The 57,671-nt window shown below is 66.3% G+C and carries 52 protein-coding genes; 38 read left to right on the top strand and 14 right to left on the bottom strand.

What is annotated here, in order from left to right; all coding sequences use genetic code 11:
- The 3 genes from QQS52_RS06025 to QQS52_RS06015 all read right to left on the bottom strand — a co-directional run bounded on the left by QQS52_RS06025 (position 1) and on the right by QQS52_RS06015 (position 2,515).
- Complete coding sequence (locus QQS52_RS06025; protein WP_070768345.1) at positions 1 to 486, bottom strand: YbjN domain-containing protein; 486 nt, start codon at positions 484 to 486, stop codon at positions 1 to 3.
- A complete protein-coding gene (locus QQS52_RS06020; protein WP_472773025.1) occupies positions 479 to 970 on the bottom strand; it encodes a YbjN domain-containing protein in 492 nt (163 codons plus the stop codon). Before QQS52_RS06020 ends, QQS52_RS06025 begins: the two co-directional genes overlap by 8 nt.
- 168 nt (positions 971 to 1,138) lie before the next feature.
- Positions 1,139 to 2,515 carry a TIGR01777 family oxidoreductase gene (locus QQS52_RS06015; RefSeq protein WP_472773024.1) on the bottom strand — a complete coding sequence of 459 codons (1,377 nt, stop codon included), beginning with the start codon at positions 2,513 to 2,515 and terminating at the stop codon, positions 1,139 to 1,141.
- Between the two features lie 280 nt (positions 2,516 to 2,795).
- On the opposite strand from QQS52_RS06015, the gene pyrR reads away from it, so the two are divergent.
- The 29 genes from pyrR to secG all read left to right on the top strand — a co-directional run bounded on the left by pyrR (position 2,796) and on the right by secG (position 35,115).
- Positions 2,796 to 3,374, top strand: a complete 579-nt coding sequence (gene pyrR / locus QQS52_RS06010; protein WP_070768348.1) for a bifunctional pyr operon transcriptional regulator/uracil phosphoribosyltransferase PyrR — start codon at positions 2,796 to 2,798, stop codon at positions 3,372 to 3,374.
- 2 nt (positions 3,375 to 3,376) lie between these two features.
- Positions 3,377 to 4,330 (top strand): aspartate carbamoyltransferase catalytic subunit, encoded by a 954-nt coding sequence (locus tag QQS52_RS06005; RefSeq protein ID WP_472773023.1) that lies wholly within the window; start codon positions 3,377 to 3,379, stop codon positions 4,328 to 4,330.
- 13 nt (positions 4,331 to 4,343) lie between these two features.
- Entirely contained in the window at positions 4,344 to 5,705 is a 1,362-nt protein-coding gene (locus QQS52_RS06000; protein WP_472773022.1) for a dihydroorotase, read from the top strand.
- Positions 5,706 to 5,780: 75 nt separating this feature from the next.
- Positions 5,781 to 6,941 carry a glutamine-hydrolyzing carbamoyl-phosphate synthase small subunit gene (gene carA, locus QQS52_RS05995; RefSeq protein WP_472773021.1) on the top strand — a complete coding sequence of 387 codons (1,161 nt, stop codon included), beginning with the start codon at positions 5,781 to 5,783 and terminating at the stop codon, positions 6,939 to 6,941.
- Positions 6,942 to 6,967: 26 nt separating this feature from the next.
- Complete coding sequence (carB, locus tag QQS52_RS05990; protein WP_472773020.1) at positions 6,968 to 10,312, top strand: carbamoyl-phosphate synthase large subunit; 3,345 nt, start codon at positions 6,968 to 6,970, stop codon at positions 10,310 to 10,312.
- Entirely contained in the window at positions 10,293 to 11,162 is an 870-nt protein-coding gene (gene pyrF / locus QQS52_RS05985) for an orotidine-5'-phosphate decarboxylase (protein ID WP_472773019.1), read from the top strand. Before carB ends, pyrF begins: the two co-directional genes overlap by 20 nt.
- Before the next feature lie 239 nt (positions 11,163 to 11,401).
- Complete coding sequence (mihF, locus tag QQS52_RS05980) at positions 11,402 to 11,722, top strand: integration host factor, actinobacterial type (protein ID WP_070768354.1); 321 nt, start codon at positions 11,402 to 11,404, stop codon at positions 11,720 to 11,722.
- Positions 11,723 to 11,730: 8 nt separating this feature from the next.
- Entirely contained in the window at positions 11,731 to 12,300 is a 570-nt protein-coding gene (gmk, locus tag QQS52_RS05975) for a guanylate kinase (RefSeq protein WP_472773018.1), read from the top strand.
- Between the two features lie 41 nt (positions 12,301 to 12,341).
- The gene (rpoZ, locus tag QQS52_RS05970; RefSeq protein ID WP_070768356.1) at positions 12,342 to 12,644 is read left to right on the top strand and encodes a DNA-directed RNA polymerase subunit omega; all 303 of its coding nucleotides are present in this window, start codon (positions 12,342 to 12,344) and stop codon (positions 12,642 to 12,644) included.
- A 123-nt stretch (positions 12,645 to 12,767) separates the two neighbouring features.
- A complete protein-coding gene (gene coaBC / locus QQS52_RS05965) occupies positions 12,768 to 14,054 on the top strand; it encodes a bifunctional phosphopantothenoylcysteine decarboxylase/phosphopantothenate--cysteine ligase CoaBC (protein ID WP_472773017.1) in 1,287 nt (428 codons plus the stop codon).
- Between the two features lie 131 nt (positions 14,055 to 14,185).
- On the top strand, positions 14,186 to 15,415 hold the full coding sequence (gene metK / locus QQS52_RS05960; RefSeq protein WP_472773016.1) for a methionine adenosyltransferase: 1,230 nt from the start codon (positions 14,186 to 14,188) through the stop codon (positions 15,413 to 15,415).
- Between the two features lie 11 nt (positions 15,416 to 15,426).
- Positions 15,427 to 17,460, top strand: coding sequence for a primosomal protein N' (locus tag QQS52_RS05955; RefSeq protein WP_472773015.1), 2,034 nt, complete (start codon positions 15,427 to 15,429; stop codon positions 17,458 to 17,460).
- Positions 17,461 to 17,495: 35 nt separating this feature from the next.
- On the top strand, positions 17,496 to 18,026 hold the full coding sequence (gene def, locus QQS52_RS05950; protein ID WP_472773014.1) for a peptide deformylase: 531 nt from the start codon (positions 17,496 to 17,498) through the stop codon (positions 18,024 to 18,026).
- A gap of 122 nt (positions 18,027 to 18,148) precedes the next feature.
- Complete coding sequence (gene fmt, locus QQS52_RS05945) at positions 18,149 to 19,120, top strand: methionyl-tRNA formyltransferase (RefSeq protein ID WP_472773013.1); 972 nt, start codon at positions 18,149 to 18,151, stop codon at positions 19,118 to 19,120.
- Entirely contained in the window at positions 19,117 to 20,730 is a 1,614-nt protein-coding gene (locus QQS52_RS05940) for an RsmB/NOP family class I SAM-dependent RNA methyltransferase (RefSeq protein WP_472773012.1), read from the top strand. The genes fmt and QQS52_RS05940 overlap by 4 nt, the downstream gene beginning before the upstream one ends.
- 10 nt (positions 20,731 to 20,740) lie before the next feature.
- Positions 20,741 to 21,418 carry a ribulose-phosphate 3-epimerase gene (gene rpe, locus QQS52_RS05935; RefSeq protein WP_472773011.1) on the top strand — a complete coding sequence of 226 codons (678 nt, stop codon included), beginning with the start codon at positions 20,741 to 20,743 and terminating at the stop codon, positions 21,416 to 21,418.
- A 102-nt stretch (positions 21,419 to 21,520) separates the two neighbouring features.
- On the top strand, positions 21,521 to 22,573 hold the full coding sequence (gene ribD / locus QQS52_RS05930; RefSeq protein ID WP_472773010.1) for a bifunctional diaminohydroxyphosphoribosylaminopyrimidine deaminase/5-amino-6-(5-phosphoribosylamino)uracil reductase RibD: 1,053 nt from the start codon (positions 21,521 to 21,523) through the stop codon (positions 22,571 to 22,573).
- Positions 22,574 to 22,662: 89 nt separating this feature from the next.
- Positions 22,663 to 23,307, top strand: coding sequence for a riboflavin synthase (locus QQS52_RS05925; protein WP_472773009.1), 645 nt, complete (start codon positions 22,663 to 22,665; stop codon positions 23,305 to 23,307).
- Positions 23,297 to 24,583 carry a bifunctional 3,4-dihydroxy-2-butanone-4-phosphate synthase/GTP cyclohydrolase II gene (locus QQS52_RS05920; protein ID WP_472773008.1) on the top strand — a complete coding sequence of 429 codons (1,287 nt, stop codon included), beginning with the start codon at positions 23,297 to 23,299 and terminating at the stop codon, positions 24,581 to 24,583. Before QQS52_RS05925 ends, QQS52_RS05920 begins: the two co-directional genes overlap by 11 nt.
- A gap of 88 nt (positions 24,584 to 24,671) precedes the next feature.
- A complete protein-coding gene (gene ribH, locus QQS52_RS05915; protein ID WP_472773007.1) occupies positions 24,672 to 25,193 on the top strand; it encodes a 6,7-dimethyl-8-ribityllumazine synthase in 522 nt (173 codons plus the stop codon).
- On the top strand, positions 25,193 to 25,732 hold the full coding sequence (locus QQS52_RS05910) for a PH domain-containing protein (protein ID WP_472773006.1): 540 nt from the start codon (positions 25,193 to 25,195) through the stop codon (positions 25,730 to 25,732). Before ribH ends, QQS52_RS05910 begins: the two co-directional genes overlap by 1 nt.
- A gap of 8 nt (positions 25,733 to 25,740) precedes the next feature.
- Complete coding sequence (uvrC, locus tag QQS52_RS05905; RefSeq protein ID WP_472773005.1) at positions 25,741 to 27,807, top strand: excinuclease ABC subunit UvrC; 2,067 nt, start codon at positions 25,741 to 25,743, stop codon at positions 27,805 to 27,807.
- A gap of 47 nt (positions 27,808 to 27,854) precedes the next feature.
- The gene (rapZ, locus tag QQS52_RS05900) at positions 27,855 to 28,727 is read left to right on the top strand and encodes an RNase adapter RapZ (protein ID WP_472773004.1); all 873 of its coding nucleotides are present in this window, start codon (positions 27,855 to 27,857) and stop codon (positions 28,725 to 28,727) included.
- Between the two features lie 272 nt (positions 28,728 to 28,999).
- Positions 29,000 to 29,983, top strand: coding sequence for a gluconeogenesis factor YvcK family protein (locus tag QQS52_RS05895; RefSeq protein WP_472773003.1), 984 nt, complete (start codon positions 29,000 to 29,002; stop codon positions 29,981 to 29,983).
- Positions 29,984 to 30,104: 121 nt separating this feature from the next.
- Positions 30,105 to 31,133, top strand: a complete 1,029-nt coding sequence (whiA, locus tag QQS52_RS05890; protein ID WP_472773002.1) for a DNA-binding protein WhiA — start codon at positions 30,105 to 30,107, stop codon at positions 31,131 to 31,133.
- A gap of 356 nt (positions 31,134 to 31,489) precedes the next feature.
- Positions 31,490 to 32,497 carry a type I glyceraldehyde-3-phosphate dehydrogenase gene (gap, locus tag QQS52_RS05885; RefSeq protein WP_472773001.1) on the top strand — a complete coding sequence of 336 codons (1,008 nt, stop codon included), beginning with the start codon at positions 31,490 to 31,492 and terminating at the stop codon, positions 32,495 to 32,497.
- Between the two features lie 132 nt (positions 32,498 to 32,629).
- Positions 32,630 to 33,847 carry a phosphoglycerate kinase gene (locus QQS52_RS05880; RefSeq protein ID WP_472773000.1) on the top strand — a complete coding sequence of 406 codons (1,218 nt, stop codon included), beginning with the start codon at positions 32,630 to 32,632 and terminating at the stop codon, positions 33,845 to 33,847.
- 68 nt (positions 33,848 to 33,915) lie between these two features.
- Positions 33,916 to 34,698 carry a triose-phosphate isomerase gene (gene tpiA / locus QQS52_RS05875; RefSeq protein WP_472772999.1) on the top strand — a complete coding sequence of 261 codons (783 nt, stop codon included), beginning with the start codon at positions 33,916 to 33,918 and terminating at the stop codon, positions 34,696 to 34,698.
- A 183-nt stretch (positions 34,699 to 34,881) separates the two neighbouring features.
- Positions 34,882 to 35,115: a preprotein translocase subunit SecG gene (gene secG / locus QQS52_RS05870; protein WP_070768004.1), complete on the top strand. Its 234-nt coding sequence runs from the start codon at positions 34,882 to 34,884 to the stop codon at positions 35,113 to 35,115.
- A gap of 114 nt (positions 35,116 to 35,229) precedes the next feature.
- Here the strand turns inward: secG and pgl are convergent, their stop codons facing one another.
- The 5 genes from pgl to tkt all read right to left on the bottom strand — a co-directional run bounded on the left by pgl (position 35,230) and on the right by tkt (position 41,893).
- Entirely contained in the window at positions 35,230 to 35,988 is a 759-nt protein-coding gene (gene pgl, locus QQS52_RS05865) for a 6-phosphogluconolactonase (protein WP_472772998.1), read from the bottom strand.
- 18 nt (positions 35,989 to 36,006) lie between these two features.
- On the bottom strand, positions 36,007 to 36,939 hold the full coding sequence (locus tag QQS52_RS05860) for a glucose-6-phosphate dehydrogenase assembly protein OpcA (protein WP_472772997.1): 933 nt from the start codon (positions 36,937 to 36,939) through the stop codon (positions 36,007 to 36,009).
- A gap of 27 nt (positions 36,940 to 36,966) precedes the next feature.
- Positions 36,967 to 38,418, bottom strand: coding sequence for a glucose-6-phosphate dehydrogenase (zwf, locus tag QQS52_RS05855; RefSeq protein WP_472773086.1), 1,452 nt, complete (start codon positions 38,416 to 38,418; stop codon positions 36,967 to 36,969).
- Between the two features lie 244 nt (positions 38,419 to 38,662).
- Positions 38,663 to 39,760: a transaldolase gene (gene tal / locus QQS52_RS05850; RefSeq protein WP_472772996.1), complete on the bottom strand. Its 1,098-nt coding sequence runs from the start codon at positions 39,758 to 39,760 to the stop codon at positions 38,663 to 38,665.
- Between the two features lie 57 nt (positions 39,761 to 39,817).
- Positions 39,818 to 41,893, bottom strand: coding sequence for a transketolase (gene tkt, locus QQS52_RS05845; RefSeq protein WP_472773085.1), 2,076 nt, complete (start codon positions 41,891 to 41,893; stop codon positions 39,818 to 39,820).
- 446 nt (positions 41,894 to 42,339) lie between these two features.
- Here tkt and QQS52_RS05840 point away from each other — a divergent pair, with 446 nt between their 5' ends.
- Positions 42,340 to 43,269, top strand: a complete 930-nt coding sequence (locus QQS52_RS05840; protein WP_472773084.1) for a heme o synthase — start codon at positions 42,340 to 42,342, stop codon at positions 43,267 to 43,269.
- 105 nt (positions 43,270 to 43,374) lie between these two features.
- On the opposite strand, the gene QQS52_RS05835 is transcribed toward QQS52_RS05840, so the two are convergent.
- The 5 genes from QQS52_RS05835 to mptB all read right to left on the bottom strand — a co-directional run bounded on the left by QQS52_RS05835 (position 43,375) and on the right by mptB (position 49,024).
- Entirely contained in the window at positions 43,375 to 44,340 is a 966-nt protein-coding gene (locus tag QQS52_RS05835; protein ID WP_472772995.1) for a quinone oxidoreductase family protein, read from the bottom strand.
- A gap of 19 nt (positions 44,341 to 44,359) precedes the next feature.
- The gene (locus QQS52_RS05830) at positions 44,360 to 45,424 is read right to left on the bottom strand and encodes a COX15/CtaA family protein (protein ID WP_472772994.1); all 1,065 of its coding nucleotides are present in this window, start codon (positions 45,422 to 45,424) and stop codon (positions 44,360 to 44,362) included.
- Positions 45,425 to 45,498: 74 nt separating this feature from the next.
- Positions 45,499 to 46,311 carry an ABC-2 transporter permease gene (locus tag QQS52_RS05825; RefSeq protein WP_472772993.1) on the bottom strand — a complete coding sequence of 271 codons (813 nt, stop codon included), beginning with the start codon at positions 46,309 to 46,311 and terminating at the stop codon, positions 45,499 to 45,501.
- Between the two features lie 10 nt (positions 46,312 to 46,321).
- Complete coding sequence (locus QQS52_RS05820; RefSeq protein WP_472772992.1) at positions 46,322 to 47,254, bottom strand: ABC transporter ATP-binding protein; 933 nt, start codon at positions 47,252 to 47,254, stop codon at positions 46,322 to 46,324.
- 6 nt (positions 47,255 to 47,260) lie between these two features.
- Positions 47,261 to 49,024, bottom strand: a complete 1,764-nt coding sequence (gene mptB / locus QQS52_RS05815; protein WP_472772991.1) for a polyprenol phosphomannose-dependent alpha 1,6 mannosyltransferase MptB — start codon at positions 49,022 to 49,024, stop codon at positions 47,261 to 47,263.
- 188 nt (positions 49,025 to 49,212) lie between these two features.
- Between mptB and QQS52_RS05810 the strand changes: the two genes are divergently transcribed.
- The 8 genes from QQS52_RS05810 (at position 49,213) to QQS52_RS05775 (ending at position 57,217) form a co-directional block, all read left to right on the top strand.
- Positions 49,213 to 49,932 (top strand): helix-turn-helix transcriptional regulator, encoded by a 720-nt coding sequence (locus tag QQS52_RS05810; RefSeq protein WP_472772990.1) that lies wholly within the window; start codon positions 49,213 to 49,215, stop codon positions 49,930 to 49,932.
- A 30-nt stretch (positions 49,933 to 49,962) separates the two neighbouring features.
- Positions 49,963 to 51,408: a Fe-S cluster assembly protein SufB gene (gene sufB / locus QQS52_RS05805; RefSeq protein WP_368526515.1), complete on the top strand. Its 1,446-nt coding sequence runs from the start codon at positions 49,963 to 49,965 to the stop codon at positions 51,406 to 51,408.
- A 5-nt stretch (positions 51,409 to 51,413) separates the two neighbouring features.
- Positions 51,414 to 52,580 (top strand): Fe-S cluster assembly protein SufD, encoded by a 1,167-nt coding sequence (gene sufD, locus QQS52_RS05800; protein ID WP_472772989.1) that lies wholly within the window; start codon positions 51,414 to 51,416, stop codon positions 52,578 to 52,580.
- Between the two features lie 41 nt (positions 52,581 to 52,621).
- Entirely contained in the window at positions 52,622 to 53,380 is a 759-nt protein-coding gene (gene sufC, locus QQS52_RS05795; RefSeq protein ID WP_472772988.1) for a Fe-S cluster assembly ATPase SufC, read from the top strand.
- Positions 53,381 to 53,391: 11 nt separating this feature from the next.
- Positions 53,392 to 54,636, top strand: coding sequence for a cysteine desulfurase (locus tag QQS52_RS05790; RefSeq protein WP_472772987.1), 1,245 nt, complete (start codon positions 53,392 to 53,394; stop codon positions 54,634 to 54,636).
- The gene (gene sufU / locus QQS52_RS05785; protein ID WP_472772986.1) at positions 54,637 to 55,086 is read left to right on the top strand and encodes a Fe-S cluster assembly sulfur transfer protein SufU; all 450 of its coding nucleotides are present in this window, start codon (positions 54,637 to 54,639) and stop codon (positions 55,084 to 55,086) included.
- A complete protein-coding gene (locus QQS52_RS05780) occupies positions 55,086 to 55,493 on the top strand; it encodes a metal-sulfur cluster assembly factor (protein WP_070768020.1) in 408 nt (135 codons plus the stop codon). The genes sufU and QQS52_RS05780 overlap by 1 nt, the downstream gene beginning before the upstream one ends.
- A 92-nt stretch (positions 55,494 to 55,585) precedes the next feature.
- A complete protein-coding gene (locus tag QQS52_RS05775; protein ID WP_472772985.1) occupies positions 55,586 to 57,217 on the top strand; it encodes an ABC-F family ATP-binding cassette domain-containing protein in 1,632 nt (543 codons plus the stop codon).
- Positions 57,218 to 57,368: 151 nt separating this feature from the next.
- Here QQS52_RS05775 and QQS52_RS05770 read toward each other — a convergent pair.
- A partial coding sequence (locus QQS52_RS05770; RefSeq protein WP_472772984.1) for a hypothetical protein occupies positions 57,369 to 57,671 on the bottom strand: 303 nt, incomplete at its 5' end.

Genomic DNA, 57,671 nt, shown 5'->3' with positions numbered 1-57,671 from the left:
CTAGTTGTCGCCGCCGGCTTCCTGGGCGGTCTCGGAGCCCATCTTGGCCATTTCCTCGGCGGCGGAAACCATGGCGTTCTGGGCGCCGATGACGCCGTCGACGGCGGCTTGGAGCGCTGCGGTCAACTGGCCGTCGGTCGCGCCGGCGGCCACCGGCAGGTCGCGCTCGGAACGCACGATGAGCATGTCTTCGTGCTCGGCTATGGCCACGCGGGCGCCGAAGGAAACCGAGTTGATCTGGTTGGCCGCCAGGAAGAGCCCGGCATCGGCCTGCGAGAAGGAGGCGTCGGTAGCCACGTCGCAGCGGACGATGACCACGGAATCCAGCACCGCGAACATGCACGGCAGGCCGTTGAGGTTAGCCGTGGCGGCGTCGTTGCGGCCTTCGATCTTTTCCAGCTCGATCTCGAAGGTGCGCATCGCGTCGATGACGCGTTCCAGGGTGACCTCCGGTAGTGCGGTGTCGGTAGGGTTCTGGTTAGTCATTGTGCTCCTCCCAGGTCACGAGTTCCGGGTACTGCTGTTCCAGCCAGGTAAACGACTGCACGACGGCGTCCAGGGTGGACATCACGAACGCACCGATCTGGTTGCGGGACAGGCCCTGGCTGATGTTGAGCTCACGCACGGCGGAGACGGCCAGGCTGCCCTCTCCGGCCTCAAAGAAACGCAGGGTGGGGGCGAAGTGCTCGGTGTTCCACTGGTTGAGCTGGGCCAGGACCTTCGGGCCCTCCGCGGCCGGCACGTCGCCGCGCCAGACCGAATCCAGGATGAGGGTGTTTTCCCGCACCTGCATCGCGATGGCGGCGTTGGAGAAACCGGTTCGCAGGATGTCGATGGTCTCCTCGTCGCTGACTGGCTGGTTTTCCATCCGGTACTGCAGCTTTTCGGCGTCGAAGATTTCCCCGACGCGGGCGAGGGTTACCGGCTCCACTGGGGTGTCCGGGTGCAATTGGGGTTGTTCATCAGTCACTGGGACAAAATCCAAACTTGTAGCTTAAAAGGGGTCGAAAATCATTCGTTACCTACCGCGGGACTTGGGCACTGCGATCCGGGCATGCCGGTGGGCAGGCCGAACTCCTTGGCGGGTAATCCGTCTATCCAGCATAACGGAGAGGTTGCCGGCGTGGGGCGCGGGCGGTTAGTTGGAGTCGGACGGCTGCCAGAGGCGCTGGTTGCCCAGCTCATGGGCGAAGGTGTCCTGGATGCTGCCGAAACGCATGACGTGGCCGTGCTCTTGCAGCTTGACCGGGGCCACGCGCTGGTCGGCCAGCGCGAGCTCTTGGGCGCCTTCCTTGCCCAGCAGCAGGGCCGGGCCGAAAGTGGGGATGGGCAGGACGGCTGGGCGTTTGAGCTGCTCGGCCAGGGTCTTGGTCATCTCCCGGTTCAGCACCGGGGCGGTCGACGCCGCGTTGACGGGCCCAGATAGGGCGGTGTCGAAGATGGCGCGGGTGTAGATATCGCACAGGTCGTCAAAGGCGACCCAGGAGAACCAAAAGTCGCCGTCGCCGAAGGAGCCGCCAAGACCGGCGGAAAACAGCGCGCGCAGCAGCGGCAGCAGTCCGCTGGTTCCGGTCAGGGCGATCCCGGTGCGGATGTTGACCACGCGCTTGCCGGCCTCGCGGGCCTCGGTGGTCGCGGCTTCCCAGTCGCGGACCACATCGGCCAGGAAGCCGTCGCCGGAGGCGGAGTCCTCGGTAAGCACCTCGTCACCGCGGTCGTTGCCGTAGAAGCCGATGGCGGAGGCGCAGACGAAGGTGTGGGTATCCGGGCTGTTGGCCACCAGCTGGGCGAGCTTTTGGGTGGGCCCCACGCGGGAGTCGCGGATTTCCTGCTTGTGCTTGTCGTTGAAGCGCCCGAAGATCGGCTCGCCGGCAAGATGCACCAGCACGTCGACGTCGTCGAGCAGGTTGCGGGCCGGCGAGTCCGGGTTCCAGATGCGCTGGTCATCCTTGGCCTCCGATCGGACCAGCTGGATGACGCGGTGGCCCAGTGTGGTCAGCTGGGCCGAAAGGGCGCGCCCGACGGAGCCGCGGGAGCCAGTCATCGCCACGGTCAGCGGGCGGGACTCGGTGGCCAGGACGTTGATGCCCTGGTCTCGCAGCTGGTTGATGAAGTTAAAATCCCCGATTAGCTTGTGCTGCCGGTAGGCAAAAGCGGACTCCAGGGAGCTATCGGGGATGCGAGTATCCACCGTGTCTGTGATCAAGGTGCCGCCCGCGTGGTCGGCGAACTCGTGGTCGTGGCGCCAGGACGCCAGCCGCTTGAGCGGGGCGGAAACGCAGACGTCGCTGAAGGAAAATCCGCGGCGGTACCGGGACAAGTCGTGGCGGGCGATCCACTTGAGCCCGGCCGGCAGAGAAAACACGGTGGTGCCGTCGGCCAGGCTGCGGGCTTGCTCCCGCGGGGACATGGGCAGGAAAGGCGGGGTCAGCCGGCTCACGGCGCCGGGACGGGTGTGCCAGTCCCATACCTGCTCGCGGTCGGCGGGGATGACGTGTTGTGCCTGGAATGTCACGGTGTGAAAGAACTCCTTTAAAAAGTCCGGGTATTCGGTGGAGTGTAACCAACTATTATCCCAGTTTTTGGCCGGCCGCGCGCTCGGCCCGCCCCCGAGTTCGGGGGAGGATGTGTTTCAGCTACGCGCAGGGGTGCGATCTGGGTGCGGGGGCTGCTAAGATTCGCCTTAGCACGAGCGGGGAAGGCAACGCCTCGTACCCGCCTACGTGAATAATTTCATCTGACCCTTATTCGACATCCTTTAAAGACCGCACCGTGAGGCGGGGAAGGAGGTCACGATGAGTGGTTCCGACACCTCCGCGGAGTCCACTGAGTTGCTGAGCTCAGACGACGTCGCGCGCACTGTCGCACGCATCGCGCACCAAATCATTGAAAAGACGGCCCTTGATGAGGCCGACGCGAACCCAGTCGTTTTGCTGGGTATTCCTTCCGGTGGTGTGCCGTTGGCCCACCGGCTGGCAGAAAAGATCCAAGAATTCGCCGGCGTGACTGTGCCGTGCGGCTCCCTGGACATCACGCTCTACCGCGACGACCTGCGTTCCAAACCGCACCGCGCCCTGCAGCCGACCCGGATCCCCGGCGGCGGTATTGACGGCACGACCGTCATCCTGGTCGACGACGTCCTGTTTTCCGGCCGCACCATCCGCGCCGCCCTGGACGCTCTGTCCGATGTGGGGCGCCCCCGCGTTATCCAGCTGGCCTGCTTGGTCGACCGTGGCCACCGCGAGGTCCCCATCCGCGCGGATTACGTGGGCAAGAATATCCCGACATCGCGCGACGAGGACATTGCTGTCTACAGCCGCGACCTTGATGACCGCGACGCGGTCGTGCTGACTCGCATCTACCGGGAGGATTAGTCATGAAGCACTTACTCGATATTGCCGACGTCAGCGCGACTGACCTGGTGGCGCTTCTGGACGAGGCAGACCGTTTCAAAGAGGTCCTCGATGGCCGCGAGGTCAAGAAGCTGCCGACCTTGCGCGGACGGACCATCTACACCCTGTTCTATGAGAACTCCACGCGCACCCGCTCGTCGTTCGAGACGGCGGGCAAGTGGATGTCGGCCGACGTCATTAACCTCTCGGCCTCGACGTCCTCGGTCAAAAAGGGCGAGTCCCTGCGCGATACCGGCCTGACCCTGGCCGCTATCGGCGCGGACGCCATCATCATCCGCCACCCGTCCTCCGGCGCGCCGCAGCAGCTGGCCCGCTGGGTGGCCCCGGACGGCGAGGGCCCGTCGGTTATCAACGCCGGCGACGGCGCGCACCAGCACCCCACCCAGGCCCTGCTGGACGCGGTGACCATGCGCCAGCGCCTGGGGATTAGCGGCGGGAACTTCTCCGGCCTGCGCGTGAAGATCGTGGGCGACTGCCTGCACTCGCGCGTGGTGCGCTCCAACGTGGATCTGCTCACCAAGCTCGGCGCGGAGGTCACCCTGGTCGCCCCGGCGACGCTGCTGCCGAACGGCGTGGAGAACTGGCCGGTGCGCGTGGCCTACGACTTCGACACCGAGCTGGCCGACGCCGACGTGGTCATGATGCTGCGCGTGCAGGCTGAGCGCATGCACGGCGGCTTCTTCCCGTCGCACCGCGAATACGCCAACCTCTACGGCCTGTCGCCGCAGCGCGCGGCCCAGATGAAAAAGGACGCCATCATCATGCACCCGGGGCCGATGCTCCGCGGCATGGAAATCACCTACCAGGTGGCTGACTACGACAATACCGCCGTCCTGCAGCAGGTCAACAACGGCGTGCACCTGCGTATGGCAGTCTTGTTCACTTTGCTCGCCGGCGGCGAAAGCTCGGCGGAATAGGAGAAAGATACTCATGACCAACACTTCTCAATTCCCGGCTACCGGCGCCACCCACCCGGTGCCGCAGCGCCCTCTCCTTATTTCCAACGTTCGCCCCTACGGCGAGGGCGACCCGGTCGACGTCCTAGTCCGCGACGGCGTTATCGCCGAGATGGGCCCGGGCCTGGCCGAGAAGCTGGCTGGGGACGAGGCCCAGCAGGCCGAGGTTATCGATGGCGCCGGCAACGTCCTGCTGCCGGGCCTGGTGGACATGCACGTCCACCTGCGCGAGCCAGGCCGCGAGGACACCGAGACCATCGAGACCGGTTCCCAGGCCGCCGCCAAGGGCGGGTTCACCGCCGTGTTCACCATGGCCAATACCAACCCGGTCACGGACCAGCCGGTCATCGCGGAGTCCATCTGGGCCAAGGCCCAGCGCATTGGCACCTGTGACGTGCACCCGGTGGGCTCTATTACCAAGGGGCTCGAGGGCAAGACGCTCACCGAGTTCGGCATGATGGCCCGCAGCGACGCCAAGGTGCGGATGTTCTCCGACGACGGCAAGTGCGTGGCCGACCCGCAGCTGATGCGCCGCGCCCTGGAATACGCCAAGGGCCTGGACGTGCTGCTGGCCCAGCACGCCGAGGAGCCGCGGCTGACCGACGGGGCAGTGGCGCACGAAGGCGAGACCGCCGCCAAGCTGGGGCTCACCGGCTGGCCGCGGGCGGCCGAGGAATCAATTGTCGCCCGTGACGCCCTGCTGGCCCGGGACTACGGCAACCGCGTGCATATCTGTCACGCCTCGACCACCGGCACCGTGGAGCTACTTAAGTGGGCTAAGTCTCAGGGCATTCCGCTGACTGCGGAGGTGACCCCGCACCACCTGCTGCTGACCGACGACAAGCTACACACCTACGACGGCGTCTTCCGCGTCAACCCGCCGCTGCGCGAGGAGCACGACACGCAGGCCCTGCGCCAGGCGCTGCTGGACGGGGTCATCGACTGCGTGGCCACGGACCATGCGCCGCACGGCGCCGAGGACAAGTGCGTGGAATTCGAAAACGCCAAGCCGGGCATGCTCGGCCTGGAGTCCTCGCTGGCGGTTATCGCCGAGATCTTCGTCGCTTCCGGCCTGGCCGACTGGCGCTTCGTCGCCCGAGTGATGTCGGAGCGCCCGGCGGAAATCACCCGCCTGCCCGGCCACGGACGCCCGGTTGCGGTTGGGGAGCCGGCGAACCTGACGCTGGTGGACCCGAACAGCCCGTGGACTTCAGACGCGACGCGGCTGGCCTCCAAGGCGCGGAACAACCCCTATGAGGGGGAGGAATTCAACGCGCAGGTTACCCACACCATCCTGCGTGGCGCGGTGACGTACTCCCGCGAGGCTGAAGACTAAAGCCAGTCGTGGAAGAAATACATCAGACCGCATATAATACTTTTGAAGATGCACTAGTCAGCGAAAGGTACATTCATGACTGACTCAGCCCACCCCAACACGCCGGCCATCCTGGTCCTGGCCGATGGCCGCACATTCCGCGGCTTCGGCTTCGGCGCCACCGGCACGACCCTCGGTGAGGCCGTGTTTACCACCGGCATGACCGGCTACCAGGAAACCATGACAGACCCGTCCTACCACCGCCAGATTGTGGTCACGGCCGCTCCGCAGATCGGCAACACCGGCTGGAACGACGAGGATAACGAGTCCCGCGGCAACCGTATCTGGGTCGCCGGCCTGGTAATCCGCGACCTGGCGCACCGCGTGTCCAACTGGCGCGCCAAGCGCAGCCTGCCGGAGGAGATGGAAGCCCAGAACATCATCGGCATCCGCGGCGTCGACACCCGCTCCCTGGTCCGCCACCTGCGCAACTACGGCTCCATCGCCGCCGGCATCTTCAGCGGCGAGGCCGCCGAGCGCGACGTCGAGGAGCTGCTCGCCGAAGTCAAGGGTCAAGACTCGATGGAAGGCGCCAACCTGTCCAGCGAGGTGACCACCGCTAAGCCGTATACCGTGGGGGCGGAAGGGGAGAAGCGCTACACCGTCGTCGCCTACGACATGGGTATCAAATCCGCCACCCCGCGCCACTTCGCCCGCCGCGGGATCGAGACCGTCGTCGTGCCGTCCGGCACCCCGCTCACAGAGATCGAGCAGTACCACCCGGATGGGGTCTTCATATCCAACGGGCCGGGCGACCCAGCCACGGCCGATGAGATGGTCGGCATCGTCCGCGACATCCTGTCCGCCGGCTACCCGTTCTTCGGCATCTGCTTCGGCAACCAGCTGCTCGGCCGCGCGCTGGGCCTGGGCACCTACAAGATGAAGTTCGGCCACCGCGGCATCAACGTCCCGGTGCAAAACCACCTGACCGGCAAGATCGACATCACCTCCCAGAACCACGGCTTCGCGCTGGAAAACCCGACGGGCAAGCCGGGCGGGGAGTTCGAGTCCGACTTCGGGCCGGCCATTATCACCCACACCTGCCTCAACGACGGCACCGTCGAGGGCGTGGCGCTGAAGAGCGGCAAGGCCTATTCCGTGCAGTACCATCCGGAATCCGCCGCCGGCCCCCACGACGCCAACCCGCTGTTTGACCAGTTCATCGAGTTGCTCAGCCAGCGTGCAGAAAACAAGTAAAGACCAGGAAGGATAGCAAAGAAACCATGCCTAAGCGCAACGATATTAACCACGTCCTGGTCATTGGCTCCGGACCCATTGTCATCGGCCAGGCCTGCGAGTTCGACTACTCCGGCACCCAGGCCTGCCGCGTGCTCAAGGAGGAAGGCCTGCGGGTAACCCTGGTCAACTCCAACCCGGCGACCATCATGACGGACCCGGAATTCGCCGACCACACCTACGTCGAGCCCATCGAGCCGGAGTTCATCGAGAAGATCTTCGTCAAGGAGATTGAGGAGGGCCACCGGATCGACGCCGTGCTGGCCACCCTGGGCGGCCAGACTGCCCTGAACGCGGCCATCCAGCTGGACCGCCTCGGCATCCTGGACAAATACGGCATCGAGCTCATCGGCGCGGACATCGACGCCATCGAGCGCGGCGAGGACCGCCAGAAGTTCAAAGACATCGTCGCCTCCGTCGGCGGCGAATCCGCCCGCTCGGCGGTCTGCTACAACATGGACGAGGTCCACGCCACCGTCGAGGAGCTGGGCCTGCCGGTCGTCGTCCGCCCGTCGTTTACCATGGGTGGCCTGGGCTCCGGCCTGGCGTTTAGCTACGAGGACCTAGACCGTATCGCCGGCGGCGGCCTGGCCGCCTCCCCGGAGGCCAACGTGCTCATTGAGGAATCCATCCTCGGCTGGAAGGAATTCGAGCTTGAGCTAATGCGCGACGGCGACGACAACGTCGTGGTCATCGCCTCCATCGAAAACGTCGACGCCCTGGGCGTGCACACCGGCGACTCGGTCACCGTGGCCCCGGCGCTGACCCTAACCGACCGCGAGTACCAGAAGATGCGCGACCTGGGCATCTCCATCATCCGCGCCGTGGGCGTGGACACCGGCGGCTGCAACATCCAGTTCGCCGTGAACCCGGAGGACGGGCGCATCATCGTCATCGAGATGAACCCGCGCGTGTCGCGTTCCTCCGCGCTGGCGTCCAAGGCCACCGGCTTCCCGATTGCCAAGCTGGCCGCCAAGCTGGCCATCGGCTATACGCTGGACGAGGTCACCAACGACATCACCGGCGTGACCCCGGCGGCCTTCGAGCCGACCCTGGACTACGTCATCGTCAAGGCCCCGCGCTTTGCCTTTGAGAAGTTCCCGGGAGCCGACGACACTCTGACCACCACCATGAAGTCGGTGGGCGAGGCCATGGGTATCGGCCGTAACTACATCGCCGGACTGAACAAGGTCATGCGCTCGCTGGAAAACAAGCCCGCGGGTTTCTGGACCACCGACGACAAGTTCTTCGCTGGCGAGCGCGCCGGCGACAAGGACGCCGTCCTGGAGGACCTGCGCACCCCGACCGAGGGCCGCATGTACGACGCCGAGCTGGCCCTGCGCCTGGGCGCTACCGTGGACGAGGTCCACGAGGCCTCCGGAATCGACCCGTGGTTCCTGGCCGAGCTGCAGGCGCTGGTGACCTTCCGTACCAAGCTGCTGGAGTCCCCAGTCCTGGACGCCGAACTGCTGCGCGAGGCCAAGTACCTGGGCCTGTCGGACGCCCAGATCGCCGCGCTGCGAACCGAGTTCGCCGGCGAGGACGGCGTGCGTTCCCTGCGCTGGTCCCTGGGCATCCGCCCGGTCTATAAGACGGTGGACACCTGCGCGGGCGAGTTCGAGGCCCAGACCCCGTACCACTACTCGGCCTACGAGCTGGACCCGGACGCCGAGTCCGAGGTGGCCGAGCAGCGCGAGCGCGACAAGGTCATCATCTTGGGTTCCGGCCCGAACCGCATTGGCCAGGGCATCGAGTTCGACTACTCCTGCGTGCACGCCGCGCTCGAGCTGTCGCGCCAGGGCTACGAGACTGTCATGGTCAACTGCAACCCGGAAACCGTCTCCACGGACTACGACACCGCCGACCGCCTCTACTTCGAGCCGCTGACGTTCGAGGACGTCATGGAGATCTACCACGCCGAGTCCACCTCCGGCACGGTCGCCGGCGTCATCGTCCAGCTCGGAGGCCAGACCCCGCTGGGCCTGGCCGAGCGCCTGGCCGAGGCCGGGGTGCCGGTCGTGGGTACCACGCCGGAGGCCATCAACCTGGCCGAGGACCGCGGCGAATTCGGCAAGGTGCTGGCCGCCGCCGAGCTGCCGGCCCCGGAGTTCGGCACCGCCACCAGCTTCGCCGAGGCCCGCGAGGTCGCCGCCAACATCGGCTACCCGGTCCTGGTGCGCCCATCCTACGTCCTGGGTGGACGCGGCATGGAGATCGTCTACGACGAGCCCTCCCTGGAGTCCTACATCGAGCGCGCTACCGAGCTCAGCGAAGACCATCCGGTGCTGGTGGACCGCTTCCTGGATTCGGCCATCGAGATCGACGTCGACGCCCTGTGCGACGGCGAGGAGGTCTACCTGGGCGGCGTCATGGAGCACATCGAGGAAGCCGGCATCCACTCCGGGGACTCCTCCTGCTCGCTGCCGCCGATGACCCTGGGGCCGCAAGACATCGAGAAGGTTCGCGAGTCGACCCGCAAGCTCGCCGAGGGCATCGGCGTCAAGGGCCTGATGAACGTCCAGTACGCGCTCAAGGACGACGTGCTCTACATCATTGAGGCTAACCCGCGCGCCTCCCGCACGGTCCCGTTCGTCTCCAAGGCGACCGGCGTGCAGCTGGCGAAGGCCGCCGCCCGCATCATGATGGGCTCGACCATCGCCGACCTGCGCGCCGGGGGCATGCTGCCGGAAAACTACGACGGCGGCGCCCTGCCGATGGAGCACCCGCTGGCGGTCAAGGAGGCGGTCTTGCCTTTCAACCGTTTCCGCCGCCCGGACGGCTCCATGCTGGACACCCTGCTGTCGCCGGAGATGAAGTCCACCGGCGAGGTCATGGGTCTGGCCGACAACTTCGGCGCCGCCTATTTCAAGGCGGAAACCGCCGGCTTTGCCAAGCTGCCGAAGGAGGGCTCGGTCTTCGTCTCCGTGGCCAACCGCGACAAGCGCACGCTCATCTTCCCGATCCACCGCCTGTCGACGATGGGGTACAAGATCCTAGCAACTGAAGGGACCGCCTCCATCCTGCGCCGCAACGGCATCGAGTGCGAGTCCGTTCTCAAGTCCTCGGACATCCGCGGCGGGGCAGAGGGCAAGTCCATCGTGGACCGCATCCTGGACGGCGAGGTTGACCTCATTATCAACACCCCGGCCGGTTCCTCCGGCTCCCGCCACGACGGCTACGAGATCCGCGCCGCCGCCGTCGAGGTGGACGTGCCGCTGATTAACACCGTCCAGGGCGTGACCGCCGGCGTCCAGGCGCTCGAGGCGCAGCGCCAGGGCAACTTCGAGGTACGCGCGCTGCAGGAGCTCAAGCATGCCCCGGTCAACAACTAGCCAGCAGCAGCCCGTCATCCCCGGGCCGGGCTTCGGTGAGCGGTTGGTCGCCGCCGGCCAGGAACGCGGCCGGCTGTGCGTCGGCATCGACCCGCACCCGTACCTGCTTAAGCAGTGGGGCCTAGGCGTAGACGCCGTCGGCGTGCGCGAATTTAGCCGCCGCTGCGTGGAGGCCTTCGCGCCGGTGGCCGCGCTGGTCAAGCCCCAGGTGGCTTTCTACGAGCGCTTCGGCTCGGCGGGCCTGGCGGCCCTGGAAGAGACCCTGTCCGGCCTGCGAGAGGCCGGATGTCTGAGCGTGGCGGACGCCAAGCGCGGCGATATTGGCTCCACCATGGCCGGCTACGCCGACGCCTGGATGGGCGAGGACTCGCCCCTGCGGGCCGACGCGGTGACGCTGAGCCCGTACCTGGGCGTAGGCGCCCTGGAGCCGGCCTTCGCGGTCGCGCGGGCGACCGGGCGCGGAATTTTCGTGCTGGCAGCGACCTCCAACCCCGAGGCGCGCCGCCTCCAGGGATTCCAGGAGTCGGGTAGCTCTCGCACCGTGGCCCAGTCCGTGGTGGATGCCTGTGCCGAGCGCAACGCGACCGACCGGTCGTGCCAGGCCGGGGATATCGGCGTGGTGGTCGGCGCGACGCTGGATACCCCGCCGGAGCTGGGGCAGCTCAACGGGCCGGTCCTGCTGCCGGGCGTGGGCGCCCAAGGTGCTGGTCCCGAGCAGGTTCGCGCGATCGTTGCCGGGCGGGCCGAACTGGGCTTCGCGAATGTCTCGCGCGCCATCCTGGATCGCGGCCCTAAGGTGGATGACCTGCAAAAAGCAGTCGAATTCACCGCGGCGGAATTCCGGGATTAGAAAGCCCGTCGGGCCGATTATCGCCCCCGGGCCTAACCTGGTATTTTAGTAACCGCACCTTGATGACGTGCTGAAACCGTGTCTGGCACCAAGCCCGGTAACGTCATCGATTTACTAGCAGTGCTAGGATTGCCAGAAGTCGGAGCGCGTGCTTGCGTGTAATGCGCTGGTACTGGCTCCGGGATCTGGTATTCATGTACTGGACGTCAAAATCAATCTAACGAATCGGAGGAAACCCTGTGGCCCTTCCAAAGTTGACCGATGAGCAGCGTAAGGAAGCCCTCGCTAAGGCTGCTGAGGCCCGTAAGGCTCGCGCTGAGCTGAAGGCTGATCTGAAGCGCGGCGCTACCAACCTGAAGGAAGTTCTGGACAAGGCAGAAAGCGACGAGATCATCGGCAAGACCAAGGTCTCCGCTCTCCTGGAAGCACTGCCGAAGGTGGGCAAGGTCAAGGCTAAGGAAATCATGGAAGACCTGGAGATTGCTCAGACCCGCCGCCTGCGCGGCCTGGGTGAGCGCCAGCGTCGCGCCCTGCTGGAGCGCTTCGGCTACTCCTCCTAAGACCCGTCATGTCTGGTGCAACCAAGCGCGGGCGGCTAGTGGTACTGGCTGGGCCGTCCGCAGTGGGTAAATCCACGGTGGTTTCGCGCCTACGCACCGGAGTGGATCGGCTGTATTTCAGCGTGTCCATGACGACCCGGCAACCCCGTCCTGGTGAGCAAGACGGGGTTGACTATTTCTTCGTCACTCCGGAACAGTTCCAAGAGCGCATCGACTCCGGCGAGATGCTCGAGTGGGCAGAGATCCACGGCGGGCTCCAGCGGTCGGGTACGCCAGCGCAGCCCGTGAAGGACGCGATGGCCGAAGGTCGCCCGGTCTTGGTCGAAGTTGATCTGGCCGGCGCCCGCGCCGTTAAGAAAGCGCTGCCCGAGGCGCAGCTGGTCTTCCTAGCGCCCCCGTCGTGGGAGACGCTGGTGGACCGCTTGACCGGCCGGGGCACGGAACCGCAGGACGTTATCGAGCGTAGGCTGGAAACCGCACGGCAAGAGCTAGCAGCCCAAGACGAGTTCGACCACGTGGTGGTCAACGAGGACTTGGAAGAGGCGGTCGCCGCCATCAGTGCTATCCTGCAAGGTTAGAGTCAGTATTCAAGTATCCGCAATTCAACGAAAAGGTGCATGTGACTAACGTGACCACCAATGACACCGCTGAGGCAGTAAAGGCCGAGCCGGTCTTCGACGCCCCCGAGGGCATCACCGCTCCGCCGATCGATGAGCTGCTGGACAAGGTATCTTCCAAGTACGCCCTGGTGATCTTCGCCGCAAAGCGTGCTCGCCAGATCAACAGCTACTACCAGAACCACGGTGATAGCGTGTTCGAGTTCGTCGGCCCGCTGGTCACCCCGGAAGCCGGCGAAAAGCCGCTGTCCATCGCCCTGCGTGAGATCGACGCGGGCCTGCTGGACCACGAGGAAGGCAACTAGGCCACTCGCGTTCCGCGCAGCACACCTCCCGGTACGGGCATCCCGCCCTGCCGGGAGGTTTTTGCGCGCTCTGGGCACCGCGCAGCGCCGGGGGAGCGGGCCCGGTGCGTACAATGAGGTCCTGTGACTGAGCAGAACGGACAACAGCAAGAAACCCGCCAGCCGGCGGCACCTACCCCGCGCATCCTGGTGGGTGTGGCCGGCGGGATCGCCGCCTACAAGGCCTGCCACCTGGTGCGCGACCTGAAAGAGCACGGCGCCGACGTGCGGGTCATCCCGACCCCGAACGCGCTCAAGTTCGTCGGCGCCGCGACTTTTGAGGCCCTGTCCGGCCACCCGGTGGATACCTCGGTTTTCACCGCCGTCGACGAGGTCCAGCACGTCTCGCTCGGCCAGCAGGCCGACGCGATTGTTATCGCCCCGGCCACCGCGGATCTCATCGCCCGTCTGGCCGCCGGGCGCGCCGACGACCTGCTCACCGCCTCCGTCCTGGTCGCGACCTGCCCGGTGATCGTGGCCCCCGCCATGCACACGGAGATGTGGAACCACCCTGCGACCCAGGACAACGTGGCCACCCTGCGCGGCCGCGGGGTCACGGTCCTTTACCCGGCGCACGGGCGGCTGACCGGCTCTGACTCCGGCGCCGGCCGCCTGCTGGAACCCGCGCAGATCGCGGAGCTGACCCGCACGACCCTGGCCGGTTACGCGCCGCGCGCAGACTGGCAGGGCACGAAGGTGGTCATCTCCGCCGGCGGCACCCAGGAGGACCTGGACCCGGTGCGCTACCTGGGTAACCGTTCCTCTGGCCGCCAGGGTTTTGCCCTGGCCGAGGTGGCCAGCCAGCGCGGAGCCGAGGTCGTCCTGGTCGCCGGCAACGTGGAGCACCTGCCGGTGCCGGCCGGCGCCCGCGTGGTGCGAGTGACCTCGACCCGGGACATGCTGGAGGCCATGGAAGCCGAATCCGCGGACGCCGACGTGGTCATCATGTCCGCGGCCGTGGCCGACTACCGCCCGGCCACCGTGGCCGGGTCCAAGATGAAAAAGGGCGCAGACGACGTGGACCTCTCCCGCCTCGAGCTGGTGGAAAACCCGGATATTCTCAAGACCCTGGTGGACCGTCGCGCGGCGGGAGAGCTGCCGGCGCACCAGGTCCTAGTCGGCTTCGCCGCGGAGACGGGAGACGAAAACCACACCGCCGTCGAGCTGGCGCAAGCCAAGCTAAAGCGCAAGGGCTGCGACGTGCTTATGGCCAACGAGGTCGGGCACGGCAAGGTTTTCGGTCAGCTCGACAACCAGGGCTGGCTGTTGACCCCGGGCGTCGAGCCGCAGGAGGTGGCCCGTGGGACAAAGCAGGTCGTCGCGGCTCAGATCCTGGCCGCGGTGGACCGCGTGATGGGCGCGGAGAAATAGGCGTGAGGTTGCCTACTCACAGACAGACTAGGTTGCCCTTATAGACTGCTTGGTCTATGGTGGGGGATTGTTAAAGCTTGACGCGTCAGCCGAGCTGAAAAAGACTGTATTTCGTAGAAAAGGATAAATACGTGTCAGACAACGCCACCCCGGCGACCCGCCTATTTACCAGCGAGTCTGTAACCGAAGGTCACCCAGACAAGATCTGCGATGCCATCTCCGACGCCATCCTGGATGCCATGCTGGACGGGGATCCGCATGCGCGCGTTGCCGTCGAAACCCTGGTCACCACCGGCCAGGTCCACGTGGTCGGGGAGGTGCGCACCTCCACCTACGTCGAAATCCCGCAGCTGGTGCGCTCCACCCTGACTGAGATTGGCTTTACCTCCTCTGACGTCGGCTTCGACGGGAATACCTGCGGCGTCAACGTCGCCATCGGCGAGCAGTCGGCCGAGATCGGCGCCGGCGTTGACTCGTCCACCGAGGTCCGTTCCGGCGACGAGTTCGACGCGGACGACCAGGCTGGCGCCGGCGACCAGGGCTTGATGTTCGGTTACGCCACCAACGAGACCGACGAGTACATGCCGTTGCCCATCGCCTTGGCCCACCGCCTGGCGCGCCGTCTGACCCAGGTCCGCAAGGAAGGCATTGTCGACCACCTGCGCCCGGACGGAAAGACCCAGGTCACCTTCGCCTACGACGATGCCGGCACCCCGAAGCATCTAGACACCATTGTTATCTCCACCCAGCACGACGAGGAGATCACCCAGGAGGCGCTGGCCGAGAAGTTGCGCACCCACGTGGTCGAGTGGGTCATTGAGGACACCGGCCTGGCGCACTTCTACGACTCTGAGCGCACCACCTTGCTGGTTAACCCCTCGGGCTCGTTCATCCTGGGCGGCCCGATGGGCGACGCTGGCCTGACCGGACGCAAGATCATTGTCGACACCTACGGCGGCATGGCCCGTCACGGCGGCGGTGCCTTCTCCGGTAAGGACCCGTCGAAGGTCGACCGCTCGGCGGCCTACGCCATGCGTTGGGTGGCCAAGAACATCGTGGCCGCCGGCCTGGCGGATAAGGCCGAGGTGCAGGTGGCCTACGCCATCGGCCGCGCCAAGCCCGTGGGCCTGTACGTGGAGACCTTCGGCACCGCCCACGGCGACCTGACCGACGGCGCCATCCAGGCGGCCGTCAACGAGGTATTCGATCTCCGCCCGGCCGCCATTATCCGCGACCTGGACCTGCTGCGGCCCATTTACCGCCAGACGGCCGCCTACGGCCACTTCGGGCGCACTGATGTTGACCTGCCCTGGGAGTCGACCGAGCGGGCCGCCGCCCTGCGCGCTGCCGCCGGACTGTAGAATCGGGGCCTATGCCACCCAAGACACCCGCTGCCACCAAACCGGTGGCGCGGGTGTTGCCTTTATTGGGCATCTCCCACCTGGACCGCGGCTTCGACTACTACGTCACCGAGGCGGACTCGGCGGCCGCGCAGCCCGGCGTGCGCGTGCGCATCCGCTTCGCCGGGCGGCTGTGTGATGCTCTGGTGTTAAGCCGCGAGCCGACCCCGGAATTCAGCGGCGAGCTGCGCTTTATCGAGCGCGTCATCTCGGATTTCGTGGTCTACCCGCCGCAACTGGCCGCCCTGGTCGAATCCTTAGCCGATCGTTACGGCGGGGTGCGCTCCGACGTCATCCGCTCGGCCCTGCCGCCGCGCCACGCCAAGGCCGAGGAGGCGGACTTTTCCACGCCGTGGGAGGAGCTCGGTAGCACCACGGAGCCGGACCTGTCCGACTGGGCCGGCTATGTCCATGGGCAGTCCTTCGTGGACTACGTCATAGGCGGCAACCCCGCCCGCGCGGCCTGGCAGATGGCTCCCGGCAACGATTGGCAACGCCCGCTAGCGGCGCTCAGCGCCAAGGTCGCCATCGACGGCGGCGCGGTGCTGCTCGTCGTACCGACGCAGCGCCAGCTCGACGAGCTGGAAGAAAGCCTGCGCGAGTACGTCTCCGCCAAGCAGATCACCGTGCTGTCCAACAGCCTGGGCCCGCAGGCGCGCTACCGCCGCTTCCTCTCCGCGGTCAAGGGGCAGGCCCGAATCGTGCTGGGGACCCGCTCGGCCGCCTTCGCTCCGGTGAAGGGCCTCCGGCTGGCCGTGGTAGTCGACGACGGCAACGACAACCTGGTCGACAACGTCAAGCCTTATGTCCACGCCCGTGAGGTCTTAAGCACGCGTGCCGCCCAGGAGTCCGCCTCTCTTATCATCGCCGGCTTCTCCCGCACCGCGGAGACCCAACTGCTGGTCGAGGCCGGCTGGATGCACGACCTCGTCTCGGCCCCGGCCACCCTGCGCGCCCGGATGCCCGCGGTCTTGCCGGTCGGTACTTACGGCATCGACTTGTCCCGCAACACCGAGGGCGGGACTACCCGGCTGCAGGGCCCGGCCTTCCAGGCGATGGCCCGCGCGCTGGACCGCGGCGAGCCCGTCCTGGTGCAGTCTCCGCGGGCCGGGTACATGCCCATTCTGGCCTGCGGAAACTGCCGCGCCCCGGCCCGCTGCCGCCACTGCAACGGGCCCATCGGCCTGCCGCCGGAGAAAGGAGCCGGCGCGGCGGGGCAGGCTTCGGCCCCGACCTGCCGTTGGTGCGGCCGGATCGCCGCCCATCACCGCTGCAGCGAGTGCGGCTCGCCCCGGCTGCGCGCCATCGTGCTGGGGCAGGAGCGCACCGCTGAGGAATTCGGCCGGGCGTTCCCCTCGGTGCGGGTCAAGGTGTCCGGCGGCAACCGCGTCCTCGAGGATGTCGAGCACTCCGCGCAGCTGGTGGTCGCGACACCGGGGGCGGAGCCGGCCGTCCGCGGCGGCTTGTACGGCGCCGTGATTTTGATGGACACCGGCGCGTTGCTCAACCGCCAGGACCTGCGCGCCGGCGAGGACGCCTTGGCCAAGTGGGCGCGCGCTGCCCGCCTCGCCGCCCCGGCCGACCAAGGCGGCGAGGTCATCGTCGCGGCGGACCCAGACCTGCCGTTGGTGCAATACCTGGCCGAGTGGGACTTCGCGGCCGCCGCCCACGCGGAGCTGTCCAGCCGGCGCGAGGTCCGCTTCCCGCCGGCGGTGCACATGGCTGCCATCGACGGCCCGGACGCCGCCCTGGACGGCTTCCTGGAACTTGCCGAGCTGCCCGCTAACGCGGAGATCCTCGGCCCGGTGCCGCTGCCGCCGGGGCTGAAACTACCCGGCGACTACGATGAACAGCGCCTGGGCGCGCCGCAACGGGTGCTTGTGCGCACCCCGCTGGGGCCGCGCTCCGAGCTTGGCCGCGCCCTGCGGCAGGCGAACGCAGCGCGCACTTCCCGGAAGGACGACGCGCCCCTGCGCATCCAGGTAGATCCGATCCATATTGGCTAAAACGGCGTGCTAGCCGCCAGAAAGGGACAACGACCATGACGTTGCGACAGATCCGCTTTTTCGGCGATCCCGTGCTCAACACCGCGGCGGACGCGGTGACCTCCTTCGGCCCGGGGCTGCGCGCGCTGGCCCGGGACATGCTCGAAACCATGGATGAGGCCGGCGGCGTCGGGCTGGCCGCCAATCAGGTGGGCGTGACCCAGCGGGTCTTCGTCTACGACTGCCCGGATGGCAGCGCGCGCCGCCGCGGCGTGCTGGTCAACCCCTCCTGGGCGCCGGTCCTCCCCGGCGTCGATGGGGAAGCCGCAACGCTGGTGCTCGGGCGCGAAGGCTGCCTGTCCATCCCCGGGGTGCCCGGCACCGTGCCGCGGCACGAGCGGGTGGTGGTCAGCGGCACGGACGAGTGGGGCCGGCCGGTGTGCCTGCTAGCCGGCGGGCTCTTGGCGCGCTGCATCCAACACGAGTCGGATCACCTCGACGGGGTACTGTTCCTAGCGCACCTGAGCACCGAGGATCGCCGGGAGGCAATGGCGGCCATTCGCTCCGCGGACTGGTTTAACCGTTAGGAGGCACCAGTCCGTATCATTGGAGAGACAACGCCAAACGCGAAGGTAAACCGGTTTGTCCGTAAAACCTGCGGCCGGCCGGGAGCTAGAGGACAATTGGGAAGGACGAGGGCCAAACCGTCATGCGCATTGTTTTTGCCGGGACACCAGAGCCGGCAGTGGTTTCCTTAGAAAAGCTCATCGCATCCGAGCACGAGGTCGTAGCTGTCATCACGCGGCCGGACGCGCGCCGCGGGCGCGGGCGCAGCCTGCACCCCAGCCCCGTCAAGGCCTGCGCGGAAAGCCACGGCATTGAGGTGCTCACGCCGACCACCCTGAAGCCGGGTACCGAGGACGGCCAGGAGCTGCGCCGCCGGCTCATTGAGCTGGAACCTGCGGCCATCCCGGTCGTGGCCTACGGCAACCTGATCACCCCGGACTTGCTGGGAGTGGCCCCGCACGGCTGGGTGAACCTGCACTTTTCCCTCCTGCCCGCCTGGCGGGGTGCGGCGCCGGTCCAGGCCGCCATCGCGGCCGGGGACGACATCACAGGCGCGACGACCTTTCGGATCGACGAGGGCCTGGATACCGGGGAGGTCCTCGGCACCGTCTCGGAGGAAATCCAGCCCACAGACACCGCCGATGATCTGCTGACCCGGCTGGCCTATACCGGCGGCGACCTGCTGGTGGCCACGATGGACCTGCTAGAAAGCGGTCAGGCCGCGCCGCGCGCCCAGGAGGGTGAGGCGACGTACGCCGCCAAGATCTCCAAGGACGATGCCCGCATCCGCTGGCAGGACCCGGCCTTTGCCATCGACCGCACCGTGCGTGCCCACACCCCGGCCCCGGGCGCGTGGACCCTGTGGGGCGACAAGCGCGTGAAGCTGGGGCCGTTGACGCCCGTCAGTCTGGACGGCGACACCCGCCCGGACCGTGACCAGCTGGAACAGCTGCAGCCGGGCGAGCTGCACGTGGCCAAGGAAGCCGTCTTCGTCGGCACCGGCAGTGGCGTGGTGCAGCTGGGCAACATCCAGCCGCCGGGCAAGAAGATGATGGAGGCCGCGGACTGGTCCCGGGGCCTCAACCAGACCGATGGAAAGGTGGTCTTCGAATGAGTGGTGGTTTCCGTTCCCGCTCGAAGTCGGGGGACAAGCCGAAGGACAAACCCACCCAGGGATCCGGCCAGAATCGTGACGGCAACGGCCGCGGCGGCGGGCGCAATCCTCGCGGAGGGAAGAACTTCCGCGGCAACCGCGATAACCGCGGCCACCGGCAGGGGCGTGGGGGAGCCGGCGCCGGCTCGTCCCACCGCGCCGGTCGGCAGGGCGGCTCCGGGCAGCGGCTAAACGAGCGCGCGCAGGCGGCCTCCCTGGCCCAGGCGGCGAAGCAGGCCGGGCTGGACCTGCCGCGCGCGGTGGCGCTGGAGACCCTGCAGCGCGTGCACCAGGAGGGCGCTTTCGCCAACCTCATCCTGCCGCGGGCGCTGCGGGAGCAGAAGCTCAGCGGCCGCGACGCCGCCTTTGCCACCGAGATCGCCTACGGCACCCTGCGCGCCGAGGGCGTGGTGGACGCGGTCATCGCGCGGTGCTCGAGCCGAGAACTTTCGGCCATCGCGCCGGCCGTGCTGGACGCCCTGCGGATGGGTGTCTACCAGGTGCTTTACACCCGGGTCGAGGACCACGCCGCGGTGGATACCACCGTGCGTTTGGTTGAGGCGGCCGGGGAGACCAAGGCGAAGGGCTTTGCCAACGGCATCATGCGCTCGGTGACCCGCCGCAGCCGCGAGGATTGGATCAACCTGCTGGCCCCGGACGATGAGGTTGCCCGCCTGGCCTTCGAGCACACCCACCCGGAGTGGATTGCCCGCTCCTTTGCCCGCGTGGTCGGTCGCGAGGAGCTACCCGCCGCACTGGCCGCGGACTCCGAGCGGCCCGTGGTGCACCTGGTGGCGCGCCCCGGGGAAATCACCGCCGAGGAACTCGCGCTGATGACCGGCTGCGAGCAGGGGCGCTACTCGCCTTATGCGGTCTACTTGGAGCACGGCGACCCGGCTGACCTGGAGCCGGTCAAGGAGCGCATGGCCGCCGTCCAGGACGAGGGCTCCCAGCTCATCGCCCGTGCCGTGGTCGAGGCCGAGGTCAGCGGTGAGGATCATGGCCGCTGGCTGGACCTGTGCGCCGGCCCGGGCGGCAAGGCCGCGCTCATGGGCGCGCTCGCGCGCATCGAGGGCGCGAAGGTGGACGCCGTCGAGGTCAGCGAGCACCGTGCCAAGCTCATCGACCGCACCGCCGGGGATCTGCCGGTACGCGCCCACGTGGCCGACGGCCGCGACCCGGGCCTCGAGCCCGGCTACGACCGCGTGCTGGTCGACGCGCCCTGTTCCGGTCTGGGCGCCCTGCGCCGCCGCCCGGAGGCGCGCTGGCGCAAGGAGGAGGCCGACCTGGCTGAGCTTAGCCGCCTGCAGTTCGAGCTGCTGCGCTCCGGGCTGGAGCTGCTGCGCCCGGGCGGGATCCTCATCTACTCCACGTGCTCGCCGGACCTGCGCGAGACCCGCGCAATCGTAGACAAGGCCGTCGCGCAGCTGGGTGCCGTGGAGGAGGACGCGCACGCGCTCCTGCCGGAGGCAATGATCGACGTGGGCGAGGAAAAGTCCGTCCAGATGTGGCCGCACCGGCACGGCACGGACGCGATGTTTTTCGCGGCCCTGCGCCGCAAGGACACGTAGGATAGTAGACATGTCAGCACCGATCATTTCGCCGTCCATCCTGGCCGCGGATTTCTCGCGGCTCGGCCAGCAGATCGCCGCTATTTCCAACGCGGATTGGATCCACGTGGACATCATGGATGGCCACTTCGTCCCCAACCTGTCCTTTGGCCCGGGTATCACCTCCACGGTCAACGGCCTGACCGGTCAGCACCTGGATGTGCACCTGATGATCGAACACCCCGAGAAGTGGGCGCAGACCTATATCGAGGCCGGCGCCGACTGCGTGATCTTCCATGTCGAGGCCATGGAGAGCACGGCCGCCGTGGTGGAGTTGGCCCGCGATTTGCGCAGCCAGGGGGTAATGGCCGGCATTTCCATCAAGCCGGACACTCCCATCGAACCCTGGCTGGTGATCTTGGAGGATATCGACCTGGTCTTGGTCATGAGCGTCGAGCCCGGCTTCGGGGGCCAGAAGTTCATGCCGGAAATGCTGGACAAGGCCCGTGCGCTCCGCGCGGCTATCGACGAGCGCGGCCTGGTGACCCTCATCGAGATAGACGGCGGCATCGACGCCACGACCATCTCGGAGGCCGCCGCGGCCGGGGTTGATGCCTTCGTGGCCGGCTCCGCCGTCTTCAAACACGCCGACCCAGGCCAGGCCGTCGACGACCTGCGTGCGGCCGCCACCCAAGCCACCGCCACTTAATAAGACAGCCACCTACCGCGTACCCATTCATCTACCACGCACGCAGCCGCCGGGCTGGGCCGCAAAAAGGCGAAGAACACAGACTTTGTGGAAAGGAATCGCATGCCAGAAGGACTCGCAGCGGGCATCGGGCGCGCCATTGAACGAGCAATCGAATTGGGCGCCGGCGTGAGGGGGACCACCAGCCCGAACCCGCCGGTGGGCGCGGTCGTGCTCGGCCCGAACGGCGAGGTTGTGGGCGAGGGAGCCACGCAGCCAGCCGGCAGCGACCACGCGGAGATCGTGGCCCTGCGCGCGGCCGGGGAGGCCGCCGCGTGCAGCACCGTGGTCGTGACCCTGGAACCGTGCAACCACACCGGGCGGACCGGGCCGTGCGCGCAGGCGCTCATCGATGCCCAGGTGGCGCGGGTTATCTACCTGCACGCGGACCCGAGCGGCGCGGCCGGCGGGGCAGAGGCCCTGCGCCAGCATGGCATCGAGGTGGAAAAGCAGGACGTGCCAGTGGCCCTGCGCGCCCGGGACGCCGTGGTCCCGTGGCTGACCGCCGTGCGCCTGGGGCGCCCGCACGTGACCGTGAAATTCGCGCAGACCCTGGACGGCTACACCGCGGCGGCCGACGGCACGAGCCAGTGGATCACGGGCACCGCCGCCCGCGAGTACGCGCACCGGGACCGCGCCCACCGCGACGCGATCGTGGTCGGCACCGGCACGGCACTCGCGGATAACCCCTCACTGACCGCGCGACGGGCCGACGGCAGCCTGTATGAGCACCAGCCGCGACGCGTGGTCATCGGCAAGCGCGACCTGCGCGCCGCGGGCCCGGCTTCGACCAACCTCCGGGAGCTGGGCTATACCCAGTACGGTGACCTCGAAGAAGCCATGGAGGAACTGTACGACGACGGGATCCGCGACGTGCTCGTCGAGGGCGGTGCCGGGCTGGCCAGCGCCTTGTTCCACGGCGGCTACGTGGACGCCATCAACGCCTATATCTCGCCCATGTTGCTGGGCGAGGGGCTTGGCATCCTGGCCCACCCGCTGGCCGACACCCTGGCGGACGCCCCGCGCTTTCATCACCTGGGCACCCGCCAGCTCGGCGTAGACGTCCTGGTGGAATACGTCACCAGCGACGCGGCGTTGGAGAGCATGAAGCTCTAGCACAACCGAATACCTTTAAACCCAACGAAGACGCAGTGAGTGGCGCCGCGAAAAGTGCCAGCCAACGGCGAAGGAGATACGCACCAGAAGTGTTTACCGGCTTGATTGAAGTAACGGGGGCAGTCGAGTCCCTCGAGCAGCTGGGGGATGCCATCCGGCTGTGGGTTCGCGCCCCGCACGTAGTCCAGGACGCGAGCCTGGGGGATTCCATCGCCGTCAACGGCGTGTGCCTGACCGTAGCGGAACTCAACGCGGACCGGACCGGCTTTGCCGCGGACGTGATGCAGGAATCCCTGAACCGCAGCGCGCTGGGGCAGCTGGGTGTTGGCGACCGGGTGAACTTGGAACGGGCCCTGGCGGCCTCCGCGCGGCTGGGCGGGCATATCGTCCAAGGCCACGTCGACGGCACCAGCCGCCTGCTCGAGCGCACACCCTCTAAGCACTGGGAGGTCTTGCGCTTCGAGCTGCCGGAGCAGCTGGCGCGCTACGTCGTGGAGAAGGGCTCCATTGCCATCAACGGAACCTCGCTGACCGTCAGCGCCCGCGGAGAGGACTGGTTCGAGGTCTCCCTTATCCCGGTGACCCTGCGGCATACCACCCACGGCGACCTAGCGCCCGGGGACGTGGTGAACCTGGAGGTCGATATCCTGGCGAAATACGTGGAAAATATGCTGGCCTACCCGAAGGCCGGCGGCTGTTTCGACCCGACTAAGGTTGAGTACTATGAGCGTTGAGGAGCAGCAGACCGCCGCGGGTAGCGTGCGGTTGGATTCGGTGGAGACCGCAATCGGGGAGATCGCGGCCGGCAAGCCCGTCGTCGTGGTCGATAACGAGGATCGGGAAAACGAGGGCGATCTGATCTTCGCTGCCGAGCTGGCCACCCCGGAGCTGGTTGCTTTCATGGTGCGCTATTCCTCCGGCTATATCTGCGCCCCGCTGATGCCGGTCGACTGCGCCCGGCTGAACCTGCCGCCCATGGTCGCGCGCAACGAGGACGTGCGCGGAACCGCCTACACTGTAACCGTCGACGCCGCCACCGGCACCACGGGTATCTCCGCCACCTCCCGCGCCGAGACCATCCGCCGCCTGGCGGATCCGGAATCCACCACGCTTGACTTCACCCGGCCTGGCCACGTGGTGCCTCTGACCGCCCGCCCGGGTGGGGTCTTAGAGCGCGAGGGCCACACGGAGGCCTCAGTGGACCTGGCCCGCCTGGCGGGCCTGCGCCCGGCCGGCGTTTTGTGCGAGATCGTCTCCGAGGAGGAGCCGACGGACATGGCGCGCTCGCCGGAGCTCCGCCGCTTCGCCGACGAGCACGGGCTGGCGATGATCTCCATCGAGCAGCTCATCCAGTGGCGCCGCCGCCACGAGTCCCAGGTCGAACGCGTCGTGGACACCCAGCTGCCCACCGACTACGGCCGCTTTACCGCCATCGGCTATCGCCACGCGGTGGACGGCCAGGAGCACGTGGCCCTCATCGCCGGTGATCCGGAGCAGCTGGTCGGGGCGGAAAACGTCACCGTGCGGGTGCATTCGGAGTGCCTGACCGGGGACGTGCTCTCCTCCCGGCGCTGCGACTGCGGCCAGCAGCTGCACCGCTCGCTGGAAATCATCCAGGAGGCCGGTAGCGGCGTTGTCATCTACCTGCGCGGCCACGAAGGCCGCGGCATCGGCCTGCTGCACAAGCTGCAGGCCTACCAGCTCCAGGACCAAGGGCTGGACACCGTGGACGCGAACCTAGAGCAGGGCCTGCCGGAGGACGCCCGAGAATACTCCGTGGCGGGGCAGATACTACGGGACCTGGGGATTGTCTCCGCCCGCCTGTTGACCAACAACCCGCACAAGGGCGAGGGCCTGGCCGGCTTCGGCGTGGACGTGAGCGCGCACCAGCCGCTCGAGGTCACGCCGAACGCGGACAACATCAAATACTTGCGCACCAAGCGCGACCGGATGGGCCACGACCTGCCGCAGGTCGCCGCCTGGGACGCCGAGCACGGCGTAACCTCCTAGGCAGTACCAGCTGCCGCGCACGGCGCAGCACCACTGCTAAGGCAGCACCACCGACAGCAAAGACCACCGAGCGGAAAGAGGTACCGAAATGAGTAAGGAAGGCTTGTCGGCAATCGACTCGGTCGATGCGCGCGGGATTTCCGTAGCCGTCATCACCGCCACCTGGAACGCGGACATCTGCGACCAGCTGCACGAGCAGGCGCTGGCCGCCGCCGAGCGCAACGGCGCGCGCGCCGAGAGCTTCCGGGTCGTCGGGGCGCTGGAAATCCCCGTGGCCGTGCAGGCCGCCGCGCGGCGTTTCGATGCCGTGGTGGCGCTGGGCTGCGTCATCCGCGGCGGTACCCCGCACTTCGACTACGTCTGTGACTCCGTCACCCAGGGGCTGACCCGGATCGCGCTGGATGAGTCCACGCCGGTGGCCAACGGCATCCTCACCGTCAACGACCACGACCAAGCCGTGGACCGGGCAGGCTTTGCCGGCTCCGCCGAGAACAAGGGATCCGAGGCCATGGTGGCGGCCTTGGACACCGTGCTGAAGCTGCGGGCGATTAACCAAACCGGCAGCGCGGACGTAGAATATGAGGGCGCAGAAAAAGGAGTGGAGTACTGATGACTGACAGCCCTGGCAAGCCGGCGAAGCCACAACTGTCCGAAGAGGAGTTGCTGGCCTATACCCGCATCGACCCCTTCGCCCAGACCAGCAAGAAGCCGTGGGAACTGGAGATCAAATCACCGAACCTGCGCAAGCTGGCGGTTATCGTCGTCATCGTGGTCATGGCTGTCCACATCTTCATGGGCATTACTCTGGACGTCGAGTTCACGGGCGCTACCGTGACCACCATTGACAAGTTCGCCTTCCCGGGCGTGGGCGTGCTGTTGTCCATCCTGTTCTGGCTCATTTTGACTCGGCCCCGCGTGCGGGCCAACGAGGACGGGGTAGAGGTTCGCAACATCGTGGGCACCCGTTTCTACCCGTGGGCGGTCATCTACGGGCTGTCCTTCCCCGAGGGCGCGCGCATGGCGCACCTGGAGCTGCCGGAATTCGAATACGTACCGATGTGGGCCTTGCAGGCCGGTGACAAGTCCACCATCATGGACTCCGTCAACAAGTTCCGCGCCCTGGAAGCCCGCTACATGCCGCAGGATTAGGCGCCGCTGTGGCTGATCCAACTACCTATCGGCCGGCCCCCGGAACCATCCCCACGGAACCGGGGGTCTACAAGTTCCGAGACGACAACCGCCGCGTCGTCTACGTGGGCAAGGCGAAGAACTTGCGGGCTCGGCTGTCCAATTACTTCCAGGACATCACCCAGCTGCACCCGCGCACCCGCCAGATGGTGCTGACCGCCGCCTCGGTGGAATGGACCGTGGTGGCCAGCGAGGTGGAGGCGCTCCAGCTCGAGTACACCTGGATTAAGCGCTTCGATCCGCGGTTCAACGTGATGTACCGCGACGATAAGACCTACCCGATGCTCGCGGTATCGGTGGGTGAGCGTTTCCCGCGCGCTTTCTTCTACCGCGGCCCGCGGCGTAAGGGCGTGCGCTATTTCGGCCCATATTCGCACGCGTGGGCCGTGCGCGAGACCCTCGACCTGCTCACCCGTGTGTTCCCCATGCGTACCTGCACCAAGGGCGTGTTTAACCGGCACGAGGCGCTCGGCCGGCCTTGCCTGCTGGGCTATATCGGCAAGTGCGATGCCCCGTGCATCGGCCGCGTCAGCGAGGACGAGCACCGCGCCACGGTCAAGCGCCTGGTCTCCTTCATGAACGGCAACACCGCTCAGGTCACCCGCCAGCTGACCCAGGAGATGGAGGAGGCCTCCGCCAACCTGGAATTCGAGCGGGCTGCGCGCCTGCGGGACGACCTGGGCGCCATCACCAAGATCATGGAACAGCAATCCGTCGTCTTCGGCGACGGCACGGACGCCGATCTCATCGCCTTCCACACTGACGAGCTCGAGGCCGCGGTGCAGATCTTCCACGTGCGCGACGGTCGCATCCGCGGCCAGCGCGGCTGGGTCGTGGAAAAGGTCGGGGACCAAGCGAGCACCGAGACGGTCGCCGAGGGCGAGGAGGACCCGGCGCTGCCGGAGCTCATCCAGAACTTCCTCATCCAGTTCTATTCCGACGCCGTGGAGCGCGAGAAGCAGGAGGCCGCCGAGGACGCGGCTATTGACCCGGGCGTGCCGCGCCGCGGCGTCGACCAGGAGTCCCACGCGAAGTCGCGCACGGTCAAGGTGGTCCCGCCCGAGATCTTGGTCCAGCACCTGCCGGCCGAGGATGGGGAGGTCAAACAGCTGCTGGAGGAGCTGCGCGGGGCGCGGGTGGACTTGCGCGTGCCGCAGCGCGGAGACAAGCGCGCCCTGATGGAGACGGTCACGCGCAACGCCAAGGACGCCCTGCGCCAGCACAAGCTCAAGCGGGTAGGCGACCTGACGGCGCGTTCCGCCGCGCTGCAAGACATCCAGGAAGCCCTGGGCATGGAGCAGGCGCCCCTGCGCATTGAGTGCACGGACATCTCCCACATTCAGGGTACGGACGTGGTGGCCTCCCTGGTGGTCTTCGAGGACGGCCTGCCGCGCAAATCGGATTACCGCCGTTACCGCATCAAGGAGGCCGCCGGCGACGGCCGCTCCGACGACGTCGGCTCTATCGCGGAGGTCACCCGCCGCCGCTTCAAGCGCCACCACGTGGATAAGCTGGCCAACCCGGACGAGGAGTCGGAGGAGCAGACCTTCTCCGACGAGCAGGTCGTGGAGGAATCCGCGGAGGCCGGGCGCCGCTTCGCCTACCCGCCGCAGCTGTTCATCGTCGACGGCGGCGCGCCCCAGGTGGCCGCGGCTCAGGAGGTCTTCGACGAGCTGGGCATCAACGACGTCGTGCTCGTGGGCCTGGCAAAGCGCCTGGAGGAGATCTGGGTGCCCGGCGACGACGAGCCGGTAATCCTGCCACGCAATTCGCAGGCGCTCTACCTGCTGCAGCAGATCCGCGACGAGGCCCATCGCTTTGCCATTACGTACCACCGGCAACAGCGCTCGGCGCGGATGCGTTCGTCGGTGCTGGATGCCATCCCAGGCCTCGGGCCGCAGCGGCGCAAGGATCTGGTTAAGCATTTTGGCTCGGTCAAAAAGCTCAAACAGGCCTCCGTCGAGGAGATCGCCGAGGTCAAAGGCTTCGGTCCGAAGCTGGCCCAGACCGTCTTCGACGGCCTGCAGGCGCGCTAGGCTTCCGGGCGGGCCGGAAGCGGCGGCGAACCAGATAGAATGGCCCCATGGCACAATTTGTCACCCCTCCCATCCTGCTGACCGGCATGTCCGGCGGCGGGCTCAGTTCGGCGGCCAAGGTCTTAGAAGACAAGGGCTACTTCGTCGCGCACAACCTGCCCCCGGTGCTCATCGTGGAGCTGCTGGAGCTGTGCGCCCAAGATGACTCGCCCGTCGATAAGGTTGCCGTCGTCACCGACGTGCGCAGCCGCATGTTCCCCGGCTCCTTGCTGGAGACCTTCGACCAGTTGCGCGAGCGGGACATGCAGCCCACCGTGCTGTTCATGGATGCCCGGGACGACGTACTGATCCGGCGCTTCGACTCCGTCCGGCGCACCCACCCGCTGCAGGGGGAGGACACCCTCAAGGTAGGCATCCGTCGGGAGCGCGACGCTATTGCGGGCGTGCGCGCCGGCGCCGATATCATCCTAGACACCACGAACCTGTCGGTTCACGATCTGCGCCGCGCGATCGAGGCCTCCTTCGGGCCGCTGGGTAGCCAGAAGCAGCACGTCACCGTCGAGTCCTTCGGCTTCAAGCACGGCTCGCCGCGCGACGCGGACCTTGTCGTCGACGTGCGTTTCCTCCCGAACCCGTACTGGGTCGACGAGCTTCGGCCCTACCGCGGCACGGACGCGCCGGTGGCTGATTACGTGCTCTCCCAACCGAGCGCGGAGGAGTTCATCAACCGCTTTATGTCGATGTTGGATTCTATGCTGGCCGGCTACCACCACGAAGGCAAGAACTTCATTACGGTCGGCGTCGGCTGCACCGGCGGGCACCACCGCTCCGTAGCGGTGGCCGAGGAGATCGCCCACCGCCTTCGCGAGGCGGGCAAGGTGGACGTGAGCGTGCTGCACCGAGATATCGAGCGGGACTAAGCCACCTAGCAACTTAGCCACCCATCCACTGGCGGGCGGCGATGTTGCCAAGTAAGTCCCAGCACAAGCTTTCCAATAACTGAATATTCCCACTACGAAGGCGGGCGACTACCGCCCGCACAGTCGGTGGTTCGCAGCAGGCCGGGCGCCCCGCGCCCCGATACTAGGCAAGGACCTGTGCGACCTTCCGGGCCCTAGCCATTGAGCGCCAAGGATCGACGGAAGCGGTCACCGGCGACGAAACGAAAGAAAGGCGGCAGGGATCTTTTCCGATGTCTAATCCCTTCCACGTAGCCTGCCTGGGCGGCGGGCACGGCTTGTACCAAACCCTGCTCGCAGCGCAGGAGACCGGCGCGGCGAAAGTAACCGCTATCGTGACCGTGGCGGACGACGGCGGCTCCTCCGGACGCCTGCGGCGGGAGCTGGCGATCATCCCGCCGGGAGATCTGCGCATGGCCTTGGCGGCGCTGTCCGACGGCGAGGACGAGGGCCGGTTCTGGGCGACTACGCTCCAGCACCGCTTCGGCGGGCACGGGGCCTTGGCCGGGCACGCCCTGGGCAACCTGCTCATCGCGGGGCTGACGGAGATCCTGGGCGATAGCCAGGCCGCCCTCGACAAGGTCGCAGAGCTGACCGAGTCACACGGCCGGGTCCTACCGGTGGTCAACCAGCCTCTGGAGATCGAGGCGGAGGTCGCCGGCCTCGACGAGGACCCGCGGGTGGTGCGCTCGGTCCGCGGCCAGGTGGCCGTGGCTTCGACGCCGGGGCAGGTCCGCCGCGTGCGGATCATCCCCGAGGACGCCGAGGTCAACGATTTGGTCTTGGAGGCCATCGGCCAGGCCGACCTCATCACGTTGGGGCCGGGCTCGTGGTTTTCCTCCGTGCTGCCGCACGTGGTCATCCCGCGCCTGGTGGAGGCCATCAGCGCCGCCGATGCCCTGCGCGTGGTGGTCCTCAACCTGTCCGCAGAGCCGGGAGAGACCCAGGGCTTTTCGGCGGAGCGCCACCTGCACGTGCTCGCTCAGCACGCCCCGGGCCTGCGTATCGACAAGGTCCTGGTGGAGGAGAAGATACTCACCGCGCCCAGCGAGCGGGAATACCTGCAGCGCGCAGCCCGCGCGCTGGGGGCCACGGTCGAGTACGCGGATCTGTGCCGGTTGGACGAGAATGGCCAGCCCACCAGCGTCCACGACCCGGATAAGCTGTCTGCTGCGCTTTCCCGGATGCATTCCGACTTCCTCGAAGCCGGGCGCTAGAATAGGCATTCTGTTTTAATATTTTTCATCTCCATTTCGATTACCTGACGACAACCGGTGAGCCGCTGCAGGGCCCGGAAGCTGGGTTCGGCAGAATAGAAAGGGCAGGAAGGCATAGAAGATGACTCTTACCGACGCGGTCAAAAAAGAGTTGACGGCGGTGCACGCCACCCGCACTAGCGCGCGGGCAGCAGAGCTGGCGGCCATCTTGCGTTTCGCTGGCGAGCTGACCGTCTCGGGCAGCTCCATGATGTACGAGATACAGCTGCCGGACCAGGACACGGCCGACCGGGTAATTGCGGCCCTGGACGAGCTTTACGGGATCAAGGTGGGCAGCCACGTGGTGGGACCGACCGCCGCCCAGGCCCACAAGCGGGCGCGGATCCATATCCGGATCACCGACGGCACTCCTGACCTGGTTCGCCGCCTGGGGCTTATTACCCGCTCCGGACACCCGGTGGTGGGGCTGCCGCCGCAGGTGATTTCCGGCTCCATCGCCGACAACGAGGCCGCGTGGCGCGGGGCCTTCCTGGCTGCCGGCTCCCTGACCGAGCCGGGCCGGTCCTCTTCGCTCGAGGTCGTCTGCCCCTGCCAGGAGGCCGCGCTGGCCCTGGTGGGCTGCGCCCGGCGCCTGGGCCTGTCCGTCAAGACCAAGGAGACCCGCGGGGCCGACCGCGTGGTGGTGCGCGACGGCGACGCCATCGGCGCGCTGCTGACCCGCATGGGCGCGCAGGTCACCCGCCTGAAGTGGGAGAAGAAGCGCCTGCGCAACGAGGTTCGCATGAGCGGGGAGCGCCTGCAGAACTTCGACGACGCCAACCTGCGGCGTTCGGCGCGCGCGGCCGTGACCGCGGCGGCCCGCGTGGAACGCGCCATGGAGATTTTGGGCGACGACGTGCCGGAGCACCTGGCGGACGCCGGCCAGCTGCGCGTGCAGCACCGCGAGGCCTCCCTGGAGGAGCTCGGCCGCCTGGCGGATCCGCCGATGACCAAGGACGCGGTGGCCGGCCGGATCCGGCGCCTGCTGTCCATGGCGGACAAGCGGGCCGAGGAACTAGGCATCGCGTCGACCAGCGAGGCAGTCACCGAGGATCTTTTCGACGCGGACGGCGCCGGACACGGCGAGGACCAGGCCGGCGGGGAGAGCTAGGGCGGCCGGAACCGACCGGGGGAGTGGTTTAACCCGCCCCGCGCGTGGATTTGTGCCCAGAATCACGTCCCCTATCTTTCCCTCGGCGCTATGCGGGCTCAACCGGGCATCGCCGTCTAAACTGCGGGTATGTACGCTGTTTTGTGGCCATGTCCAGGAATATTAGTCACCGGATGTGAGAATATGTCTGGTTTTGTTGATTTGCTTTCCGTTACCCGTGCGCGCTACCGCGAGCGCCGGTAGTATCGGTCTTGTTGGAAGTTGTCGAGGAGAAGCCAAGCTACCTCACGTAGCCCTCGGTGAGTTCCACCAGACGTAAAACCTTACGTACATCCAATTTTCTAGGAGAACATCAAGTGACTATCCGCGTAGGCATCAACGGCTTCGGGCGCATTGGCCGCAACTTCTTCCGCGCAGTCGTCGAAGGCGAGCACGACCTGGAGATCGTCGCGGTCAACGACCTGACTGACAACCAGACCCTGGCAAACCTGCTGAAGTACGACTCCGTCCTGGGACGCTTCCCGGGCGAAATCACCTACGACGACGAGTCCATCACTGTCGATGGCAAGCGCGTGGTCGTCACCGAGGAGAAGGATCCGAAGGATCTCAACTGGGGCGAGCACGGCGTTGACATCGTCATCGAGTCGACCGGCAAGTTCCGCACCGGCGAGAGCGCTCGCGCGCACATCGAGTCCGGCGCCAAGAAGGTCATCATCTCCGCTCCGGGCAAGGAGGTCGACGCCACCTTCGTCTACGGCGTTAACTCCGAGGACTACGATCCGGCAAACCACAACATCATCTCGGCTGCCTCCTGCACCACCAACTGCCTGGCGCCGATGGCCAAGGTCCTGGACGAGAAGTTCGGTATCGAAAACGGCCTGATGACCACCATCCACGCCTACACCGGCGACCAGCGCCTGCAGGACGCTCCGCACAAGGACCTGCGCCGCGCCCGCGCCGCTGCCGTCAACATGGTTCCGACCTCTACCGGCGCTGCCAAGGCCGTGGCTAAGGTCCTGCCGAACCTGGAGGGCAAGCTGGACGGCTACGCCATGCGCGTGCCGATCATCACCGGCTCCGCCACCGACCTGACCTTCACCGCCTCCCGCGACGTCACCGTCGAGGAAATCAACGCCGCCATCAAGGAAGCCGCCACCGGCGAGTTCGCTGACGTCTTGGCCTACACCGAGGATCCGCTGGTCTCCACCGACATCGTCACCGACGGCCACGGCTGCATCTTCGACTCCGGCATGACCAAGGTCTCCAACGGCAACCTGGTTAAGGTTCTCGGCTGGTACGACAACGAGTGGGGCTACACCGCCCAGCTGCTGCGCCTGACCGACCAGGTGGCAGCAAACCTCTAAGGAACAGTTTCTCAGGAAACAGTTTTCTGTGACACCGACCCAGCGCAGGCCCAGCCCACTTTACGGCGCCGCCCGCGTTGGGTCGGTATTGTTTTAGGTGCATCAAATTTCGCCAAAGGAGTAGGAAAAACTATGGCTTTCAAGACGCTAGACGAACTGCTTTCCGAGGGCGTGGAGTCCCGCCACGTGCTCGTGCGCTCCGACTTCAACGTCCCGCTGGACGACGAAGGAAACATCACGGACCCGGGCCGCATTACCGCTTCGCTGCCGACCATCCGCGCGCTGGTCGACGGCGGCGCCAAGGTCATCCTGACCGCCCACCTGGGCCGCCCGAAGGGCGAGGTCAACCCGAAGTACTCCCTGGCTCCGGTCGCGGAGGCCCTGTCCGAGGCCCTGGGGCAGTACGTCGCCCTGGCCGGTGATGTCTGCGGCGAGGACGCCCACGAGCGTGCCAACGGCCTGAACGACGGCGACGTCGTCCTGCTGGAAAACGTCCGCTTCGACCCGCGCGAGACCTCCAAGGACGAGGCCGAGCGCGAGGCCTTCGCCGCTGAGCTGGCCGCCCTGGCCGCCGACAACGGCGCTTTCGTCTCCGACGGCTTCGGCGTGGTCCACCGCGCCCAGGCCTCCGTCTACGACGTCGCCAAGAAGCTGCCGGCCTACGCCGGCAAGCTGGTCCAGAAGGAGCTGGACGTGCTCTCCACCGTGGCGAAGGAGCCGGAGCACCCCTACGTCGTCGTCCTGGGCGGCGCCAAGGTCTCCGACAAGCTGGGCGTCATCGAGGCCCTGGCCGGCAAGGCCGACAAGATCATCATCGGCGGCGGCATGTGCTACACCCTGCTGGCGGCCAAGGGCTACAACGTGCAGAAGTCCCTGCTCCAGGAGGACCAGATCGACAACTGCCGCGACCTGCTCGAGCGCTTCGGCGACAAGATCGTCCTGCCGGTCGACCTGGTCTCCGCCACCGAGTTCGCCGCCGACGCCGAGCACGAGACCACCTCGGTCTCCGAGATCCCGGAGGGCTGGATGTCCCTGGACATCGGCCCGAAGACCGTCCAGGAATTTGCCTCCGTGCTGGCCGAGTCCAAGACCGTGTTCTGGAACGGCCCGATGGGCGTTTTCGAGATGGAAGCATTCTCCCGCGGCACCGCCGGCGTGGCCCAGGCCATCATCGACGCCACCAAGGCGAACGGGTCCTTCACCGTGGTCGGCGGCGGCGACTCCGCAGCCTCCGTGCGCGCCCTGGGCCTGGACGAGGACGGCTTCAGCCACATCTCCACCGGCGGCGGCGCCTCCCTGGAGTTCCTGGAAGGCAAGGAACTGCCGGGCGTTTCCGTCCTCGAAGCCTAGCTTTCGCACGCCCCGCGTAACCGCGCGGGCAGCCTCCGTTTAAACCCCTAAGAAAGGACCACCACGTCATGGCACGTAAACCGCTTATTGCGGGCAACTGGAAGATGAACCTCGACCACATTGAGGCCATCGGTTCGGTGCAGAAATTCGCCTTCTCCTTGCCGAAGGAATACTACGAGAAGGCGGACGTGGCCTTCCTCGTGCCGTTCACGGATCTGCGCACCATCCAGACCCTAGTCGACGGGGACAACCTGAAGATCACCTACGGCGCGCAGGACGTCTCCCGCCATGAGTCCGGCGCCTTCACCGGCGAGGTCTCCGCCCACATGCTGTCCAAGCTGGGGGCTAGCTGGGCTATCGTCGGCCACTCCGAGCGGCGCCAGTACCACTACGAGACGGACGAGACCGTGGCGCAGAAGGCCGCGGCGGCACTGAGCCAGGGCATTAGCCCGATCGTCTGCGTGGGCGAGCCGCTCGACGTGCGCGAGGCCGGCACCCACGTGGACTTCGTGGTCAACCAGACGCGCAACTCCCTGGCCGGCCTGGACAAGGAGCAGCTGGCCAAGGTCGTCGTGGCCTACGAGCCGGTTTGGGCTATCGGCACCGGCAAGGTTGCCTCCGCCGCCGACGCGCAAGAAGTCTGCGCCGCCATCCGCGGTGTGCTGGGTGAGCTGGCCGGCGAGGAGACCGCGCAGGAGATGCGCATCCTCTACGGCGGCAGCATGAAGGTCGACTCCGCGGCCGAAATGGTCAGCCAGCCGGACGTAGACGGCGGCCTGGTCGGCGGCGCCTCCCTGGTGGGCGAGGACTTCGCCAAGCTGGTGGCCAACGCCGGCAACGCCGTCAACTAATACAGCCACCCGCCCCGGGGCCGCCTCTGCGGTGCCGGGGCTTCGGCGGGGCGCTACTACTGCCTTGGTGGCAGGTGGTGTAGACTAGCCGGAGTACAAAAGCGCTGGAGCGTGCCGCGTGTTGACCGCGCCCGCTGGCCGGCGCCCAGACCTTTCGGCCTCTTCGAGAAGCAAGGAATTTTAATGACCCTGGCATTGCAGATCATCCTGGTTATCGCAGCAGTCTTGATGTCTGTGTTCGTCCTGCTCCACAAGGGCAAAGGCGGCGGACTCTCTAGCCTGTTCGGCGGCGGGGTTCAGTCTAACCTGTCCGGTTCCACCGTCGTGGAAAAGAACTTGGACCGCGTGACCGTCGTGCTGGTCATCATCTGGCTCGGCTGCGTGATCGGTCTGAACCTTATCACCGCCTACAGCTAAACGTGGTCGGCGGGGAGCTTCCGCGCCGCCGCACACGCCGCGCATATAAAAGCACCGCCTAGCTGGTATCCCCAGGTAGGCGGTGCTTTTGTCGGTAGTGACTGGCTTTCCTGGCTACTGCGCGGCGGCGTCGTCGGCCAGGTAGAGGCGGGTGGAGCGCTCGCCCTGGGCGCCGGCGGCCGGCCAGTCGAGGGCGTCGGCTCGGTCGATGACGTGCTGGGCGGCCTCGGCCTTTTCCTGCCCGCTGACCAGCAGCCAGACCTGCTCGGCGCGGCGGATGGCCGGCAGGGTCAGGCTGGCACGCTCGGCTGGGGGCTTGGGAGAGTCGGTCACTGCGACCACCAGGCTTTCCTGCTCCCGCACCGCCGGGGTGTGGGGGAAAAGCGAGTTGATATGGCCCTCACCACCCATGCCCAAAAGGTGGAGGTCGAAACCGCGCGGGGCGTACTCGTTTAGCACCGCGGCGTAATCCGCGGCGGCCTGCTCAAGGTCGGCCTCGCCCAAGCCGTAGCCGTGGATGTGGGAATCCGGGATGTCGATGTGATCGAGCAGGGCGGCGCGGGCCTGGCCCTCGTTGGACTCGGGATCATCGACGGCCACGTTGCGCTCGTCGCCGAAGAAGACGTGCACACGGGACCAGTCCACCTGCAAGGCCGGGAAATCCTCGCCTTGGGCTTGCGCGGCGTCGGCAAGGCGGCGCAGCTGCTCGAGCATCCCGATGCCGGCGCTACCGCCGGTCAGCACCACGCGGGCGACCCCGTCGCCCTGGCGTCCGCCGCCGGGCGCCTGGCAGGCGGCGACCAGATCTATGAAATCGAGTGCGACCTGCTCTGTGAGGGCGGCCTTGTCCGAAACGCGGTGAATATCGACCATCTGCGCGTGCCTTCCTTTCTAGACGTAGCTCACGCGCGGCAGGGCGCGCAGAGCGTTGGCGAAAATCTGATCGGTGTCCAAGTGGCGTAGCTCCTCGGCGAGCACCTCGGCCTGGGAACGCACGCTCAGTGCCACCAGCGAGGTGGGCGAGTTCGGCACGGCCAGCTCGACGCTGCCGTGGTCGACCACCGTCAGGCTGATGTCCCCGGAATCCCGGTGGAAGATGAGCTTGGAGATGGGGAAGTGGTGGTGCAGGCTCGGGTCGTCCGCGGCGCGGCGCACGGCCACGCCCAGGCGGTCGGCCAGCCAGCCGGCGGCCAGATCCACGGCCGGGTGCGACTGGGGCCCGGAGATGGTCACGGAGCCGACTGGCTCGTGCGGCAGGCGGTCCAGGGCGGAAGCCACGATGCCGCGCCACAGAGTGATCATCGCCCAGGACATGTCCGAATCGCCCGGCTGGTAACCGTCGGAGAGCTGCTGGAGCATCTGTGGGGTGGGGCCTTCCGAATGGGCGATATCCGTGATGCGGCGCTGCGCCAGGCCGCCGATGGGGGCTTCGGCCGGCGAGTCCGGGTAGCGCGTCGGCCACCAGGCCACGATCGGGGTATCAGGCAGTAGCAGCGGGGTGACGACGGCCTCAGCCTGGTGAGCGAGCTCGCCGTGCAGGCGCATGATGACGATCTCGGAGGCGCCGGCCTCGCCGCCGACGCGCAGCTCGGCGTCCAGGCTGGTTTCGGCCGCCGGGTCCTCGGAGATGACAACCAGCACGCGGGCCGGATGCTCGTGGGAGGCGTCCCGGATGGAGTCGAGGATGACGTTGATGTCATCGCCCTGGTATGCGGAGACAATCAGGGTCAGCACGCGGCCGGTGGTCAGCGTGTAGTGCTCCTGGGCCTCGACCAGCTTCCTAGAGATGTCGCGCGTGGTGGTATCTGGCAAGGGGATAATCATGGCAAATGTCTCTTTTCGCTCGAACTCTTAAGGACGGCGCCAGGAGTGGCCCCGGCGGCGCAACATTTTGTCGGCGGACTCCGGGCCCCAGGTGCCGGCCGGGTACTCGTCCGGGCGGCCGGCCGCGGCCCAGTAATCGAGGATGGGGTCCAGGATCGCCCAGGACAGCTCGACTTCCTCATTGGTGGGGAAGAGTGAGGACTCGTCCAGCAGCGCGTCGAGGATAAGCCGCTCGTAGGCCTCCGGGGATTCCTCGGTGAAAGCTTCGGCGTAGGCGAAGTCCATGTTCACGTCGCGGACTTCCATCGTGGAGCCCGGCACCTTGGAACCGAAGCGCATGGTCACGCCCTCGTCCGGCTGCACGCGGATCACCACGGCGTTCTGACCCAGCGCATCCGCCTGGCCGTTCTGGAAGGGCTGGTGTGGTGCGTGCTTGAAGACCAAGGCGATCTCGGTCACGCGGCGCCCCAGGCGCTTGCCGGTGCGCAGGTAGAACGGCACGCCGCCCCAGCGGCGGGAGTTAACCTCCAGCGTGCAGGCCGCGTAGGTCTCCGTCGTCGACTCCGGATCGAAGCCTTCCTCCTCGCGCAGGCCCTTGACGTATTCCGAGCCCTGCCACCCGGCGGTGTACTGGCCGCGGGCGGTGGTCTTGTTCAGCGGGTGCACCGGGGTCGTGGCGCGCAGCACCTTGGTCTTCTCCGCCTGCAGGGCCTCCGGCTCGAAGGAGGAGGGCTCCTCCATGGCCACTAGCGCCAGCAGCTGCAGCAGGTGGTTCTGGATGACGTCGCGGGCGGCGCCGATGCCGTCGTAGTAGCCGGCGCGGCCGCCCAGCCCGATGTCCTCGGCCATGGTGATCTGCACGTGGTCGATGTAGTGGGCGTTCCACATTGGCTCAAAGATCTGGTTGGCAAAGCGCAGCGCCATAATGTTCTGGACCGTTTCCTTGCCCAGGTAGTGGTCGATGCGGAAGACGGATTGCTCCGGGAAGACCGCGTTGACGACCTCGTTGAGCTCCCGGGCCGACTTTTGGTCGTGGCCGAAGGGCTTTTCGATGATGACGCGGCGCCACGTGTTGTCCGAGCTGTTGGCCATGCCGACGCGCTCGAGCTGGTGGCAGATGCTGGAGAAAAATTCCGGCGGGACGGACAGGTAATAGGCCCAATTGCCGCCGGTGCCGCGCGCGGTGTCCAGCTGGCTCAGGCGGGCCGAGAGCTTGTCGAAGCCGGCGTCGTCGAAGCCGCCGGTGACGAACTCTACGCCCTGGGCCAGGTGCTGCCTAACGTGTTCGCGGAACTCGGTGCGAGCTCCGGCCTGGACGGCGTCCAGGACGTAGTTGGCGAACTTTTGCTTGTCCCAATCGCGGCGGCCGTAGCCGACCAGGGTGAACCCGGCCGGCAGCAGGCCGCGGTTGGCCAGGTCGTAGATGGCCGGCAGGAGCTTTTTCCGTGCCAGATCGCCGGTAACGCCGAAGATGACCATGCCGGAGGGGCCAGCAATGCGGGGTAGGCGTTTGTCTCTTTCATCCCTTAACGGGTTGTCCCAGGAGCTGGGGTCTGACACGGGAAATCCTTTCGCCGGAGATTAAGAAGACAATATTTATTTTAACGTTGCGGTTACCCATTGTAGCGAGGAGCGCACCGCCGGTTAACTTCGGCGGTGCGCTGCGAATCGCGGCCCTAGGCAGGGATACCCTGCCCACCTTCGGGCGAGCGAAGGGCGGGTACTAGAGCTTCGCGGACATGGTCTCCAGCAGCTCGTTCCAGGAGGCCACGAACTTGTCGACGCCCTCCTGCTCGAGCTGCTCGTAGACCTCCTCGAGGGAGACCAGCTGCCCCGCGCGCCCGCAGGTGCTGTTGGCGGTCTCCAGCATGCCGGTCAGGGCGTCACCCAGGCGCACGTCCGCGTCCAGGAATGCGTCCAGGGTAGCCTCCGGCATGGTGTTGACGGTCTCCGGGCCGGCCAGCTCGGTCACGTACAGGGTGGCCGGGTACTCCGGGTTCTTCACGCCGGTAGAAGCCCACAGCGGGCGCTGGAAATTCGCGCCGGCCGGCAGCGGATCTGGGGCGGGCAGGCGCTCCGGGTGGAGGAAGGCGGACTCGAAGAAGCCGTAGCAGAGCTTGGCCTCAGCCAGGCCGACCTGGCCGCGCAGCTCCAGTGCTTCGGGGGTGCCGATTTCCTCCAGGCGCTTGTCGACCTCGGTGTCGATGCGGGAGATGAAAATCGAGGCGACCGAGAAAATCTTGGTTACGTCCAGGCCGGCGGCCTCCGCGCGGCGGATGCCCTCCTTGTAGCGGTCGACGACCTTGACGTAACGCTTCAGGGAGAAAATCAGGGTCACGTTGACGCAGATTCCCTCCGCCAACGCGTCCTCGATGGCCTGCAGTGAGCCGTCGGTCGCCGGGATCTTAATCATCGCGTTGGGACGATCGACCTTCTTCCACAGGTCGCGGGCCTGGTTCAAGGTAGCCTCGGCGTCGTCAGAGATGCGGGGGTCGACCTCGATGGACACGCGGCCGTCCTCGCCGTTGCTATCGATGAAGACGTCGTGAAGCTCGTCGCAGGCGGAGCGCACGTCATCTATGGCCAGGCTGTAGACGGCCTCGTCTACCGCCGCGCCCTGCTCCTTGAGCTTGGCAATGTCGGCATCGTAAGCCGTGCCCTGGGACATGGCTTTGGCGAAGATGGTCGGGTTGGTAGTGACCCCTACCACGCTCTTGGTGTCGATGAGTTCGCGGAGGTTGCCGGACTGCAGACGCTGGCGGGACAGGTCGTCCAGCCACGTCGAGGTGCCCATCTGGGCGAGCTTGTCAACGTTGTTCATGTGCGCTCTCCTTAAGGAAATGCTCGGATTAGGTAGTTCGAACGGGCTGGGCAACAACTAGCCGCGGGCGGCGGCCAGGGATTCCTGGGCGGCCTCTACGATGGCCTGGGCGGTGAAGCCGAACTTCTCGAAGAGCTCTTCCGCCGGGGCCGAGGCGCCGTAGTGCTCGAGGGAGATGTTGCGGCCAAAGGTGCCGGTGTACTTGTGCCACGGCTGGGCCACCGCGGCCTCCACAGACACGCGGGCCCGGACCTTGGCCGGCAGCACCTGCTCGCGGTAGTCGGCGTCCTGCTCCTCGAACCACTCGAGGCACGGCGCGGAGACCACGCGGGTGGGTACGGACTGCTCCTCGAGGACCTTGGCAGCCTCGACGGCGTACTGGACCTCGGAGCCGGTGGCGATCAGGATGACCTTGGGCTCCCCGCCGGTCGCCTCGACCAGGGTGTAGGCGCCGCGGCGCACGCCCTCGGCGGCCTTGTCGGCGGTGCCGTCCAGGATGGGCAGGTTCTGGCGGGTCAGCGACAGGCCCTTCGGGGCGGCCGGGCGCTCCAGGGCGGCGGCCCATGCCTGGGCGGTCTCGTTCGCGTCCGCTGGGCGGATCACCGCCAGGTTGGGCACCGCGCGCAGGGCCGCCAGGGTCTCGACCGGCTGGTGGGTCGGGCCGTCTTCGCCCAGACCGATGGAGTCGTGGGTCCAGACGTAGTAGGTGTCCGTGGACATCAGGGCGCCCAGGCGGATGGCCGGGAACTGGTACTCGGAGAAGATCAGGAAGGTGCCGCCGTAGACACGGGTGTTGCCGTGCAGGGCGATCCCGTTCATGATCGCCGCCATCGCGTGCTCGCGGATGCCGAAGTGCAGGTTGCGGCCGTAGGGCTGGGCGGACCACGCGTCGGTGGTGATAGCAGTCGGGCCGAAGGAATCCGCGCCCTTGATCACGGTGTTGTTGGAACCGGCCAGGTCGGCCGACCCGCCCCACATCTCCGGCAGGGCAGCGGCCAGCGCCTGGATGGTCGCCTCCGAGGCCTTGCGGGTAGCCAGCGGCTTGTCCTCGGTGGACCAGGTCGGCAGCTCGGCCCCGAAGTCCTCCGGCAGCTGGCGGGCCTGCATCCGGTCGAAGAGCTGCTTGGCCTCGGGGTTCTTCTCGGCCCAGGCGTCGAAGCGCTCCTGCCAGGCAGCGTGGGCCTGCGCGCCGCGCTCGACCAGGCTGCGGGTGTGCTCGAGCACGTCGGCGTCGATGTGGAAGCTCTCCTGCGGATCGAAACCCAGGATCTCCTTGGTGGCGGCGACCTCGTCGTCGCCCAGCGCGGCGCCGTGGGCGCCACCGGTGTTCATCTTGTTCGGCGCCGGGTAGCCGATGACGGTTTTGACGCGGATGAAGGAGGGCTTGTCGGTGACCTTCTGGGCCTCGCGCGCCGCCTTTTCGATGGCCACGACGTCCTCGCCGGATTCGACGGTTTGGACGTGCCAGCCGTAGGCCTCGTAGCGGGCCACGACGTCCTCGTTGAAGGCGATGTTGGTGTCGTCCTCAATGGAGATACGGTTGTCGTCCCAGAAGACGATCAGGTTGCCCAGCTGCTGCGTGCCCGCCAGGGAGGAGGCCTCGGCGGTCACGCCCTCCTGCAGGTCGCCGTCGGAAGCGATGACGTAGACGAAGTGATCGAAGGGGGACTCGCCGGCCGGTGTTTCCGGGTCGAAGAGCCCGCGTTCCTTGCGGGCGGCCATGGCCATGCCCACTGAGGAAGCCAGGCCCTGGCCCAGCGGGCCGGTGGTGATTTCGACGCCGTCGGTGTGGTGGACCTCCGGATGACCCGGGGTGCGCGAGCCCCAGGTGCGCAGGGCCTTCAGGTCGTCCATCTCCAGGCCGAAACCGCCCAGGAAGAGCTGGATGTACTGGGTAAGGGACGAGTGGCCCACGGACAAAACGAAGCGATCGCGACCGGCCCAGTCCTTATCCTGCGGGTCGTGGCGTAGGATCCGCTGGTACAGCGTGTAAGCCAGCGGCGCCAGTGACATCGCGGTACCCGGGTGCCCGGAACCGCAGTTCTGTACGGCGTCGGCGGCCAGCACGCGGATGGTGTCGACCGCGCGGGTGTCACGGTCGCTCCAATCCTCGGGGTAACGGCGCTCGGTCATGGCCTGCAGCTCAGGCGACAAGGTAATTTCCGACACGGTAAATGGTCCTTACTAGCTCGGTGTCTTAAGTGCTTAGAAAACTCCTCCCTCAGTCTAGTGAACTTTGCGTCCCCAAGGGAGCACCTGCCGAGGCATCCACCGAAGCCGGGGGAGAAATGGTTGGCGGCGCCACGACGTTGGGGAGAATTTAAGGTTTATCCGCCAAACGTTGTAGGCTGGCAGGGATAGGGAAGGCTGGGGCTGGATCAGCACACCCCCTTGCGGGGCGCGGCTGGGCCGCCAGATGCCCTAATAATCCTGCCCACCCGCCGGCGTTGTGAAGTTGGTAACGAATCACGGCGTGCGCGGAACTATCGCCCGCGTAGGGGCGACCATTTAGCTGCGGCCTTTTCGGCCGCCTTTTGACCACCAACCCGCTCGTGCCCAGGACGCTGGAGGATGATTCCTTGGAGACCATCAAGGCCTATGTTGCGCTGACTAAACCGAGGATCATCGAACTCCTCCTCGTCGCAGCAATTCCGGCGATGCTCCAGGCGCAGCGCGGTTTCGAGGCCGTCAGCGACAACATCTGGCTCATCCTCTCCACGCTCTTCGGCGGCTGGATGGGCGCGGCGGCGGCCCACACGTTCAACAACGTGGTGGACTACGACCTCGACCAGAAGATGCAGCGCACCCGCGCCCGCCCGCTGGTCCGCGCCAAGATCAGCAAGCGCAACGCCGCCATCTTCGCTTGGATCATGCTGGCGCTGTCCATCTTCTGGCTCGGCGTCATCGCCAACTCCTGGCTCGCCGCCTTCTTCGTCATCCTGACGAACCTGTTTTACGTCTTCGTCTACACGAAGTTTTTGAAGATGCGCAACGCCCAGAACATCGTCTGGGGCGGGCTGGCCGGCTGCATGCCGGCGATGGTCGGCTGGGCCGTCATCAAGGACAACGCCTCGGCCGACGAGCCGGGCCAGTGGTGGCAAGCCATCGTCTTGTTCCTCATCATCTTCTTCTGGACCCCGCCGCACACCTGGGCGCTGGCAATGAAGTATAAGGAGGACTACCGCCGCGCCGGCGTGCCGATGCTGCCCGTGGTGGCCTCCGACCAGGAGGTCACCCGCCAGATTGTCTGGTACACCATCGGCACCGTCATCGTGTCCTGGCTGATCGTCCCGGCCACCTCCTGGATCTACCTGGTGGTCGCGGTGATCTCCGGCGCCGCCTTCCTGTGGATGGCCATCCGCCTGCACCAGGGCGTCAAGAGCGGGCAGACGGTCAAGCCCATGCGCTTGTTCATCTACTCGAACAACTACCTGTCCGTGCTCTTTATCGGCCTGTCCATCGACGCCGTGCTGGGCTGGCAGACTGTCGGCGAGGCCCTCGGCTTCTAGACCGCGCGGAAGCTTGGAAGCAGCAGCACGAAACCCAGCCCATCTACCATCCGGTGGATTCTTCCACCAGGGGTAGGACGGGCTGGGTTTTAAGCGTCTACGGCGTTAGGCGCGGGGGTTTAAGACGATGGAGCCGGTGGTCTTGCGGGCCTGCAGGTCGCGGTGGGCTTGCTCGGCCTGCTCGAGCGGGTACTCTTTGCTCACGCGCAGGGTCAGGTGGCCGCTGCGGATCATCTCGACGACGGCCTGGGATCGCTTCTGGAACTCGGCATCGGAAGCCGTGTAGGCGGCTAGCGAGGGACGGGTCAGGAAGATGGCGCCGTGGGTGTTGAGCACCTGCGGGTCGATGGGCTCTACCGGGCCGGAGGCCGCGCCGAAGAGGCAGACGGTGCCCCGCGGGCGGACGACCTCGAGGGACTCCTGGAAAGTGGCCTGGCCGACGCCGTCGTAGACCACGTCGACGCCCTGGCCGCCGTTGAAACGGCGGACCTGCTCGGCCAGCACGTCGGAGTAACGGAAGACCTGGTCCGCGCCGGCCTCGTAGGCCAGCTGTTCCTTCTCATCGGAGGAGACCACCGAATAGACCGTGGCGCCTAAGTACTTGGCCATCTGGGTGGCCAGCAGACCCACGCCGCCGGCGCCGGCGGTGATCAGGCAGGTGGAGCCTTCCTCTAGCTGGTAGACGCCGTGGGTGAGGTAGTGCGCCGTCATGCCCTGCAGCATCATGGACGCGGCGATATTCAGCGGGAAATCGTCCGGCACCTGGGCCATGCGGTTGCGGTCCACGCAGACCTGCTCGGCGTAGGAGCCGAAGGCGTGGTGCCAGGCCACCAGCGTGCCTTCGGCGATCTCGCCGCGGGGATCGTGGCTGACGCGGCCGACGCCTTCCAGGCCGAGGATGAACGGGACGTTGGCGTTGTAGATGCCCTCGCGGTAGTAGGTGTCGATATAGTTAACCCCCGCCCGCTCGACATCCACGAGAACCTCGTTGTCGGTGGGGGCGGGGGCATCCACGGACACGTACTCCAGTACTTCCGGGCCGCCAGTGCGCTTTACTTGAATAGCATGCATACACCCACGTTAACTGTTTTTAGCGCGCGGCGAGGGCAGCTTGGCGATCGGCGTAGCGCTTATCACCCTCGACCGAGCCCGTTTCCAGGTCCTCGGTGCCGCCGGTACGGACGAAGCCGTAGGCGTAGAGTGCCGCGGTCAGCGCGGTGACGAGGGAGGACATCCCGATGTGGACCGGGATGGTCCAGCGGGGAATACCCAGGCGTAACTGGATGACGCCGATGGCCCACTGAATCAAAATAGCCACCACGAGGTACCAGCCGATGTTGCGCGGCCGGCGGGAAACGCGGTTGCGGTAGAGCAGGATGATGACGACCAAGGTCAGGGCCAGGTAGACGTACATGCACATCGCGTGGACGACAGCCATGGACTCGGTGTCCAGATGAAGGCGGCCCAGCATGCCCTCCTCGGCGTCGCCGGCGTGGCGGCCCGAACCGGTGACGAAGGTTCCGGTGATGAGCACGACGGCCAGGGCGGCCGCGGCGACGGCGGCCAGGGTGCGGATGGTGCGCGGGAAGGCCTGGGTCGGGGTGCCATCGTCCTGTTGGCGCAGGCGGGTGTACAGCAGCGCGGCGATCCAGACCAGGACCATCGACGGCAGGAAGTGGATGGCCACGGCCCACCACTTCAGCTTCAGGAAGACCGACAGCGCGCCGATCAGCGCCTGGACGAAGATGCCGGCGACCGAAATCCAGGCGTAGACCTTGAGCTCCTTGCGGCGGCGCGCGCGGTGCATGGCGAAGGCGGCGGCCAGGGCGGCCGCCAGTACGACGAAGGTCAGCAGGCGGTTGCCGAACTCGATAAACTGGTGGATTAGCGGCGCGGTGCCCTCCAGCGGGACGAGCGAACCGGGGTGGCAATTAGGCCACGTCACGCAGCCCAGGCCGGAGCCGGTCACGCGGACGATGGAACCGGACACCGTAATGCCGCCCTGGCACAGCAGCAGGATAAACGCGATGATGCGCTGCTGGCGCAGGCTGGGCACGCCGTTGCGGACGAAGTCGCCTAGGCGGGAAAAGAACCCGGGGCGGGTATCACCCGAGGTGGGGGAAGCAGGGGTTGTCACGTTGTCACTCACGGTCATTAGGGTACTCCGTACTCACGTCGAACTAAAAAGAAAAGTAGGTCTCAAGCTGGGTTTTTAGAAATAACTCACACTTAGCCTTCGAACCGGAACCATTTGGCCGCCGCCAACGACGCGGCACCCGCCCAGGCGGCCAGGACAAGCATCTGTACCCAGGGTAGGTCACCGGCGAACGCGTCGGCCAGTCCACCGGCCAGGGCCACCGTGGGCAGCACGTTGAGCAGGCCGTTGGAACCCAGGCCCTGGCTGTACATCGTCCAGCCGACCACGCCGAGCAGCAGGAACCAGATGAGGTTGGCCAGCGCAAGGACGATCTCGGAGGACAGCGTGCCGCCCAGGATGAGGCCTAGGGCGGTGAAGGTGGCCACGCCGAACAGCAGGATGACTAGCGCCAGCAGCACGCCCAGCCAGCTGGTCCGAAAGCCCAGGAGCACGGCGATGACGCCGAGGACGAATACCTGGACGGTGACCATCGACAGTACCGCCATGATTTTCCCGGTCACGATTGTCCAGGCGGGCACGCCAGAGGCGCCGGTGCGCTTCAGGGCGCCGTAGCGCCGGTCGAAGGCCAGGGAGATGGCCTGCCCGGTGAATCCTGCGCTGGTGGCGGCCACGGCGAGCACCATCGGGAAGATCTGATCGAGGCTCATCCCGTCCGCCAAAAGCGACATCCGGGCCGCACCGAAGAGCAAAAGCGCCGGGATGATGATGCTCAGTAGTAACTGCTCGCCGTGGCGGAGCATCAGCTTGGACTCGATGGCCCCCTGAGCCCAGGCCAGCTGGGCCACCGAGGCCCGCTGCGGGGCCGGCCGGAAGGTACCCGGCGGGAAATCAGCGGCGCGCCCTGCGGCCCGGGTGGAATCAGCAGGTGTGGTTGGTGTATACATGGCTTTCCCCTTAGCTGCGTAGTTCTCGGCCGGTGAGATCGAGGAAGACGTCCTCGAGGTTCCGGTGGGCGGTGTCGATGCGGTGCGCCAGGACCCCCTGGCTGGCCAGGGCCTGGGTCAACCGGACCAGAAGTTCCGGGGTGCCCGCGGCGTGCACGCGGTAGTGCAGGGGGCGGACCAGGTCGAGGCCGATGCCGGAGTCACGGGCGAAGCTCTCGACGTCGATGGCCTCATTGGTCGAGACCGTCACCTGCGGGTTCGCGGTACGCGTCATCAGCTCGCTGGGGGTGCCCTCAGCGATCAGCTCGCCTTGGTCGATGATGGTGATGTAGTCCGCCAGGGCCTCGGCCTCGTCCATGAGGTGGGTGGTCAGCACGATGGTGGTGCCGTCGCGCTTGAGGGCATCGATAAGCCGCCAGACGGCCAGCCGGGATTGGGCATCCATGCCTGCGGTCGGCTCGTCGAGGAAGACCAGCTCGGGCCGGGAGATGATTGCCAGCGCCAGGGACAGGCGCTGCTTCTGGCCGCCGGAGAGCCGGCGGTAAGTATTGCGGGCCACGCCCTCGAGGCCGAGCAGCTCCATCAGCCAGTCCGGGTCGTGCGGGTTCTGGTTGTAGCTGGCGGCCAGGTGCAGCATCTCGCGCACGCGGATGCCGGAATAGGACCCGCCGCCCTGGAGCATGATGCCGATCCGGGCGCGCACTTGGTCCGCCTGCGTGGTGGGATCCAGTCCCAGCACGCGGATGGAGCCGGAGGTGGGGGAGATAAACCCCTCGCACATTTCAATGGTGGTGGTCTTGCCGGCACCGTTCGGCCCGAGCAGACAGAGCATCTGCCCGCGCGGAACGCGCAGGTCGAGCCCGTTGACAGCGGGTTTGCCGCCGTAGGTCTTGTGTACCCCGCGGAGCTCTAACGCTAAAGATCCATCGAAAGTTTTAGTCACACCGCACTACCTTAGGAGATCGACCCGCGATCGGCGTAATAGCACCCACCAGATTCCGCCGACTATGACGAACATTACCGCCGCGGCAAGGTAGATGAGCAGGATGGTCATCGGCGGCAGCCCTAGGCCGCGGGGCAGGACGAAGAAGCTGACGATGGCCGAGTAGCCGACCACCGTGGCGCGGAAGACCAGGCGGTTGGCCCAAGCGGCCAGCGGAAAGACCGCCCACAGGATGTACCAGGGGTGGACCACCGGGAAGAAGACGACCAGCACCAGGGTGGAGACCCCGAGCCCGCCGACCGAGTGGATGGAGCCGCGGAAGGTGGCAAAGAGCATGCGCATCATGAACACGCCGGCCACCAAGACGCCCAGGGTGCGGGTGACTGAGAGGATGGCGTCGGTGTGGTCGCCCAGCCCCAATTGCATTCCCAGGAAGCCGGTGCCTACGCCCACCGAGGTGGTCGCCGACATCCAGGACCGGATGGTGGCCGCGCCGCCCTGGCCGGTGATCCAGCCCAGGCCGATGCCCGTGAGCAGGGTGACCGCGGCGATGGTCGCAATGAGGAGGACCAGGTGGAGGGTGGCAGAGCAGGCGATGGCCCGCAGGGGGCTGGCGCCGCGTTGGCGGCCCAACGTGCGGGCCAGGGTCATGCCGACGAAGCCCAGGGCGATAAAGCCGGTGACCTTGACCATGCCGGCGCAGGAGATGAGCGCGACGGACAGGGTCAGGTAGCCGGCGATAGCGCGCCCGGCGGGGCTGTTCAGCCCCGCGTTAGCCGGCAAGTCCGCCACCCGGTCGGCGGCGCGGAGGCCGCACTCGACGCCAACCAGGATGAGCCCCAGCATGATGGACTCGTTGTGAATGCCGCCGATGAGGTGGAGGACCGTCAACGGGTTGAGTATACCCAGCCACAGGGCCGTGGCGACCTTCACCCGGCAGCGCAGCGCCAGCCGGGTCAGCGCCCAGCCGGCGGCGCCGACGCCCAGGATGGACAGTAAGCGATGGGCAATAACGCCCAGGAGGATGGAGTCTTGGGTCAGCCAGCTGACCGCGCCCGCCAGCCCCAGGGCGACCGGGCCGTACGGGGAGGGCGAATTCGCCCAGATGAACGGCACGGACCGGGCCAGCTCGTTTTCCGGTCCCAGCAGCTGCACCGGGCCCGCCGAATAGGGGTCCAACCCGGCTACGACGATGGAGCCGTTGGCCAGGTAGGAATAGATGTCCTGGGTGAACAGGGGAGCGGTCAGGATAAGCGGGATGACCCAGCCGGCGAAGGTGCGCCAAATAAGGTGCGGGGCGATGGCCGGGTGAGTCCGCTGCGTCCGGCGCAGGGGCGCGCCCACGTAGGGCGCCATTAGCACCCAGGCCACCACCAGCAGGGCCACGCCCAGAAAGACCAGGGCGGAGGCGGTCTGCAGCATGCGGGACATCAGTGAACCGAAGGGGACATTGTCGTAAGGGTTGCCGACCACCGGCACCGCGCCCGCGCCCAGGCCGCCGAAGGCGATGAGTAAGGCGCCTACGGTGCCCATCCAGCGCAGGACGAAAAAGCCGCGCAGGTGGCTGACGGGATATTGCCCCCGGCTACCCCCCACGGGGTCGACCGGCAACAGGTCGAAGCGAGCGCCCTTCTCGCCGCCTTCTGCGCGTTGCGCGCGGGAGGTCGGCTCGTCGCTGGTGTGCAGCAACGCCGACCGGGAACCGGCCGTGCCCAGGCGGGGAAGTGCGGATCTCAGCGAGGCGAGACCGTCGGCGAACATCTTTTTCATCGGCGTCTACTTTACGCATTCAGGCTGCGGGGGCCGGGGGGCGGCGCGCCGATAACCAGCGTTGGTGGCATTCGGGAATGAATTAGGGAACACTAGTGTTGTCTAAAGTGTTAGCCCGGGTACCGATGGGGCTGACTCGGATACGACTTGTTAAGTGTGCACGGCGAGTGCGCAAGGAGGTGGAAGACATGACTGAGAAGGCGCGAGCTGCCGCGGCGGCCAGCCGGGCAAAGGAGTCTCGCTCCATGGAGGGGGATACCCGTCGCCAAGTCATGCTTTTGCTGCTCAAGGACGGTCCGGTCACCGCTTCGTACCTGGGAAAGCGCCTGGGGCTGTCCGCCGCGGGCGTGCGACGCCATCTAGACATCCTGGTGGAAGAGGATTTGACGGAGGTGGTCCACCGCCGGCCGCATCCCAAGTACGGGGAACCGGCCGGGCGCGGGCGCCCCGCCAAACATTTCCGCCTCACCGACAAGGGACGGGCCCAGTTCGGGCACGCCTACGACGAACTCGCCTCCGAGGCGCTGACAGCCCTTCGGGAAGTCGGCGGCTCTGCGGCCGTCAAGCAATTTGCGAAAGCCCGTATGGAGCGGTTGCTGGCGGACGTGGAACCCTTGGTCCAGGAGGACGAATCCGTGGAAGAGATCGCGGCGGAGCTCGCCGCGGCCTTGGACGACCACGGTTACGCCGCCACCGTGACCAGCGCGGGACACGGAGTGCAGATTTGTCAGCACCATTGCCCCGTGGCTCACGTGGCAGCGGAGCACCCCGAGTTGTGTGAAGCGGAGCAGGAGGTCTTTTCCGCCCTGTTAGGCAAGCACGTGCAGCCTTTGGCCTCCATCGCGGACGGCCACGGGATCTGCACGACTAACATCCCCTTGACACCAATTATTAATCAACGCAACTAATCTTCACACGCAGTGAGAAAGGAGCGGGTCATGACTCAGGCACAATCTGCGCCGGGTACCGAGGCCAAGATGACCGATGATGAGATCATCGAGTCCATCGGTGCGTACGAATATGGCTGGCACGACTCGGACGTGGCCGGCGCATCGGCACGTCGTGGGCTGAGCGAGGAGGTCGTTCGTGACATCTCGCGTCAGAAGAACGAGCCCGAGTGGATGCTCAACCAGCGGCTTAAGGCCCTCAACATTTTCGAGAAGAAGCCGATTCCGACCTGGGGCGCGGATTTGTCCGGTATCGACTTCGACAACATCAAGTACTACGTCAAGTCGACCGAGGAGCAGGCCCAGACCTGGGATGATCTGCCCGCCGACATTAAGGAGACCTACGACAAGCTGGGTATTCCGGACGCCGAAAAGCAGCGCCTGGTGGCTGGCGTCGCCGCCCAGTACGAGTCGGAGGTCGTCTACCACCAGATCCGCGAGGACCTAGAGCGCCAGGGCGTTATCTTCGTTGATACCGACACCGCGCTGCGCGAGCACGAGGAGCTGTTCAAGGAGTACTTCGGCACGGTCATCCCGGCCGGCGACAACAAGTTCTCCTCGCTGAACTCCGCCGTCTGGTCCGGTGGCTCCTTTATCTACGTTCCGCCGGGAGTCCACGTGGACATCCCGCTGCAGGCTTATTTCCGCATCAACACGGAAAACATGGGGCAGTTCGAGCGCACCCTCATCATCGTCGATGAGGACGCCTACGTGCATTACGTCGAGGGCTGCACCGCGCCGATCTACAAGTCGGACTCTCTGCACTCCGCCGTCGTGGAGATCATCGTCAAGAAGGGCGGCCGTTGCCGCTACACGACCATCCAGAACTGGTCGAACAACGTCTACAACCTGGTGACCAAGCGCACCAAGTGCGAAGAGGGCGCGACCATGGAGTGGGTCGACGGCAACATCGGCTCCAAGGTGACCATGAAGTACCCGGCCGTCTGGCTGACCGGCGAGCACGCCCGTGGCGAGGTGCTCTCCGTGGCCTTCGCCGGCGAGGACCAGTTCCAGGACACCGGCGCGAAGATGACGCACATGGCGCCGCACACCTCCTCGAACATCGTGTCCAAGTCCGTCGCCCGCGCCGGCGGGCGCGCGGCCTACCGCGGCCTGGTGCAGGTCAACCAGAACGCGCACCACTCCACCTCCAACGTGGAGTGCGACGCCCTGCTGGTCGACAGCATCTCGCGTTCGGACACATACCCCTACAACGATATCCGCAACGACCACGTGACCCTGGGCCACGAGGCGACCGTCTCGCAGGTGTCGGAGGAGCAGTTGTTCTACCTGATGTCGCGTGGCATCGCGGAAGAAGAAGCAATGGCAATGATCGTGCGCGGTTTCGTTGAGCCTATCGCCAAGGAGCTCCCGATGGAGTACGCCCTAGAGCTCAACCGCCTCATCGAGCTACAGATGGAAGGATCGGTGGGCTAGTCCCGATGGTGAACTCAAACGAATTTTCTGCTCGTAAGAACCCGAACCAGGTCACCAAGGGTGATCTCTTCGGTTCCTTCGACGTGGCGGACTTCGACATCCCGAAGGGGCGCGACGAGGTGTGGCGCTTTATCTCCCTGCGCAACCTTCGCGGCCTGCACAACGGCGAGTTTGCTGAGGCCGTAGCCCAGGACGTGAAGGTCACCGGTCCGGATGAAGTCCGCACCGAGACGGTCGCTCCCACCGACGAGCGGCTGGGTCGGGCCGGCAAGCCCACCGACCGCGTGGCAGCCCAGGCGTGGACCTCCATGCCGGAGGCCCAGATCGTCACCATCGAACCGGAAGCACAGCTTAGCGAGCCGACCATCGTGACGATCACCGGCCGCGGCGACGACGTCACCAGCTTCGGCGCCACCTGCATCGAGGTCGGCCACCACGCCGAGGCCACCGTCGTGCTCAAGTACGAGGGTTCTGGCACCCACGCTGACAACGTCGAGTTCGTCATCGGCGACGGTGCCCACGTCACCGTCATTGTCGACGCCGACTGGGACAACGACGCAGTCCACCTGTCGCACCAGGCGATCAAGATGGGCCGCGACGCCACCCTGCGCCACAACTCCGCCATCTTCGGCGGCGAGATCGTGCGCATCGTCCCGCGCGTGACCTTCAGCGCCCCGGGCGCCGACGTCGAGCTGCTCGGCGTCTACTTCGCGGACTCTGGCCAGTACTTCGAAAACCGCATGCTGGTCGACCACTCCGTGCCGAACTGCCGCTCCCGCGTACTCTACAAGGGCGCGCTGCAGGGCGATAAGAAGGCCGAGTCCCGCACCTGCTGGGTGGGCGACGTTCTCATCCGCGCCGACGCGCAGGGTACCGACACCTATGAGACGAACAACAACCTCATCCTGACCGACGGTGCGCGGGCCGACGCGATCCCCAACCTGGAGATCGAGACCGGGGAAATCACCGGCGCCGGCCACGCTGCCACCGTCGGCCGCTTCGATGACTTGGAGCTGTTCTACCTCATGTCCCGCGGTATCCCGGAGGCCGAGGCCCGCCGGCTTATCATCCGCGGCTTCTTCAACGAGGTCATCAACCGCATTCCGGTCGAGTCCCTGCGCGAAGAGCTGGAAAACCGTGTTTCTGACGAGCTAGCGAAGATCAACGCCTAGCGCCCCTGCTGAAACCCACGCAACAGAAAGATTAAATCGCTATGTCAACTCTGGAAATCAAGAACCTCCACGCCCAGGTGCTCCCGAACGAAGAGGGCGAAGAGCCCAAGGAGATCCTCAAGGGCGTGAACCTGACCATCAACTCCGGTGAGACCCACGCCATCATGGGCCCGAACGGCTCCGGCAAGTCCACCCTGTCTTACGTCATCGCCGGCCACCCGAAGTACGAGGTCACCGAGGGTGAAGTTTTCCTCGACGGCGAGAACGTGCTGGACATGGAAGTCGACGAGCGCGCCCGCGCCGGCCTCTTTCTGGCCATGCAGTACCCGACCGAGGTCCCGGGCGTGAAGATGAGTCAGTTCCTGCGCTCCGCCGTCACCGCTACCCGCGGCGAGGCCCCGAAGCTGCGCGAGTGGAACAAGGAACTGACCGCGGCCCGAGAGCAGCTGCAGATCGACAAGTCCTTCGCCCACCGCTCTGTGAACGAGGGCTTCTCCGGCGGCGAGAAGAAGCGCCACGAGGTTATGCAGCTGGATATCCTGAAGCCGAAGATGGCCATCATGGATGAGACCGACTCCGGCCTCGATGTGGACGCGCTGCGGATTGTCTCCGACGGCATCAACCAGTACCAGGAAGAGACCAACGGCGGCATCCTGCTGATTACGCACTACAAGCGCATCCTCAACTACGTGAAGCCGGATTACGTCCACGTATTCGCCCACGGCCAGGTCGTTAAGACCGGCGGCGCCGAACTGGCAGACCAGCTCGAGGCCGAGGGCTACGACAAGTTCGTCAAGTAAAGCCGGAGACTATGTCAGCACTAGATACTCAAGCTATTCGGGCGCAGTTCCCCGTCTTTAGCCGCACCGTGCGCGGGGATAAGCCGCTGGTCTACCTCGACTCCGGGGCGACCTCGCAGCGGCCCCTGCCGGTGTGGAAGGCGGAGGAGGACTTTGTCCTGCACACCTTCGCACCTGTCCACCGCGGCGCCTACCAGCTGGCCGAGGAAGCTGACGACGCCTACGAATCGGCCCGCCAGGCGATCGCCGCCTTCGTGGGCGCCGACCGAGACGAGATCGCGTTCACCAAGAACGCGACGGAGGCCCTGAACGAGGTGGCCTACGTACTGGGGGACGACCGCGCCGGCGACTTGACCGTCACGGCCGATGACACCATCGTCATCACCGAGCTGGAGCACCACGCCAACTTGGTTCCGTGGCAGGAACTGGCGCGGCGCACCGGCGCCACCCTGAAGTGGTACTCGGTCACCGAGGACGGCCGGATCGACCTGGACTCCCTGGAGCTGGACGAGTCCGTCAAGGTTGTCGCGTTCACCCACCAGTCCAACGTGACGGGTGCCGTCGCCGACGTCGCGGAGATCGTTTCCCGCGCGAAGGCCGTGGGGGCGCTCACTGTCTTGGACGCCTGCCAGTCCGTCCCGCACATGCCGGTCGACCTCCACGCGCTCGATGTGGATTTCGCCGCCTTCTCTGGGCACAAGATGTGCGGGCCCTCCGGCATCGGCGCGCTCTACGGCAAGGCCGAGCACCTGAAGGCCCTCCCGCCGTTTTTGACGGGCGGCTCGATGATCGAGGTCGTCAAGATGGAAGGCACCACCTTCGCGGAGCCGCCGCAGCGCTTCGAGGCCGGTACCCAGATGACCAGCCAGGTCGTCGGCTTGGGCGCGGCGGTCAAGTACCTGTCCGAGATCGGCATGGACAACATCCAGGCCCACGAGCGGGAACTGACCGAGTACGCGCTGGAACAGCTGAACCAGATCGACGGCCTGACCATCGTGGGTCCGAAGACGGCGGATCGCCGCGGCGGGGCCATTTCCTTCCTCGTCGACGGCGTGCACCCGCACGATATGGGCCAGGTGCTCGATGACCAGGGCGTCGCCATCCGCGTGGGCCACCACTGCGCGTGGCCGGTGCACCGCGCGGTGGGCGTGCAGTCCACGGCCCGCGCGAGCTTCTACCTGTACAACACGCGCGAAGAAGTCGACCAGCTGGTCGCCGCCATCAAGAAGGCGCAAGAATTCTTTGGAGTGGTGTAGATGCTGGATTCGATGTACCAAGAGGTGATCCTGGATCACTACAAGAACCCGCAGTACAAGGGCCTGCGGGAGGGCCACCAGGCCGAGGTTCACCACGTGAACCCGTCTTGTGGCGACGAGCTGACCTTGCGCGTCAAGCTGTCCGAGGACGGTAAGACCGTGGAGGACATTTCCTACGACGCGGAAGGGTGCTCGATTTCGCAGGCCTCGACCTCGGTCATGGCCGAGGAGATTGTGGGCCAGCCGCTGGAGGTGGCTAGCCAGAAGCTCGCCGAGTTCGAGAAGATGGTGACCTCCCGCGGCAAGGAAGAGGGCGACGACGAAATCATCGGCGACGGCGTGGCCTTCGCCGGGGTTTCTCAATACCCAGCCCGAGTCAAATGCGCGTTGCTAGGCTGGAAGGCATTCCAAGCCGCTGCAGGCGACGCACTCAACGAATTGGAGCACTAATGACCCAGCCCACTGACCCGTACCAGAACGAGTCTTCGAGCTTCGACGGGGGCCGCGAGCGCCCCGAGCAGACTGAGGAGCAGATCGCGAAGGCCTACGACGTCGCTGAGTTCCTCCGTGACGTCATCGACCCCGAGCTCGGCATCAACGTCGTCGACCTCGGCTTGGTCTACGAGATCTGGATGGAAGAAAACGAGGGCAAAGAAAAGGCCGTCGTTAACATGACGCTGACCTCTCCGGCGTGCCCGTTGACCGACATTATCGCCGAACAGGCCGAACAGGCGGTCGTGGGCAACAAGGTAGCCGACCAGTTGGAAATCAACTGGGTCTGGATGCCGCCGTGGGGTCCGAACATGATCACCGAGGAGGGGCGCGAACAGCTCCAGGCCCTCGGGTTCGCCGTCTAAGCTAGACTCCTTTTCTCACACTCCGCCAGGTTCCTCTGCTCGTCCAGGGGGCCTGGCTTTGTGCTGCGCGGAAGTTGATAGACTAGCGGGTTGTGATTGTTACCAATGACTTGGAAGTTCGCGTCGGCGCCCGCACTTTGCTCAACGCCCCGGGGCAGCACCTGCGCGTCCAGCCGGGGGACCGTATCGGGCTAATCGGCCGCAACGGCGCCGGAAAGACCACCACAATGCGCATTTTGTCGGGGGAGACGGAGCCTTACGGCGGTTCGGTGACTACTTCTGGGCCCATCGGCTACCTGCCGCAGGACTCCCGGGAGGGCAATATTGAGCAGTCCGCCCGCAACCGCGTTCTCTCTGCCCGCGGCCTAGACGAAATCCAGCGTTCCATGGAAATGCAGCAGCACATCATGGAAAACACGGACGACGACAACAAGCGCGACAAGGCAATCGCCAAGTTTTCGCGCCTGGAAGAGCGCTACCAGGCGCTGGGCGGCTACGAGGCCGCGGCCGAGTGCGCCCAGATCTGCGATAACCTGGGTCTGCCGCAGCGCGTGCTGGATCAGCAGCTAAAGACCCTGTCGGGCGGTCAGCGCCGCCGCGTGGAGCTAGCTCAAATTCTCTTCTCCGCCACCGCGGGCGCGGGCAAGTCCAACACGACCCTGCTGCTGGACGAGCCCACCAACCACCTGGACGCGGACTCAATTACCTGGCTGCGCGGCTTCCTGGCCAAGCACGAGGGCGGCCTCATCATGATCTCCCACGACGTGGAGCTTCTTGATGCCGTCTGCAACAAGATCTGGTTTTTGGACGCGGTCCGCGCCGAGGCCGACGTCTACAACATGGGGTACAAGAAGTACCTCGACGCGCGTGCTACCGACGAGGCCCGCCGGCGCCGCGAGCGCGCCAATGCGGAGAAGAAGGCCGCCGCGCTGCACAAGCAGGCCGCGAAGCTGGGCGCGAAAGCGACGAAGGCCGCAGCCGCGAAGCAGATGCTCGCCCGCGCCGACCGCATGATGAACGAACTGGACGAGGTGCGCGTGAGCGACAAGTTCGCCAGCATCAAGTTCCCGGAGCCCGCGCCTTGCGGCAAGACCCCGATGAACGCCAAGGGGCTGACCAAGATGTACGGCTCCCTGGAGGTTTTCGTCGGCGTTGACCTGGCCATCGACAAGGGAACCCGCGTGGTGGTGCTGGGCACTAACGGCGCGGGCAAGACCACCTTGCTCAAGCTGCTGGCCGGGGTGGAGCGCACCGACGGAGAGGGCGGCATCGTCAGCGGCCACGGCCTGCGGATCGGCTACTTCGCCCAAGAGCACGACACCATCGACGGCGACAAGACCGTGTGGGAAAACACCATCGAGGCCTGTCCGGAGGCCGGCCAGCAGGACCTGCGCGGTCTGCTGGGCGCGTTCATGTTCTCCGGCGACAAGCTGGAGCAACCCGCTGGCACGCTTTCCGGCGGTGAGAAGACCCGCCTGGCCTTGGCCACGCTGGTCTCCTCACGCGCTAACGTCCTACTGCTGGACGAGCCGACCAACAACCTGGACCCGATCTCCCGCGAACAGGTCCTAGACGCCCTGCGCACCTACACCGGTGCCGTCGTCCTCGTGACCCACGACCCGGGTGCGGTCAAGGCCCTTGAACCCGAGCGGGTAATCATCATGCCCGACGGCGACGAGGACCTCTGGTCGGACGAGTACATGGAGATCGTCGAGCTGGCCTAAACGCCACACCGCTTGCACTGCCTGCCGGCCGTGTGCCCAGGCGGCGGGATAGTAGCGGGAAAGTTCGAGACAAAAAGCACCGCCGCTGGGTGCCAGGAAGGCAGCCGCGGCGGTGCTTTTAGGTATACTTTTTTACTCGGAGCATTGATGTTTAAAAATGACTTGAGCTTGATAGTGAGGACATATCAGAATAGCTTTTTCGTTTTTCTTTATGAGTGTCTGGGGTCTGGGGGTCAACGGGCGGATGAGCTACAGGAGGAGCATACTTAAATCCGTTTTCTGCTTTAACTTTTTCTTGAGGGGAAAGTCCCACGTTAGAGTGGATGGTTTCATGTACCCAGTGAGCCCTTGGAGGGAGGTTTGTATGCCACAGGGCCGGACCTGACCCCTGTTTGGTGGACACCTGATATCCAGCCCAGTCGGGCTGGAAGAAAGGTAATCTACCACCATGTCC

This window comes from Corynebacterium sp. 1103A (assembly GCF_055700955.1).
The sequence above is the reverse complement of the archived record's forward strand: the minus strand, read 5'-3'. Positions and strand labels throughout refer to the sequence as shown.

Excerpts from the sequence above, each read along its gene's own strand:
- QQS52_RS05880 (WP_472773000.1), top strand. The coding sequence starts at position 32,630 with ATGGCTTTCAAGACGCTAGACGAACTGCTTTCCGAGGGCGTGGAGTCC.
- QQS52_RS05830 (WP_472772994.1), bottom strand. The coding sequence starts at position 45,424 with ATGACCGTGAGTGACAACGTGACAACCCCTGCTTCCCCCACCTCGGGT.
- QQS52_RS06000 (WP_472773022.1), top strand. The coding sequence starts at position 4,344 with ATGACCAACACTTCTCAATTCCCGGCTACCGGCGCCACCCACCCGGTG.
- def (WP_472773014.1), top strand. The coding sequence starts at position 17,496 with ATGACGTTGCGACAGATCCGCTTTTTCGGCGATCCCGTGCTCAACACC.
- QQS52_RS05810 (WP_472772990.1), top strand. The coding sequence starts at position 49,213 with ATGACTGAGAAGGCGCGAGCTGCCGCGGCGGCCAGCCGGGCAAAGGAG.
- gmk (WP_472773018.1), top strand. The coding sequence starts at position 11,731 with ATGTCTGGTGCAACCAAGCGCGGGCGGCTAGTGGTACTGGCTGGGCCG.
- carA (WP_472773021.1), top strand. The coding sequence starts at position 5,781 with ATGACTGACTCAGCCCACCCCAACACGCCGGCCATCCTGGTCCTGGCC.
- mptB (WP_472772991.1), bottom strand. The coding sequence starts at position 49,024 with ATGAAAAAGATGTTCGCCGACGGTCTCGCCTCGCTGAGATCCGCACTT.
- QQS52_RS05920 (WP_472773008.1), top strand. The coding sequence starts at position 23,297 with ATGAGCGTTGAGGAGCAGCAGACCGCCGCGGGTAGCGTGCGGTTGGAT.
- ribH (WP_472773007.1), top strand. The coding sequence starts at position 24,672 with ATGAGTAAGGAAGGCTTGTCGGCAATCGACTCGGTCGATGCGCGCGGG.
- QQS52_RS05910 (WP_472773006.1), top strand. The coding sequence starts at position 25,193 with ATGACTGACAGCCCTGGCAAGCCGGCGAAGCCACAACTGTCCGAAGAG.
- sufC (WP_472772988.1), top strand. The coding sequence starts at position 52,622 with ATGTCAACTCTGGAAATCAAGAACCTCCACGCCCAGGTGCTCCCGAAC.
- pyrR (WP_070768348.1), top strand. The coding sequence starts at position 2,796 with ATGAGTGGTTCCGACACCTCCGCGGAGTCCACTGAGTTGCTGAGCTCA.
- QQS52_RS05955 (WP_472773015.1), top strand. The coding sequence starts at position 15,427 with ATGCCACCCAAGACACCCGCTGCCACCAAACCGGTGGCGCGGGTGTTG.
- QQS52_RS05780 (WP_070768020.1), top strand. The coding sequence starts at position 55,086 with ATGACCCAGCCCACTGACCCGTACCAGAACGAGTCTTCGAGCTTCGAC.
- whiA (WP_472773002.1), top strand. The coding sequence starts at position 30,105 with ATGACTCTTACCGACGCGGTCAAAAAAGAGTTGACGGCGGTGCACGCC.
- rpe (WP_472773011.1), top strand. The coding sequence starts at position 20,741 with ATGTCAGCACCGATCATTTCGCCGTCCATCCTGGCCGCGGATTTCTCG.
- ribD (WP_472773010.1), top strand. The coding sequence starts at position 21,521 with ATGCCAGAAGGACTCGCAGCGGGCATCGGGCGCGCCATTGAACGAGCA.
- QQS52_RS05895 (WP_472773003.1), top strand. The coding sequence starts at position 29,000 with ATGTCTAATCCCTTCCACGTAGCCTGCCTGGGCGGCGGGCACGGCTTG.
- QQS52_RS06005 (WP_472773023.1), top strand. The coding sequence starts at position 3,377 with ATGAAGCACTTACTCGATATTGCCGACGTCAGCGCGACTGACCTGGTG.
- sufB (WP_368526515.1), top strand. The coding sequence starts at position 49,963 with ATGACTCAGGCACAATCTGCGCCGGGTACCGAGGCCAAGATGACCGAT.
- QQS52_RS05940 (WP_472773012.1), top strand. The coding sequence starts at position 19,117 with ATGAGTGGTGGTTTCCGTTCCCGCTCGAAGTCGGGGGACAAGCCGAAG.
- pyrF (WP_472773019.1), top strand. The coding sequence starts at position 10,293 with ATGCCCCGGTCAACAACTAGCCAGCAGCAGCCCGTCATCCCCGGGCCG.
- rapZ (WP_472773004.1), top strand. The coding sequence starts at position 27,855 with ATGGCACAATTTGTCACCCCTCCCATCCTGCTGACCGGCATGTCCGGC.
- carB (WP_472773020.1), top strand. The coding sequence starts at position 6,968 with ATGCCTAAGCGCAACGATATTAACCACGTCCTGGTCATTGGCTCCGGA.
- sufD (WP_472772989.1), top strand. The coding sequence starts at position 51,414 with ATGGTGAACTCAAACGAATTTTCTGCTCGTAAGAACCCGAACCAGGTC.
- QQS52_RS05825 (WP_472772993.1), bottom strand. The coding sequence starts at position 46,311 with ATGTATACACCAACCACACCTGCTGATTCCACCCGGGCCGCAGGGCGC.
- tkt (WP_472773085.1), bottom strand. The coding sequence starts at position 41,893 with ATGACCGAGCGCCGTTACCCCGAGGATTGGAGCGACCGTGACACCCGC.
- sufU (WP_472772986.1), top strand. The coding sequence starts at position 54,637 with ATGCTGGATTCGATGTACCAAGAGGTGATCCTGGATCACTACAAGAAC.
- zwf (WP_472773086.1), bottom strand. The coding sequence starts at position 38,418 with ATGGTCATCTTCGGCGTTACCGGCGATCTGGCACGGAAAAAGCTCCTG.
- QQS52_RS06025 (WP_070768345.1), bottom strand. The coding sequence starts at position 486 with ATGACTAACCAGAACCCTACCGACACCGCACTACCGGAGGTCACCCTG.
- tal (WP_472772996.1), bottom strand. The coding sequence starts at position 39,760 with ATGAACAACGTTGACAAGCTCGCCCAGATGGGCACCTCGACGTGGCTG.
- tpiA (WP_472772999.1), top strand. The coding sequence starts at position 33,916 with ATGGCACGTAAACCGCTTATTGCGGGCAACTGGAAGATGAACCTCGAC.
- fmt (WP_472773013.1), top strand. The coding sequence starts at position 18,149 with ATGCGCATTGTTTTTGCCGGGACACCAGAGCCGGCAGTGGTTTCCTTA.
- pgl (WP_472772998.1), bottom strand. The coding sequence starts at position 35,988 with ATGGTCGATATTCACCGCGTTTCGGACAAGGCCGCCCTCACAGAGCAG.
- QQS52_RS05790 (WP_472772987.1), top strand. The coding sequence starts at position 53,392 with ATGTCAGCACTAGATACTCAAGCTATTCGGGCGCAGTTCCCCGTCTTT.
- secG (WP_070768004.1), top strand. The coding sequence starts at position 34,882 with ATGACCCTGGCATTGCAGATCATCCTGGTTATCGCAGCAGTCTTGATG.
- QQS52_RS05835 (WP_472772995.1), bottom strand. The coding sequence starts at position 44,340 with ATGCATGCTATTCAAGTAAAGCGCACTGGCGGCCCGGAAGTACTGGAG.
- QQS52_RS05860 (WP_472772997.1), bottom strand. The coding sequence starts at position 36,939 with ATGATTATCCCCTTGCCAGATACCACCACGCGCGACATCTCTAGGAAG.